At 41.1% G+C, this 57671-nt stretch carries 53 protein-coding genes, 1 pseudogene and 1 riboswitch (2 of these 55 cut by a window edge); of the genes and pseudogenes, 41 read left to right on the top strand and 13 right to left on the bottom strand.

Features of this window, described 5'->3' with window-relative positions; translation table 11 throughout:
* A protein-coding gene (locus tag BLP87_RS07820) for an EamA family transporter (RefSeq protein WP_074462196.1) crosses the window boundary here: on the bottom strand, nucleotides 1-839 show its 5' portion. The gene continues 40 nt to the left of window position 1, outside the view; 839 of the gene's 879 nt are visible here — the first part of the coding sequence; the start codon lies at nucleotides 837-839; the stop codon falls past the left edge of the window.
* Between the two features lie 138 nt (nucleotides 840-977).
* Here BLP87_RS07820 and BLP87_RS07815 point away from each other — a divergent pair, with 138 nt between their 5' ends.
* The 11 genes from BLP87_RS07815 (at nucleotide 978) to BLP87_RS16030 (ending at nucleotide 14196) form a co-directional block, all read left to right on the top strand.
* Nucleotides 978-2213, top strand: a complete 1236-nt coding sequence (locus BLP87_RS07815) for a right-handed parallel beta-helix repeat-containing protein (protein WP_242871828.1) — start codon at nucleotides 978-980, stop codon at nucleotides 2211-2213.
* Nucleotides 2214-2320: 107 nt separating this feature from the next.
* A riboswitch (cyclic di-GMP riboswitch) is annotated at nucleotides 2321-2394 on the top strand.
* Between the two features lie 58 nt (nucleotides 2395-2452).
* On the top strand, nucleotides 2453-3316 hold the full coding sequence (locus BLP87_RS07810) for a VanW family protein (RefSeq protein WP_074462195.1): 864 nt from the start codon (nucleotides 2453-2455) through the stop codon (nucleotides 3314-3316).
* A gap of 154 nt (nucleotides 3317-3470) precedes the next feature.
* Nucleotides 3471-5219: an ABC transporter ATP-binding protein gene (locus BLP87_RS07805; protein WP_074462194.1), complete on the top strand. Its 1749-nt coding sequence runs from the start codon at nucleotides 3471-3473 to the stop codon at nucleotides 5217-5219.
* 12 nt (nucleotides 5220-5231) lie between these two features.
* Nucleotides 5232-7172, top strand: coding sequence for an ABC transporter ATP-binding protein (locus BLP87_RS07800; RefSeq protein WP_083334531.1), 1941 nt, complete (start codon nucleotides 5232-5234; stop codon nucleotides 7170-7172).
* Nucleotides 7173-7294: 122 nt separating this feature from the next.
* Nucleotides 7295-7564, top strand: a complete 270-nt coding sequence (locus BLP87_RS07795) for a helix-turn-helix domain-containing protein (protein ID WP_074462193.1) — start codon at nucleotides 7295-7297, stop codon at nucleotides 7562-7564.
* Nucleotides 7565-7575: 11 nt separating this feature from the next.
* A complete protein-coding gene (locus tag BLP87_RS07790) occupies nucleotides 7576-8532 on the top strand; it encodes a hypothetical protein (RefSeq protein WP_074462192.1) in 957 nt (318 codons plus the stop codon).
* Nucleotides 8533-8613: 81 nt separating this feature from the next.
* Entirely contained in the window at nucleotides 8614-10497 is a 1884-nt protein-coding gene (gene recQ / locus BLP87_RS07785) for a DNA helicase RecQ (protein ID WP_074462191.1), read from the top strand.
* A 133-nt stretch (nucleotides 10498-10630) separates the two neighbouring features.
* The gene (locus BLP87_RS07780; RefSeq protein ID WP_074462190.1) at nucleotides 10631-12208 is read left to right on the top strand and encodes a M56 family metallopeptidase; all 1578 of its coding nucleotides are present in this window, start codon (nucleotides 10631-10633) and stop codon (nucleotides 12206-12208) included.
* Between the two features lie 149 nt (nucleotides 12209-12357).
* Complete coding sequence (locus BLP87_RS07775; RefSeq protein WP_026654150.1) at nucleotides 12358-12720, top strand: BlaI/MecI/CopY family transcriptional regulator; 363 nt, start codon at nucleotides 12358-12360, stop codon at nucleotides 12718-12720.
* A 3-nt stretch (nucleotides 12721-12723) separates the two neighbouring features.
* Entirely contained in the window at nucleotides 12724-13947 is a 1224-nt protein-coding gene (locus BLP87_RS07770) for a M56 family metallopeptidase (protein WP_074462189.1), read from the top strand.
* An 87-nt stretch (nucleotides 13948-14034) separates the two neighbouring features.
* Nucleotides 14035-14196, top strand: a complete 162-nt coding sequence (locus BLP87_RS16030) for a hypothetical protein (protein ID WP_176756619.1) — start codon at nucleotides 14035-14037, stop codon at nucleotides 14194-14196.
* Between the two features lie 181 nt (nucleotides 14197-14377).
* On the opposite strand, the gene BLP87_RS07765 is transcribed toward BLP87_RS16030, so the two are convergent.
* From BLP87_RS07765 to BLP87_RS07725, 9 genes are all read right to left on the bottom strand, one after another.
* On the bottom strand, nucleotides 14378-14740 hold the full coding sequence (locus BLP87_RS07765) for a response regulator (RefSeq protein WP_022764589.1): 363 nt from the start codon (nucleotides 14738-14740) through the stop codon (nucleotides 14378-14380).
* Between the two features lie 184 nt (nucleotides 14741-14924).
* On the bottom strand, nucleotides 14925-15329 hold the full coding sequence (locus tag BLP87_RS07760) for a hypothetical protein (protein WP_074462188.1): 405 nt from the start codon (nucleotides 15327-15329) through the stop codon (nucleotides 14925-14927).
* Complete coding sequence (locus BLP87_RS07755) at nucleotides 15326-15856, bottom strand: hypothetical protein (protein ID WP_074462187.1); 531 nt, start codon at nucleotides 15854-15856, stop codon at nucleotides 15326-15328. The genes BLP87_RS07760 and BLP87_RS07755 overlap by 4 nt, the downstream gene beginning before the upstream one ends.
* A 3-nt stretch (nucleotides 15857-15859) precedes the next feature.
* Entirely contained in the window at nucleotides 15860-16354 is a 495-nt protein-coding gene (locus BLP87_RS07750) for a DUF4860 domain-containing protein (protein WP_074462186.1), read from the bottom strand.
* 10 nt (nucleotides 16355-16364) lie between these two features.
* Nucleotides 16365-16706, bottom strand: a complete 342-nt coding sequence (locus tag BLP87_RS07745; RefSeq protein WP_074462185.1) for a hypothetical protein — start codon at nucleotides 16704-16706, stop codon at nucleotides 16365-16367.
* 7 nt (nucleotides 16707-16713) lie between these two features.
* Nucleotides 16714-17769: a type II secretion system F family protein gene (locus BLP87_RS07740; protein WP_074462184.1), complete on the bottom strand. Its 1056-nt coding sequence runs from the start codon at nucleotides 17767-17769 to the stop codon at nucleotides 16714-16716.
* Nucleotides 17770-17825: 56 nt separating this feature from the next.
* Nucleotides 17826-18818, bottom strand: a complete 993-nt coding sequence (locus BLP87_RS07735; protein ID WP_143002110.1) for a transglutaminase-like domain-containing protein — start codon at nucleotides 18816-18818, stop codon at nucleotides 17826-17828.
* A complete protein-coding gene (locus BLP87_RS07730; protein ID WP_074462183.1) occupies nucleotides 18815-19555 on the bottom strand; it encodes a GGDEF domain-containing protein in 741 nt (246 codons plus the stop codon). Before BLP87_RS07730 ends, BLP87_RS07735 begins: the two co-directional genes overlap by 4 nt.
* Before the next feature lie 210 nt (nucleotides 19556-19765).
* Nucleotides 19766-20584 carry a histidinol-phosphatase HisJ family protein gene (locus BLP87_RS07725; protein WP_074462182.1) on the bottom strand — a complete coding sequence of 273 codons (819 nt, stop codon included), beginning with the start codon at nucleotides 20582-20584 and terminating at the stop codon, nucleotides 19766-19768.
* Between the two features lie 377 nt (nucleotides 20585-20961).
* Between BLP87_RS07725 and gap the strand changes: the two genes are divergently transcribed.
* From gap to BLP87_RS07665, 13 genes are all read left to right on the top strand, one after another.
* Nucleotides 20962-21987, top strand: a complete 1026-nt coding sequence (gap, locus tag BLP87_RS07720) for a type I glyceraldehyde-3-phosphate dehydrogenase (protein ID WP_026514951.1) — start codon at nucleotides 20962-20964, stop codon at nucleotides 21985-21987.
* Between the two features lie 197 nt (nucleotides 21988-22184).
* The gene (locus tag BLP87_RS07715; RefSeq protein ID WP_074462181.1) at nucleotides 22185-23420 is read left to right on the top strand and encodes a phosphoglycerate kinase; all 1236 of its coding nucleotides are present in this window, start codon (nucleotides 22185-22187) and stop codon (nucleotides 23418-23420) included.
* 127 nt (nucleotides 23421-23547) lie between these two features.
* The gene (gene tpiA / locus BLP87_RS07710; protein WP_026514949.1) at nucleotides 23548-24294 is read left to right on the top strand and encodes a triose-phosphate isomerase; all 747 of its coding nucleotides are present in this window, start codon (nucleotides 23548-23550) and stop codon (nucleotides 24292-24294) included.
* Between the two features lie 701 nt (nucleotides 24295-24995).
* On the top strand, nucleotides 24996-26450 hold the full coding sequence (locus BLP87_RS07705; protein ID WP_074462212.1) for a nitrogenase component 1: 1455 nt from the start codon (nucleotides 24996-24998) through the stop codon (nucleotides 26448-26450).
* The gene (locus BLP87_RS07700; RefSeq protein WP_074462180.1) at nucleotides 26450-27739 is read left to right on the top strand and encodes a nitrogenase component 1; all 1290 of its coding nucleotides are present in this window, start codon (nucleotides 26450-26452) and stop codon (nucleotides 27737-27739) included. The genes BLP87_RS07705 and BLP87_RS07700 overlap by 1 nt, the downstream gene beginning before the upstream one ends.
* 114 nt (nucleotides 27740-27853) lie before the next feature.
* On the top strand, nucleotides 27854-28078 hold the full coding sequence (locus tag BLP87_RS07695; protein ID WP_143002109.1) for a hypothetical protein: 225 nt from the start codon (nucleotides 27854-27856) through the stop codon (nucleotides 28076-28078).
* Complete coding sequence (locus BLP87_RS16025; protein WP_176756618.1) at nucleotides 28075-28230, top strand: hypothetical protein; 156 nt, start codon at nucleotides 28075-28077, stop codon at nucleotides 28228-28230. The genes BLP87_RS07695 and BLP87_RS16025 overlap by 4 nt, the downstream gene beginning before the upstream one ends.
* Nucleotides 28231-28412: 182 nt before the next feature.
* Nucleotides 28413-29450, top strand: a complete 1038-nt coding sequence (locus BLP87_RS07690; protein WP_074462178.1) for an ATP-binding protein — start codon at nucleotides 28413-28415, stop codon at nucleotides 29448-29450.
* 217 nt (nucleotides 29451-29667) lie between these two features.
* A complete protein-coding gene (locus BLP87_RS07685) occupies nucleotides 29668-31437 on the top strand; it encodes a 1-deoxy-D-xylulose-5-phosphate synthase (protein WP_074462177.1) in 1770 nt (589 codons plus the stop codon).
* A gap of 116 nt (nucleotides 31438-31553) precedes the next feature.
* Nucleotides 31554-31991, top strand: coding sequence for a PH domain-containing protein (locus BLP87_RS07680; protein ID WP_074462176.1), 438 nt, complete (start codon nucleotides 31554-31556; stop codon nucleotides 31989-31991).
* A 95-nt stretch (nucleotides 31992-32086) separates the two neighbouring features.
* On the top strand, nucleotides 32087-33883 hold the full coding sequence (locus BLP87_RS07675) for an HD-GYP domain-containing protein (protein ID WP_074462175.1): 1797 nt from the start codon (nucleotides 32087-32089) through the stop codon (nucleotides 33881-33883).
* 10 nt (nucleotides 33884-33893) lie between these two features.
* On the top strand, nucleotides 33894-34397 hold the full coding sequence (locus BLP87_RS07670; RefSeq protein ID WP_074462174.1) for a shikimate kinase: 504 nt from the start codon (nucleotides 33894-33896) through the stop codon (nucleotides 34395-34397).
* 7 nt (nucleotides 34398-34404) lie between these two features.
* Entirely contained in the window at nucleotides 34405-37482 is a 3078-nt protein-coding gene (locus tag BLP87_RS07665; protein WP_074462173.1) for a DEAD/DEAH box helicase, read from the top strand.
* Between the two features lie 80 nt (nucleotides 37483-37562).
* Here BLP87_RS07665 and BLP87_RS07660 read toward each other — a convergent pair whose 3' ends face one another.
* Nucleotides 37563-39080, bottom strand: coding sequence for a DHH family phosphoesterase (locus tag BLP87_RS07660; RefSeq protein ID WP_074462172.1), 1518 nt, complete (start codon nucleotides 39078-39080; stop codon nucleotides 37563-37565).
* 355 nt (nucleotides 39081-39435) lie between these two features.
* Between BLP87_RS07660 and BLP87_RS07655 the strand changes: the two genes are divergently transcribed.
* The 15 genes and pseudogenes from BLP87_RS07655 to BLP87_RS07585 all read left to right on the top strand — a co-directional run bounded on the left by BLP87_RS07655 (nucleotide 39436) and on the right by BLP87_RS07585 (nucleotide 54681).
* Complete coding sequence (locus BLP87_RS07655) at nucleotides 39436-40074, top strand: endonuclease III domain-containing protein (RefSeq protein ID WP_074462171.1); 639 nt, start codon at nucleotides 39436-39438, stop codon at nucleotides 40072-40074.
* A 158-nt stretch (nucleotides 40075-40232) separates the two neighbouring features.
* Nucleotides 40233-42188: a fructose-1,6-bisphosphatase gene (locus tag BLP87_RS07650; protein ID WP_074462170.1), complete on the top strand. Its 1956-nt coding sequence runs from the start codon at nucleotides 40233-40235 to the stop codon at nucleotides 42186-42188.
* Between the two features lie 136 nt (nucleotides 42189-42324).
* Nucleotides 42325-42522: a hypothetical protein gene (locus BLP87_RS07645; protein ID WP_176756617.1), complete on the top strand. Its 198-nt coding sequence runs from the start codon at nucleotides 42325-42327 to the stop codon at nucleotides 42520-42522.
* 213 nt (nucleotides 42523-42735) lie between these two features.
* Nucleotides 42736-43035: a hypothetical protein gene (locus tag BLP87_RS07640; protein ID WP_074462168.1), complete on the top strand. Its 300-nt coding sequence runs from the start codon at nucleotides 42736-42738 to the stop codon at nucleotides 43033-43035.
* Between the two features lie 17 nt (nucleotides 43036-43052).
* Nucleotides 43053-43535, top strand: a complete 483-nt coding sequence (locus tag BLP87_RS07635) for a flavodoxin (protein ID WP_074462167.1) — start codon at nucleotides 43053-43055, stop codon at nucleotides 43533-43535.
* Between the two features lie 577 nt (nucleotides 43536-44112).
* Nucleotides 44113-44430 (top strand): hypothetical protein, encoded by a 318-nt coding sequence (locus BLP87_RS07630; protein WP_074462166.1) that lies wholly within the window; start codon nucleotides 44113-44115, stop codon nucleotides 44428-44430.
* On the top strand, nucleotides 44430-44804 hold the full coding sequence (locus tag BLP87_RS07625; RefSeq protein ID WP_074462165.1) for a hypothetical protein: 375 nt from the start codon (nucleotides 44430-44432) through the stop codon (nucleotides 44802-44804). Before BLP87_RS07630 ends, BLP87_RS07625 begins: the two co-directional genes overlap by 1 nt.
* Nucleotides 44805-44818: 14 nt before the next feature.
* Complete coding sequence (locus BLP87_RS07620) at nucleotides 44819-46390, top strand: hypothetical protein (protein ID WP_074462164.1); 1572 nt, start codon at nucleotides 44819-44821, stop codon at nucleotides 46388-46390.
* Between the two features lie 2 nt (nucleotides 46391-46392).
* Entirely contained in the window at nucleotides 46393-47010 is a 618-nt protein-coding gene (locus BLP87_RS07615; protein ID WP_074462163.1) for a hypothetical protein, read from the top strand.
* A 43-nt stretch (nucleotides 47011-47053) separates the two neighbouring features.
* The gene (locus BLP87_RS07610) at nucleotides 47054-47425 is read left to right on the top strand and encodes a hypothetical protein (RefSeq protein ID WP_074462162.1); all 372 of its coding nucleotides are present in this window, start codon (nucleotides 47054-47056) and stop codon (nucleotides 47423-47425) included.
* Between the two features lie 258 nt (nucleotides 47426-47683).
* Nucleotides 47684-50104, top strand: a complete 2421-nt coding sequence (gene leuS / locus BLP87_RS07605; protein ID WP_074462161.1) for a leucine--tRNA ligase — start codon at nucleotides 47684-47686, stop codon at nucleotides 50102-50104.
* A gap of 113 nt (nucleotides 50105-50217) precedes the next feature.
* Nucleotides 50218-50424, top strand: coding sequence for a 4-alpha-glucanotransferase (locus BLP87_RS07600; protein ID WP_083334529.1), 207 nt, complete (start codon nucleotides 50218-50220; stop codon nucleotides 50422-50424).
* An 18-nt stretch (nucleotides 50425-50442) separates the two neighbouring features.
* Nucleotides 50443-52063: pseudogene (glgP, locus tag BLP87_RS07595) on the top strand (glycogen/starch/alpha-glucan family phosphorylase).
* Between the two features lie 173 nt (nucleotides 52064-52236).
* Nucleotides 52237-53877: a sensor domain-containing phosphodiesterase gene (locus BLP87_RS07590; protein ID WP_074462160.1), complete on the top strand. Its 1641-nt coding sequence runs from the start codon at nucleotides 52237-52239 to the stop codon at nucleotides 53875-53877.
* A gap of 63 nt (nucleotides 53878-53940) precedes the next feature.
* Nucleotides 53941-54681: a hypothetical protein gene (locus BLP87_RS07585; protein WP_074462159.1), complete on the top strand. Its 741-nt coding sequence runs from the start codon at nucleotides 53941-53943 to the stop codon at nucleotides 54679-54681.
* Between the two features lie 63 nt (nucleotides 54682-54744).
* Here BLP87_RS07585 and BLP87_RS07580 read toward each other — a convergent pair whose 3' ends face one another.
* Nucleotides 54745-54990, bottom strand: coding sequence for a hypothetical protein (locus BLP87_RS07580; RefSeq protein WP_074462158.1), 246 nt, complete (start codon nucleotides 54988-54990; stop codon nucleotides 54745-54747).
* 298 nt (nucleotides 54991-55288) lie between these two features.
* Here BLP87_RS07580 and BLP87_RS07575 point away from each other — a divergent pair, with 298 nt between their 5' ends.
* Nucleotides 55289-56131 (top strand): DUF3737 family protein, encoded by an 843-nt coding sequence (locus tag BLP87_RS07575; protein ID WP_074462157.1) that lies wholly within the window; start codon nucleotides 55289-55291, stop codon nucleotides 56129-56131.
* Nucleotides 56128-56955 carry a patatin-like phospholipase family protein gene (locus BLP87_RS16425; protein WP_074462156.1) on the top strand — a complete coding sequence of 276 codons (828 nt, stop codon included), beginning with the start codon at nucleotides 56128-56130 and terminating at the stop codon, nucleotides 56953-56955. Before BLP87_RS07575 ends, BLP87_RS16425 begins: the two co-directional genes overlap by 4 nt.
* A 27-nt stretch (nucleotides 56956-56982) precedes the next feature.
* On the opposite strand, the gene BLP87_RS07565 is transcribed toward BLP87_RS16425, so the two are convergent.
* Nucleotides 56983-57671: the 3' portion of a substrate-binding domain-containing protein gene (locus tag BLP87_RS07565; RefSeq protein ID WP_074462155.1), read on the bottom strand. Its footprint extends 577 nt past the window's final position; 689 of the gene's 1266 nt are visible here — the last part of the coding sequence; its start codon lies off the right edge, out of view; the stop codon is at nucleotides 56983-56985.

The following is a 57671-nucleotide window of genomic DNA, read 5'->3' as shown; positions in this document are numbered from 1 at the left end:
ATACCTGCGCAAAAGATCTTGTAGCCGATATTCTTTTCCTTGAAGATGAACTTTCCGCATACAATGGAAATGATGCAGGCGGATTGTTTAAGTAAAGTCATTATTATGACCTTAGAGTCTGTGTAGGAATTGGCGATAAACAGAGCCTTGTCCGCGATAAAGAACAGGAAACTGAGAAGCCAGATCCAGCCGTTTTTCCAAACGGAAGAGCTTATCTTGATGCGTCTTACGATGAAATACAGACCGTAAAAGACAACAAGATAGAGCATGTACCAAAATTGAAGCTGAGAAGAATTGATATCTCTCATATATATTTTATCGAGGCATCCGGATATCGCATTGCAGATGCAGGAAGCAAGTACCATCCATACATATATGGGTGGTATTTTTTCTGCTTTGTATGTGCTGCGGGTGTCGGAACGTTTTTTCATCTCGGGATAGATCTTTAAGAACAAAAGCCCGAAGAGGATGAGCAGAAGGCCGACAGTTGAATATATTGAGCCTTTTTCTTTTAACACAAATATTCCGAACGCGGTTGAAAAGAGAATCCTTGAGAGGTCAAGAACTCCGTATAAGCTGATGGGGATATTGTCGAGTGCCTTAAACGAGCATATCCACGCTATGAATATTACAAAACTCTTTATCGCGATCAGGAAAAAAAATTTCGGAGGAAATCCTTTAAATGCCGCGGGCGCCTCCGGTATGCAGAATAAAAATGTAAGGAAGGTATATACAAAAAGCACTTCCATTACTGTATTTTTAGTCAGCGCTTTCTTTTTTACAACATCACGAAATCCCTTCACGATCCCGTAGAACAAAACAAGTCCGGCCCAAAGCATTTCTAAGATATCTCCTTTATAAATAAGTAAATCCGAAACATTATATCATTTTTGCCACTTTATGTATGTAATTTATGATTGAAAATTGCCTGCTTGATTATTACAATATTATTAACAATATATTAAGGAGAATTTTGTATGAGAAAAGTTTTTGATGCGCTAAAATACGCTGTGATCATGGCGTTTTGTATTTTTTTATTTGTTAAAACAGACTGTAAGGCTTATGCTGCTGACTGGTATATTTCACCGTCAGGTAACGATTCGAATGCAGGCACGTCTACGTCTGCTCCGTTTAAGAGCCTTATGAGAGCTCAGGAAGCGGCTTCTTCCGGTGATACCGTCTATATTATGGGCAGTACTTACAATGACTTCGGCATTGCGGCTAAGGATAATAATTACAATTATGTAAATGAGTTTACAAAGAGCAATATTACTTACAGAGCATATACTTCCAAGGATGTACCTGTTTTCGACTTTTCAAGAGTGCCCACGGATAAGAGAGTAGCGGCATTTCATATCAAGAGCGGAGTTAAGGGAGTGTATTTTCTTTGCTTTAAAGTTACCGGAGTTCCTATAGGAAATCAGAAGCAGTCCGAGTGCTTCAGGGTAGAAGGAAATGCGACATTCAATCAGATAACATGCTTCGATGCACAGGCAAACGGTTTCTATTTCTGCAATAACGGAAGTGGAGAGTGCATAAAGTGTGATGCCTATAATCTCAATACACCAAATCGTACATCCAATTCAAATACCGATGGATTCGGAGCGCATGGACAGAGTGTTGCTTTCAGGCAGTGCAGGGCATGGGCTTGCGGCGATGATGGATTTGACTGTATTACATCAAAAGGAGCCAATACATTTGAATATTGCTGGGCTTTTGATATGAGAAAAGGCGGAGATTCCAATGGATTTAAGATTGGCGGCTACGGAACGGGAAAAGTCCCGAATACAGTTCCTGTACATACAGTAACTCACTGCATCGCAGTAAATAATGCTTCCAACGGATTCTATGCAAATCATCAGCCCGGACAGTCGGCAAACTGGACCAATAATGTTGCATACGGCAATTCCGGAAGCAATTACAATATGCTTGAGAGAGTAAGCCCGAGCGATTCGAAAGATATCCCCGGAACAAGAGAGTTCCTCAGATGCAATATTTCTTTAAACGGTAAAGTTTCCAATGTCGGAAAGGGAACAAAGGTTGGAAGCTGTTCATGGAACAGCTCATACAACTGTGCCAATGATGATTTTGAAAGCCTTGATGCTTCTCAGCTTTCTGCACCCAGAGGCGCAAACGGAGTGCTTCCAAATATCAACTTCATGAAGCCTGTCAGCGGAAGTGATCTTAAGGATATCGGATATTATGTGAATTGATATGGTAAGCTGCAATAATAATTGTGGATTTATAAAATTCAGTATGGACTTTAAATAGACCATACGATATAATAACTCTGCTTTCATAAAAAAAGAAACTATATAAAGATAATTTTTGGCAAAATTAGAGAAATCTAATGACGCAAAGCTATAGGGTCCGAAAGGACAGCCAGTTGCAGTTTATAGCGATGCGTAAGCATCGCTTTTTACATTAATAGGAAAAAGGAATTTTTGTAAAAATGAAAATGAAGACAATTATTACGGCAATCGCATTGCCGATGCTTTATGTTGCAATTACCGGATATGGTAATGCGGGATCATCAACAGAGGAAGTTTTTGTACATATGGAAGAAACTTTTACTCCATGTGAGCAGGAAGGGATTGCCGCTACGGCTGAGGTTAGCGGAGAACAGGTGAATCCCGGTGAGAATAATGTGGTTGTTGAGGCTGCAGTAAGTGAAGCTTCTGCGCCTGCAGCGGCACCTGAAACGACACCTGTTCCGGCTCCTGCACCTGAAAATATTGCGTGGGCAAGCATTGGACATGAAGACATCATGCTGTATCCCGCAAATGAGGATGCCAATAACGTAAATGCCCGAGTTGCATGCGGCTATATAAACGGATATATAGTTAAGCCCGGAGAGACATTTTCTTATGCAAATACTGTAGGAAGGGGAACACCTCCTGAAAGAGGATATGTTATAGCGCATGTAGTCGGAGGATATGACTACGGCGGAGGTGTATGCAAGATAAGCAGTGCTCTTTACCATGCGGCAATGAACGCAGGGTGCAGGATTGTTGAAAGACACAATCATTCAAAGCCTGTAGACTACTATGCGCAGGGAGATGATGCAGCTATCGCTTTCAGATCGAGAAAAGACTTTAGATTCAGAAATGAATTTGCATACGATGTTATGATACAGGCATCTTACGATGAGACAGGATATCATCTTGATATTCTTGCTCCTCAGGCTAACATTCCGGTGCCTCAGCCTGAAGTTTTAGCACCACAGCCTGAAGTTCCGGCACCTCAACCGGAAGCTCCGATAGCACAGACCGAAGCTCCTGTTCCACAGCCGGAAAATCCAACACCTCAAGTTTGAGATATATAAGGACGGATCAAATGATCCGTTCTTTTTTTGAGGAATTGAATAAAGAGCTTACGGTTTGTTAATCTTAAATAACTATAAAATCAATTGAATACAATTTATTTTGGTTATATAATACTTCATTGGAGATTATTACAGGAGAAAGCATATGATAAAGACATTAGGTAAAGAACTAAAAGAATACAAACTTGTATCCGTATTGACGCCGCTGTGCATGATCGGCGAGGTTGCGGCGGAGATGATCATTCCGAAACTCATGGGAAAGATCGTCGATAACGGAATTTACGCAGAGAATATGGCGTACATTTTCAGAGTCGGATTTTTAATGATCGTTATCGCTCTGTTTGGACTTGCTGCGGGAATCGGAGGAGCGTACTACGGATCGAAGGCTTCCACGGGACTTGCCAAGAACTTGAGAAAAGCCATGTTTGATAACATTCAGACTTTTTCTTTTTCCAATATAGACAAGTTTTCTACATCAGGACTTGTGACAAGACTCACGACCGATGTCACAAATATTCAGAACGCATATATGATGCTTCTTAGAATGGCAATGAGAGCGCCTGCGACCGTAATAGGTGCAATGATCATGTCGTTTATGATAAATCCCAGGATCGCGACAATCTATCTTGCGGCTGTAGTTGTTCTTGCAATTTTCATGGTTCTAATCATGAGCAAAGCAACTGTTTATTTCAAGGAAGTTTTTGAAAAGTATGATGAGCTTAACGAGAGCGTACAGGAGAACGTGTCTGCTATACGTGTTGTTAAGGCATATGTACGTGAAGACTATGAGAATGATAAGTTCAAAAAAGCTGCGGGCAACATTTACAACATGTTTGTGCGGGCAGAGATGAATGTAATTAAGATGGGACCTATGATGACGGCCACGGTTTATGTATGTATCCTTCTTATAAGCTGGGTAGGTGCGCATATGATCGTTGCGGGAAGCCTTACGACAGGCGAACTGATGGGACTTCTTTCTTATTGTATGAATATTCTTATGAGCATGATGTTTCTTGCTATTATTTTTGTAATGCTCACAATGGCTCAGGCAAGCGGAAAGCGTATAGCAGAAGTTCTCGAAGAGACTCCCGACATTACAAATAAGGCTGATGCGATCATGGCTGTGCCTGATGGAAGTATCAGATTTGAACATGTAAATTTTGCTTATAATGAAACTTCGGAAGAGCCTGTTTTAAAAGATATAAATATTGATATCAAGTCCGGAGAAACGATCGGAATAATCGGAGGTACAGGTTCTGCCAAGTCGTCTTTGGTAAATCTTATAAGTAGACTCTATGATGTCACGGATGGCGTTGTTAAAGTAGGCGGAATCGATGTAAGAGACTACGATATGGAGACATTGAGGGATCAGGTTTCTGTTGTGCTTCAAAAGAATGTTCTTTTTTCCGGAACTATTCTTGATAACCTCAGATGGGGTGATAAGGATGCGACAAAAGAGGACTGCATAAGAGCCTGCAAGATGGCTTGTGCCGACGAATTTATAGAAAGAATGCCGGATGGATATGAAACATTCATAGAGCAGGGCGGAGCAAATGTATCGGGCGGACAAAGGCAGAGACTTTGTATTGCAAGAGCACTTCTCAAAAAGCCCAAGATACTTATACTTGATGATTCGACAAGTGCCGTTGATACGGCAACGGATGCCAAGATCAGAAAGGCATTTGCGGAAGAAATACCCGGAACGACCAAACTTATCATTGCACAGAGAATTGCGTCAGTCCAGGAGTGCGACAGAATAATAGTTATGGACGACGGCCAGGTTAGCGGATTTGGAACACACAGTGAGCTTCTTGAGAGCAACACCATCTACAGAGAAGTATACGAGTCGCAGACAGGCGCCGGAGCGGACGCAGACTTTGATAAGCAGGCTTAAGGAGGAATAATTATGGCAGAAGAAGCAAAAGAAATAAAAGTTGGACCGGGCGGCGGAAACAGGCGCGGAATGCCGAGGCCAAAGCTTGAGAATCCCGGAGCTCTTTTGAAGAGATTAATGGGATATGTGTTTAAGTATTATCCTGCTCATATGGTTGCTGTCGTGGTATGTATACTTGTGACGGTTGCCTCTAATATACAGGGAACTCTTTTTACCAAAGTTCTTATTGATTCGTATATTCAGCCGATGCTTGACAGCGGAGACGGGAATTTTGGCCCGCTTCTCGGTGCGATATTAAGAGTTGCGATTTTTTACGGACTTGGAGTTCTTGCGGCATATATTCAGTCAAGAGTTATGGTATACATTAACCAGGGAACGCTCAGAAGGCTTCGTGAAGAGCTTTTTACACATATGGAGAGTCTTCCCATCAAATATTTTGATACAAATGCACACGGCGATATCATGTCGATCTATACAAATGATATTGATACGCTGAGACAGATGATAAGCCAGAGTATTCCACAGCTTTTAAGCAGTGCTATCACGATTGTCAGTGTTTTGGTATCGATGTTTATCTTAAGTGTGCCGCTTACTGTTGTTACCATCGTAATGGTCGGTGTTATGCTGTTCTGTTCGGGAGCGGCAACTAAGGCTTCGGGAAAAAACTTTGTGGAGCAGCAAAAGAACCTTGGCGCGCTTAACGGATACATCGAAGAGATGATGACAGGTCAGAAGGTTGTAAAAGTATTTAATCACGAGGCGGAGAGCATTGCAAAGTTTAACGAACTCAATGAAGCTCTTTGTAACAGCGCATTTAAGGCAAATACATTTTCGGGATCGCTCGGACCTATCAACGCTCAGCTTGGAAATACAAGCTATGTTATTTGTGCGATGATCGGTGGAGCAATAGCTCTTTCTGACAATATTGCCGTAGGCTTTACGGTGGGTGCACTTGCTTCGTTCCTTACATTTAACAGGAATTTCAGCATGCCTATAAATCAGGTTAGTATGCAGCTTAACTCGATTGTTATGGCGCTTGCGGGAGCGAATCGTATCTTTAAGCTTCTCGATGAGAAGCCTGAGACGGATGAAGGCTACGTAATGCTTGTCGATGCTGTGGAAGAAAACGGAGAGATAAAAGAAGCAGATCATCATACGGGCCGCTGGGCATGGAAACATTATCACAAAGCTACGGATACAACGACCTACCAGCCTATGGAGGGAGATGTTACATTTAACGGCGTGGACTTTGGATATACGGATGAAAAGATGGTTCTTCACGATATCGTTCTTCATGCCACTCCCGGACAGAAGATTGCTTTCGTAGGTTCTACGGGAGCGGGCAAGACAACAATTACAAATCTGATCAATAGATTTTATGATATTCAGGACGGAAAGATCAGATATGACAACATAAATATCAATAAGATAAAAAAAGCGGATCTTCGCCGCTCACTCGGAATAGTGCTTCAGGATACACATTTATTCACAGGTACCGTAAAGGACAATATCAGATACGGAAAGCTTGATGCCACTGACGAGGAAGTAATTGCAGCAGCAAAGCTTGCAAACGCACACAGCTTTATAAAGAGACTTCCCGAAGGTTATGACACAATGCTTACGGGTGACGGAGCGAACCTTTCGCAGGGACAGCGCCAGCTCCTTGCAATTGCGAGAGCTGCGATTGCAGATCCTCCGGTACTTATCCTTGATGAAGCAACTTCATCAATCGATACCAGAACGGAGAAGATTGTTCAGGATGGTATGGACAGGCTTATGAAGGGCAGAACGACCTTTGTAATTGCACACAGACTTTCAACCGTCAAGAACAGTGATTGCATAATTGTCCTTGAGCAGGGACGCATCGTAGAGCAGGGTACGCACGACGAACTCATCGCCAAAAAGCAACGTTACTACCAGCTCTACACCGGCATGAAATCCGAGACAGCGTAAAGTATAGTTAGGCCGAGAGTTTGTATATTAGTATAAAAATATTTTCTTGACATGTAGTCATTGCGTATATTACAATTTGTTTGTGATGCACGCAGTGACTACATATTTTTTTGTGAGGATTTATGAGAACTGAGAAATATAACATAGAGGGTATTGAAGTCGAAATTGAGATAGCAGGCAGAAGCGATGAGGGCATAGAGCGTACCAGGACTGCGTATGCTTTTAAGGCAATCAGAGAATTCTCGGGAATGAACAGAAAGCAATTTTCGGAGTGGCTTGAAATTCCGTACAGGACGATGCAGGAGTGGGAACTTGGACGTCGTGTTATGCCGGAATATGTTCTTAAGCTGATTGCATATAAGGTTGCAAATGAGAAGAGGAGACAGTGTTGAAGTTTTAAATTATGGGGAAGAAAGATATATTGACTAAACAATATCTTGCACAGGATGATGTTTTTGCCGATGCATTTAATTACTATTTTTTTGACGGGGAAGAGGTAATTAAGCCTGGAGAGCTAAAAGAGCAGGATGCTGCGGAATTAGCGGTAATTGATAAGATGAATAAAGTGTTTACCAGCCAGAAGATGCGTGATGTTTTAAAAATATGCAATATCAAGCGCAGTAAATATGCAACGATGGTTCTTTTGGGAATAGAAGGGCAGACCAATATTCATTATGCTATGCCGGTAAGGGATTATTTATATGATGCACTTAATTATGCTTCTCAGGTTGAGAACATTAGAAAGCAGCATGAAGATAATAAGGATTTATCAGGAGATGAAAGGATATCCGGTTTTTCCAGAGATGATCATATCCTTCCGGTTATAACACTTTGTATTTGTTTTGATAAGAAAAAATGGGATGCTCCCAGGTCGCTTTTCGATATGTTTGGGGATATGGATCCGAGAATTGCCAAATATGTTGATGATTACAGGCTTAATTTAATAACGCCTGATGAGATAGAGGATTTTAAGAAGTTTTCATCAGAACTTGGCAAGGTTATGGAAATAATACATATTTCAGATGACAGTGAGAAACTGCATGATATAATAATGTCAGGAAGCGATGAATTAAAGGTAAAGACCGTCGAGATGATAAATATGTTTGCCGGTACCAGAATTTCTACAGATAATGCGAAAGGAGGGCAAGTCATGGTTAGTAAGGCGTGGAAGGAATTGGTTGATGCAGAAAGAGAGATAGGCCGCGAGGAAGGCTGGGAAGAAGGAATTTCGGAAGGCGGCGATATGCTTGCAAAACTCCTTAAGATTTTAGTGCCAGGTAGTATAGAGTTTGACAAAGCGTTAAATGCTACAGGTAAAGAGAGGATGAAGCTTTATAAAAAGTATGGCATCTTAGATTAGCTTAATTAGTATGTTATGTGGCCGGATAGACAAGCGCTGTCCGGCTTTTTCTATGATAATAAAAAATAACATGGTGAAGGTATGAGTGACAATTTGAATATAAATAAAAAATATAAAACCCCTGAAGAGGTACTGAAAGTCCTGTTTGGATACGACACTTTCAGACCGGGGCAGAAAGATATAGTTGATGCAATCTTAGATGGAAGAGATGTTTTTGCCGTTATGCCTACGGGGGCGGGAAAATCTTTATGTTATCAGATACCTGCAATGATGTTGGATGGCATAACGTTAGTGGTTTCTCCACTTATCTCTTTGATGCAGGATCAGGTTAATTCTTTGAATGAAGCGGGAGTTTCGGCTGCATATATTAATAGCTCTCTTTCTGACAGAGATTTATTTGAAACGGTAAAAAAGACCGGAAATGGTGAATTTAAAATCTTATATGTTGCGCCTGAACGACTTATGACGGAAGGGTTTATAGAACTTGCAAAGTCTGTAAATATTTCAATGATCACGGTTGATGAAGCACATTGTATATCGCAATGGGGGCAGGATTTTAGACCAAGCTACATGAAAATTGTTGAGTTTGTGAAAATTTTGGGCAAGAGGCCTGTTATTAGTGCGTTTACTGCTACAGCGACTGAGACTGTCAGAGAAGATATTGTGTGTACACTTGGACTAGGTAATCCGTATGTTCTGATTGGTGGATTTGACAGGGAGAATCTTTATTTTCAAGTTGACAAACCGAAGAATAAGGAACAGTACATTTTGGATTATATCGCTAATCATCCGAATGAAAGTGGAATAATTTATTGTGCCACAAGAAAGAATGTAGACAGCTTATATGAGATATTGGCAGATAAAGGAATCGCGGCAGCAAAATACCACGCAGGGATGAACGCTTCTGAAAGAAAGCAGATGCAGGATGATTTTGTTTTTGATTACAAAAGTATTGTTGTATCTACCAACGCATTTGGTATGGGGATTGATAAGTCGAATGTCAGATTTGTCATTCACTATAATATGCCTCAGAGCATGGAAAATTACTATCAAGAGGCGGGGCGTGCAGGAAGAGATGGGCTTGATTCAAAGTGTATTCTTTTGTTTTCACCGCAAGATATTGTTATAAACAGATTTCTGTTAGAGCACAAAGAAGTGGCAGATATTGATCCGGCAGATCTTGAAACGATCAAGGAACGGGATAATCAAAGATTGCAGGTTATGGAAAGATATTGCTATACAACAGGGTGTCTTCGTAATTATATTTTGAAATATTTTGGAGAGAACCACGAAAATCCTTGCGAAGATTGCGGCAACTGCAATCGTGAGTTTGAAACACTTGATATGACTGATGCAGCAAAAAAGATAATAAATTGCGTTTATGAAGCAAAAGGAAGATATGGCAGAGGAATTATCATAGATACTGTCCTTGGAGCAAAAACGGCAAGGTTGAAAGAAGTGGGGGCTACGAACTATAAATCGTACGGAGTGCTTAATTCGATAAAAAGAAGTATGTTAATGAGAGTCATCGATCAGCTTGTTTATGAAAAATACCTTGTTGTAGGAGATTATCAGGTTTTGAAAATGGGAGATATCAGGAGGCTGAAAGATTCAGCTACCTCAGTTATGGTTAAGATAACAGATGAGGACAAGCGTCCTGAAAAAGCGCGCAAAGTAAACAAAAAAGTAGCCGAAAAGAGCTCGCTTACATCCTCAGGATATAAATTGTTTGAAAGACTCAGGGAGCTAAGGCTTGAAATCGCTCGCGAGGAAAATATGCCTCCGTATATTGTCTTTAATGATAAAACATTAATAGACATGTCAGCCAAGGTTCCGACAACAAAGGAAGAAATGCTGGAAGTTTCCGGTGTCGGAGAGAATAAATTTAAGAAGTACGGTGATAGATTTTTGAAAGCGATTTCTGAGTGCTGTAAAGAGCTTCCGGAGCTTATCACGAAAAAATAAATTATTGGGATATGAAAGGCTTGAGCTTTTCATATCCTTTTTTGTATCAGAAGTATATTGACAATATGGTCTAATAATAGTAGACTACATTTATAAGGTTTATAATCAGTAGACCAAGAAGAGGAGGGAATGGATGGAGCAATTATTCATAGGCGTTTTAAACAATGCTATTACGGTAAGTGCGCTTATCATTGCGATCATCGTAGTCAGAGCTTTTGGGAAAAAGATGCCTAAATGGATTGCATGCATGCTATGGATGACTGTCGCGATAAAATTGGTTGTTCCCATACAGTTTGAAAGTGTACTTAGTTTGATACCTTCAGGAAAACCGATTCCGACAAACATTTCTATGGAAACAAAACCGCAGATAAGCTCAGGAATAAGCAGTGTTGACGAGATTGTGAATCCTGTTATCAGTCAGAGCTTTACACCGGAAAAGGCAGTAAGTATCAATCCGATGCAGATTTTTTTCCATACAGGTGCACTTGCGTGGCTTGTGGGCATGGCAGTAATGCTGATCTATGCTGCGACAACATATATGCTGATAAGGAAAAAAGTCAGCGCATCGGTGAAGATTGATTCAAGGGTTTATGAGTGTGATGATATTTCAGATTCATTTATTCTTGGGACAATATCTCCGAAAGTTTATATACCTTCATCGCTGTCTGATGAAGCAAGAGTGTATATATTAAAGCATGAATTTGCTCATTTAAGCAGGTACGATCACCTATGGAAACCGCTTGGCTTCTTAATCCTATCGGTATATTGGTTTAACCCGCTATGCTGGATAGCTTATATTCTTCTTTGCAAGGATATAGAGTATGCATGCGATGAAAAAGTAACTAAAAACATTGAGAAGGGAGAGAAAGCTGAATATTGCAGAATACTACTTGAAAACAGTATGCCAAGAAATATGATATCGGCTTGCCCGGTGGCATTTGGAGGAACAGACGTGAAAGACAGAATAAAGAATATTGTAAATTATAAGAAACCGGCTTTTTGGATTACATTGGCTTCTATCATGGTGTGCGCTGTGGTGGGTGTGTGTTTTGCAACAAGCAGGAACACAAATACTACAAGTGAGCAGCAAACAGTAAAACTTGCGCAGGCGCAAGCAGAAAATCAGGAACAGACGCCTAAGAGTGAAAAAAGTGTCTGGACTAGGCTTTATGAAGGGGACGAGACAGCAGCCGATCCGAAACTGGAACTGAAAGAAACCACAGATCCTAAAATCATCGACTTTATCAATAAGTTCTATGAAGCCCAAGCAAGCGGTGATATAGAAACACTTAAAGGCATGCACAAAGATTTAAGTGAATATAGTGAGCTTAGGACAAAAGCAATGGCAGATCATATCGAAAAATATGATTCGTTTAATATATATAACCAGCCCGGACCTCATGAAGGAACAAATATTGTTTATGTGTTTAATACTGTTAAGTATAAAGAGTATGATAAGCCTATTCCGGAATGTAGTTGGTTCTATATATATACAGATGAAAATGGTGAATTGCATGTAAACGATAATATAGCTGATGAGGCTACAAAAGAGGAGTGGAAGCATATTGACTTGGCATCACTCCAGCCTAGTGTGCACAAAGTATATAAAAAGTATCCTCAGGTTGATAATGATACTTATGAAAAAGTCATTATAAAATTAAATAATGAAGTTGCTGAACAGATTAAAGCAGAAGTAAATAAAAATAACTAAAACATTATGAAGGGCAAGAAAGCTGTATATTGTAGCTTGTCCGGTGACATTAGGAGTAATAGACATGAAGAAAAGAATTAATAATGTTGTAAATTATAAATTACAAAAATTCGAGTGGTCATAAATTTAGATAAGTTACGGAGGTAATGATGGAAGAACTGAGGTTAGGTGCTGTAGAAAGACAGTTTGCAGATATTATATGGCAAAATGAGCCTATCCCTTCAGGTGAGCTTGTAAAGCTGTGTGAGCAAAAACTGGAGTGGAAAAAGTCTACCACTTACACAATGTTGAAGCGCTTGTGTGAGCGTGGCATATTCAAAAATGAAAACGGTGTTGTATCATCTGTTCTCACCAAAGAGGAATTTGGCGCGGCACAAAGCGAAAAGATAATTGAGGATACGTTTGAGGGTTCACTTCCTGCATTCATTGCTGCATTTACTTCACGTAAAAAGCTTTCGGCCGATGATGTTGAAGAGATACAGAAGATGATCGACGAGATAAAAGGGGAATAGCTTATGGAACAGGTATTTTTGTTCGTATTAAATAATGCAATCACTGTAAGCGCTCTTATTATTGCAATCATTATGGTAAGGGCACTTGGAAAAAAGATGCCTAAATGGATCACGTGCATGTTATGGATAATTGTGGCATTCAGGCTGATCGTGCCGATACAGATTGAAAGCGCATTAAGCCTTATTCCTACAAGAGAGCCGATTCCTGCAAATATTGCAATGGAAAATAATCCGCAGATAAGCTCAGGGATAAGTAGCAGTGTAAATTCGTTGCAGATTTTTTTCCGGATAGGTGCGCTTGTGTGGCTTACAGGTGTGATACTAATGCTGACTTATGCTGTTGCAACATATGTGCTTATAAGGAAAAGAGTCAGCGTTTCGGTAAAGATAGATTCAAAGGTTTATGAGTGTGATGACATTTCGGATTCATTTATTCTTGGAACAATATCTCCGAAGGTTTATATACCGTCATCGCTGCCTGAGGGAGCAAGAGAATATATATTGAAACATGAATTTGCTCATCTAAGTAGGTACGATCACCTATGGAAACCGCTTGGTTTCTTGATATTGTCGGTATATTGGTTTAATCCGCTGTGCTGGATCGCATATATTCTTCTTTGTAAGGATATAGAGTATGCCTGCGATGAAAAAGTAACTAAAAACATTGAAAAGGACGAAAAGGCTGAATACTGCAAAATACTGCTTGAAAACAGTATGCCAAGAAAGATGATAGCCGCTTGTCCCGTAGCATTTGGAGAAACAGACGTGAAGAATAGAATAAAGAATGTTGTGAATTATAAGAGACCCGCTTTTTGGATCACTATAGCATCTATTATGGTGTGTGCAGGTGTAGGAGTGTGTTTCGCTACAAATAAGAGTTTGAAACCGGTAAACGAGCAGCAGGTGGCAGAAACTGAGCAGGTACAGGCAGAGCAACCGGTACAGAAAAACGAGCAAGACGATAAGTTTATTGCTGTTGCGGATGTTGCAGATGAAGCTGCTTCCAATGTTTCAGCTCCTGAAGAATCTGGATGGATTGGCATAGTTAAAACACCTGATGGTGTGCTGAAGGTTCGCAGTGCTCCCAATGCAGACAGCGAGAACATAGGTTATGTTGCATCTGACGAAGAAGTTCAGATTATTGAAGAAGTTGACGGCTGGTATAAGATTATAACTTCTGATGGCGAAGGTTACGTAGATGGAGAATATGTGGATTCTAATAAGTAATCTCAGGGAAAGATTATTCATAAGCGTTTTAAATAATGCAATTACCGTGAGTGCGCTTATCATCGGATAATTGGGAGGAGCGTCAGTATGTCTGCATTATTTTCGATTATGATGTTTTGGGAAAGCATAGGCATACATAATATGTTGTTTTTTATAGCGATTTTAATGATCTGGCTGTTTGTATTTTTTATTACAGGTGACAGCTATGATATGAAAGATGATATTCTTGCAAGTATGGAAAGCAAATAACTGTACTATATAAAGGGAATAAAGAACAAGGGATATGACCTTAGATGCAGAAAATGTCTTCTAAGGTCATATTTTTGTTTTATAGGAAACCCGGAGGAATTTTCTATAAAATAAGAAAAGGCTGTCGCACTAAAAAGTGTGACAGCCTTAATTTTTCGCTTTAACATTACATGAATGAATATCAACCGATAGCTTTCTTAACGGCTTCAAGAACACGGTCGGCCTGGAAAGGCTTAACAATGAAGTCTTTTGCACCCGCCTGAATTGATTCGATAACCATCGCCTGCTGACCCATTGCGGAACACATGATACATACAGCGTTAGGATCTGCAGCCTTAATTCCCTTAAGTGCGCCAATTCCATCAAGCTCAGGCATTGTGATATCCAGAGTAACAAGGTCGGGTTTCAACTCATTATATTTCTCGATTGCGACTTTACCGTTCTCAGCTTCACCCGCAATTTCGTATCCATTCTTAGAAAGGATATCCTTAAGCATCATACGCATGAAAGCGGCGTCATCAGTAATGAGTATTCTTTTTCCCATATTGAACCTCCAAAAAGTATTTTTAGTTGCTAAAAAAATTTAAGCAATTTTTTTCAAAATTAAGTAATTCGGTACATAATATATTGTAACACATGATTATGATAAAGCGAGTTAAAACGTTATTTAAAAAATAAAAATTTGATAAAATTTCGTTTTTGTTGAAAGCTAAAGTTATCTGTTACCATTATTTCATTACCGGCAGAGAGTAGTCATACTCTGTATCGTCGTGATTAACGACCTGCCACTGAATTATACTACAAGTATTGTCTGAATTGAAGGATTTTTTTGAACTATTAACGATTATCGCAATATCAAGTGATTGCTTATCGGTTAATGGTATGCTTTCCTTCATTATAGCACCTGAAATTCCTTTGCGATAGCCCGAATTTACAGCAGTTGCAAATGCGTTTCCTTTGTGGCATGCATCGTAGTATGCAAGCTGTCTGTCGGAAAGATTTTTGCTTAAATTGTAATCTGCTTTGGCATTTACGAGCGTAAGCGTTGCAAATGATATAAGGCACAAAACGGAAAAGATAAGAAGAATAGAGGCTGTTCCGATATTTATGCCGTGTTTTCCTTTCTTTTTCACTTGGACTCCTTTTGGCTGAGCGGCGTGTCAACCGTATAACTGATTATTACTATATTCTGATCTTTCGGAATCGAAGAAATTACTTCATCGGTATCCTTAATATTAAGTACAGCCACATTACCTTTAGCTGCTTTTCCCGAATACGAAGAACCGTAATCCTTGATGTCTGAGTAGACGGAAGATGCATCGGCCTTTTCTGTGACCAAAATAGCTTCATATGAGGCGTCTGAGTGAGCTTCCTCAAGTACATTCCATTCTTTGTCAAAAAAGAGGATTATGGCGTTCTCAGTGATGTATGCGGATGGGAACAGCTCGGCTATCTTATTTACATCGCCGTTACATTCATAAAAAGCTTCGGAAAGGCTTTGTGACCAGATCGTGGCGTTGCTGAGTGCGGTGGACTTTTCTGTGAGTTTGTGCGCACCGACGAACAGTCTTATTGAAACCGCCGCGGCGAGGGAAAAGAAAAATACCGCTATTATAAGTTCCATCAGGAACAGGCTTGTTCTCGAATTATTTTCTGGCATCGTTTATTCCTCACTGACACTTTTTGTTTTGACATAAAATGATTCTTCCGTTCCGTCTTTCAGGACAACGTAAACGGAGAGAGTATCAGTTCCGACACATTTGATATCAAAGCGGCTTATCTCCAATATCTTTTGACCTGTCTGAGGATAGAGGTCTTTGAGCTTGTCCATCGCAAAGAGCTCCATGAGATTTCCGTCATAATCATATATGTAGGTGTTGTAAAGAATCCCGTTTTCTTCGCTTTGAAGAACCAGAGCATCCTGATCGAATATCTTTTTGACGGATATTCCGCCTTTTGCATCGGATTGTCTGACTTTTTCCGTTATATATGCACATGCTGTGCGCTTGTGATAATTATCATCAACAGCCGTGACATTTTTTTGATATATTTCCGCGCCTATCGTAATTACGCTGAGTGCGGAAAAGATAAAAAGAAACATCAGACAGATAACAAAGACCATGTCTACGATGTGACTTCTTGTTCCTTCAAGATCCATAATAGTTCCTCTATCGTACTTTGATAACCGTTACATCGGGGTAAATGTTGGACGCGATGGGCTGATAGTCGACAAAAAATGTTGACGCATCGTACACAAGCCCGTAGTGTTCTTCGATGTATGTAAGGCTTGGCGGGTACCTGCCTTCAATCGAATAGCACTGCACGATATCCCTGTTGATGGCATTTTCAAGCGAAGTCTGTTGCTTTTCAATCGTACTTCTTCCCGATGCATCGATCGCAATATAAAAAAGTATGCATATTGCGATGAGTATCACGATTGAAGACCATCTGTAAACCGTATCTGTAATATGTGAAAATATACCGTTTTTTGCTTCAAATCTGTTCGTCATATCTTTTTCATCCGATATTTGTCATAATTCCCATAAGAGGAAGAATTACGGACATTAGAATCATTCCTACTATAACTGAAAGGATAATTACGAGGGTGGGTTCCAAAACGGAGATGAGAGTGTAGATCCTTCTTCCCGTGTCTCTTTCATATCTTTCCGCGACCTGCTTCATTGCTTTGTCCATAGAACCTGATTTAAAGCCTACAGATATCATCTGTGCATAAAATGACGAAAAGATAGAGGATTTTTCAAGTGCTTCGGGGAAGCTGTCTCCGTCAATGAGGAAATTTCTGCATTCCTCAATTTTGTCTTTCATTTCTTTGCTTTCGACAAGTTTTTTTACCAGTAAAAGACCTTCAAAAGTATCGATACCGCTTGAAAGAGTCAGTACCATACCGCTTGCGAAGCGCTCGCTCTCAAGTTCTTGCATGAGCCTTCTTGTGGGAGCGAATTTGATCATGAACTTCTTAAAGTTCTTTTTTCCGCTTGAAGTAAGAGAGAAGTAGAGGAACAGTATTGCCATGATCACAAGTAAAATGACAAGGACAAGAGAGTACTTGTTCAAAAGATTTCCCAGATTCAGGAGTGACTGCGAGAAACCGCTCATTCCGGTTCCGAGCTGCGCAAATACCTGTTCAAAAATGGGAAGAACTTTGGCGACGAGCACTGTTACGATAACCATCATCATGAAGATCATTATCAAAGGATAGCTGATCGCATTTTTAACGCTTTCCTGAATGGCGTCTTCTCTTTCGTAGTAGTCGGCAAGTGAGTCCATTACGACATCCATATTTCCGGAAGTTTCGCCGATCGTCACCATGTGTACCACATAATCGGGGAAAACGTTGCTCATTGCAAGAGCGATGTGGAATTTTTCACCGCTTCGCAGAGTCTGGCTTATGCTTCCCAGTATTTTTTTTGCAGAGCCGTCTTTGGAATCCTCGTTCAGAATGTCAATTCCGTCAGCGGGAGCGATGCCTGCTTTCATAAGAAGAGCCATCTGCCTGCAAAAACTTGAAATCTCATAGCTGCTGAGACCTTTTTGTTTGTCTGATTTTTTCATGGTGCCTCCGAAGATAAATAATATGGTGTGGGTGTCAAAAAAATTTTTCACCTATATCAATAAACGTATTTGGTAGAGTAGTTTGAACCGTCTCCGATAAAGTTTTCGAGCTTTCTTTCTTCTGTATTTGATGCAAAAGTGGGATCTAAAAGTGACCAGTCTTTTCCGTCAAACTCGATCATTCCGTTTACCCAGCCTACATCTTTTATATAAGTGCTGAGCCATGCGTGATAAGCGGTTCCTGCGTAGCCGACCTCCATCTTGGTGGGGATGTTCTGGCTTCGCAGCATTGCCGCCATAAGTGAAGCGTAGTCGAGGCAGATACCTTTCTGTGTGATGAGAATCTCGTCAAGATCGGGAAGATAGCCGCTCTGCACAGTTTCAGCTTCTTCATAGTCGTAAGTTATGTTCTGTATCATGAAATTGTATACTTCCGCAACAACTTCGATGTCGGAATCGCACGGATAGGCTAGTGCCGCACCTTTTCTGACAGCGAGAGAGTCGGGAGCGAAGTTTATGAACTGATTCGGGTACAAAAACGGCTTGTATCCGTTGGAAAGAGTGACATCGAGCGGGAACGTAAATACCATCGAATACTTGGTTTCCGAGATGTTCTCATATACGTTGATCATGTATTCTCCGTTTCCTGCCTGGAGAGGGAAAACTTCGCCGGTTTTTGTATTGTTCGTAATGTCGTAAGTGTAGGTGACGCTGTCGGGACCTGTTATCTGAAGTTTGACTTTCGGTGAGCTTCCTTTATAAGTCACGAAAATATAGCCCTCCGACTTATTTGAAAAGTCAATATGGGCATACTCGTTTTCATATGTGTCAACTCCGGGAGCTGTGGGAACGAGGCAAAGAGGTGTGTTGTCACGACTTCCCTTTACAGTCTCATCAATCTGCGCATCTTTTTTGTGGCCGGCTCTGTCAAGGAGCGTTACACCTTGTCTTGAGCCGCAGGATGTGAGAAATAAAACTGAGCAGGTTAAAAGACAGATTGAAAAAAATATACGATTTTTAATAAAACATTTTCCGATCATAATTTTCATGAGAGTATCTGTGGTGCATCCTTAAGTTTCTTATAGGCAAAAGATATGAGTTCGGACATTACGGATTTCTTTTCACAGGAGTTAAGTACACAGGCGTAAGCAATCTCAAGTGCGGTTCCGACGGCCATTTCGTTGTAGCCGCGGATTCTTTTTGTGAGATCCGAAAGGAACATATCGCAATCGGTGTCCGAACAATTTTCGATAAGGATAATAAATTCGTTTCCGCCGTTTCTTCCTATATATCCGTACTTTTCGCCAACATCTTCAAGGATAAAGCAAAATTCGGTAATAAGATTATTTCCGTTGTCATGGCTCGTTGTCTTGTTTACGGAAGGAAGGTTGTTTATCTTCATAACGATAAAACCTACACCCGGTAACCTTTCCGGATCGTTAAACGTTTCAAACAGAAGATCGCAGCTGTATCTGTTTGGGAGCCCCGTGAGCCTGTCGAGATAGGCGAGTCTGTTTAATCTGTAACCTATATTTGTAGATTTTTTTAATATATAAAAATCTGTAATAACGGAAATAAATACCATTAAAACAAAGATTAAGACAGATAGCAAGAGCCTTTGCGAAGTTTTGTTCTCGGAGAAAGTAAGTTTTAAGAGGTCTGTCCTACTATAAAAGGCCAGAAGTGCAGTAGCAATGCATAGTAAGCAAAGAGAAACAGCCTTGTATATGAATATAAAATTATATACGTTGGTTTGTTTGCCTCTGGTATAGAATTCGTCCTTCATATCGCCTCCGATGCTTCGCAAAAAGTGTGCAGTACCTGCCATAAATACGGGGATTTACGCATTTTTTGTAAAATACGGAAGTTTACGTATCTTTGACATAGTCATAAAGATATTTTACTATATTTCGTTCATCTTATAAAGGTATGATTTTGAACAGATAATCAAAAATCCGCACTTTATGCGGATTTCGTGAGGATATGATTCAAGATGTCATAGCTTGTGGAATATCGGTTCGCGGTTTTCGAAAGTGCAGTATTCGTCAAAGCCGCATTTTTTAGCGATTATGCTTGCTTTCTCAAAGGCGCCCGCAATACCTTCGGGGCTGTGTGCATCCGAGCCGAAGGTGATTATCCTGCCGCCGAGCTCTTTATATCTCTTAAGAACATCGGGACTTGGATTTGTGGGATCGCCGCTCCTAAAGAGACGACTGGTGTTGAAATCAAGTCCTTTATCGTTATTTATAAGGTGAATCAAAATGGCATCGATGATGTCGGAGTAAGCGCTGTACGAATAGGGATTGTTGCCTTTCGGAGCATAGCGGGCAAGATAGTCAAGGTGTCCCAGAACGCAGTAGTTGTCAAAAAGTCTGAGATTTTCAAGGGTGAGTTCAAAGTAGTGTCTGAAAACTTCTTTTACATCGCGGCCCTCCCAAAATTCAGGATAGTAGGGGTCCTGTCCGTCAACAAGGTGCATTGAGGCAATTACAAAGTCAAAAGATTCCGAGTGGGCGTAGCCGGTGTTTTGCGAGGCTATATGTTCCTGCATGCCAATCTCAACGCCGAATTTAATCGTGATCTTATCCTTGTAGATTTCCTTAAATTTGTACAGTTCTTTTTTGTAAGACGGGGTGTCCAGTAAAAAATAATCTTTTGGAATATCTTCCGTTATCGGGTAGTCCATGTCCATGTGATCGGTAAAGCAGATTTCGCTGAGCCCTCTGTTTATGGCGCTTTCTATCATGGCCTCCATGGGGGCGTCGCTGTCACCTGAATTGTGGGTGTGTAAATGATAATCTGAAGGTAAGGTCATGGGCTGTTCTCCTTGTTCCCGTGAGTGTGTACGTATTTTTGACTTTCGGCATCGGTAAAATAATAAGCAAATAAACGAATATTATGATATACGAATTGCTCCGTGACAAAAGTCACTCACGCAATTCTACAAACATGCGGAAACCGCGGATTTGCTGTGTAAATCGCTAATTCCTTATGTTTGTTAGAGTCAAAAGGTCAAAAAGCTTAACATGCAAGCATGTACGCATTTTTGACTTTTTGACATCTATATCATAATATTCTTACTTGATTTATGCTACATTTTTTATTAGAATTAGAGTTGCTGATAAAAAATTATCAATTAGTGTGATATTAAGCAGCAATTAAATATTATATTCATTTTAGGAGGAACTTAAAATGGCAGTTAAAGTAGCAATCAATGGTTTTGGTCGTATCGGACGTCTTGCTTTCAGACAGATGTTTGAGCATGAGGGAACAGAGATCGTAGCAATCAACGATCTTACAGATCCTAAGATGCTTGCTCATCTTCTTAAGTATGATTCATCACAGGGCAAGTACAAGTACGCTGATAAGGTTTCTTACAGCGAGAATTCAATCACAGTTAATGGCAAGGAGATCACAATCTACAAAGAGGCAGATGCTAAGAACCTTCCTTGGGGCAAGATTGGTGTAGACGTTGTTCTTGAGTGTACAGGTTTCTACACATCTAAGGCTAAGGCACAGGCTCATATCGATGCCGGTGCTAAGAAGGTTGTTATTTCTGCTCCTGCAGGAAATGATCTTCCTACTATCGTATACAATGTTAACCACGAGACACTTACAGCAGAGGATAACATCATCTCAGCTGCATCATGTACAACAAACTGCCTTGCACCTATGGCTAAGGCTCTTAACGATTTCGCACCTATCCAGTCTGGTATCATGGCAACAATCCATGCTTACACAGGTGATCAGATGATCCTTGACGGACCTCAGAGAAAGGGTGACCTTAGAAGAGCACGTGCAGGCGCTGTTAACATCGTTCCTAACTCAACAGGTGCTGCTAAGGCTATCGGCCTTGTTATCCCTGAACTTAACGGAAAGCTCATCGGAGCTGCTCAGAGAGTTCCTGTTCCTACAGGTTCAACAACTCTTCTTTTCGCAGTTGTTAAGTCAAGCACAGAGGTAACTAAGGAAGCTATCAACGAGGCTATGAAGAAGGCTTCTGATCCTGAGACATTCGGATACAACGAGGATGAGATCGTATCATCAGATATCGTTGGAATGACATATGGTTCACTCTTCGATGCAACACAGACAATGGTTAACAAGATCGGTGATGATCTCTATGAAGTTCAGGTTGTTTCATGGTATGACAACGAGAACTCATACACATCACAGATGGTTCGTACAATCAAATATTTTGAAAAGTTTGTTAAGTAATTTGGATTAACTAAAAGGGTCCGGTCCGTTTGGACCAGGCCCTTTATTTTTAAATATGCTTGCATATTTAAAAATAAAGGGTATGTTATGGATGCGCAACTCGCGGAAATGAAATTATTGCTTACGCAATCCGCTCGTGCGCGAAAGAGTCACAAGTGACTCTTTATCATAATTTTTCATTACAAAGGAGAATAATAATGAGTCTTAATAAGAAATCAGTAGACGATATCAACGTAAAGGGAAGACGCGTACTCGTTCGTTGCGACTTCAACGTTCCTCTTAAGAATGGTGAGATCACAGACGAGACAAGAGTAGTAGCTGCTCTTCCTACAATCAACAAGCTTATTAAGGATGGCGGCAAGGTTATTCTTTGCTCACATCTTGGTAAAGTAAAGAACGGCCCTAACGAGGGTGAGTCACTTGCACCTGTTGCAAAGAGACTTTCTGAGAAGCTCGGCAAAGAGGTTAAGTTCATTTCTGATTACAACGTAACAGGCGCTGATGCAACAGCAGCAGTAGCAGCTATGAATGAGGGAGATGTTGTTCTTCTTCAGAATACTCGTTTCAGAGGCAAGGAAGAGACAAAGCCCGAAGAGGCAGGCGATGCTTTTGCAAAAGAGCTCGCAGAGCTTGCTGATGACTATGTATGCGATGCTTTCGGATCAGCTCACAGAGCACACGCTTCTGTAGCAGGTGTTACAAAGTTCATCACAGAGAAGGGCGGAAACAACGCAGTTGGATACCTCATGCAGAAGGAAATCGATTTCCTCGGAAATGCAGTTGAGAATCCTGTAAGACCTTTTGTAGCTATCCTTGGTGGCGCTAAGGTTGCTGATAAGCTCAACGTTATCAATAACCTCATCGAGAAGTGCGATACACTTATCATCGGTGGTGGTATGGCATTCACATTCCTCAAGGCTCAGGGCTATGAGGTTGGTAAGTCTCTTGTAGACGATACAAAGCTTGATTACTGTAAGGAAATGCTTGAGAAGGCTAAGGCTAACGGCAAGCAGCTTCTTCTTCCCATCGATACTGTAGTATCAGCAGGATTCCCTGATCCTATCGATAACCCCAGCATCGAGACAGAGATCGTTCCTTCAAATCAGATTCCTGCAGACAAGGAAGGTCTTGATATCGGTCTTAAGACACGTGACCTCTTTGCAGATGCTGTTAAGTCAGCTAAGACAGTTGTTTGGAACGGACCTATGGGTGTATTCGAGAACCCTGTTCTTGCAGAGGGAACAAAGGCAGTAGCTAAGGCTCTTGCAGAGACAACAGCTACAACAATCATCGGTGGTGGTGACAGTGCAGCAGCTGTTAACCAGCTTGGATTTGCTGACAAGATGAGCCACATCTCAACAGGTGGCGGTGCATCACTTGAGTTCCTCGAGGGTAAAGCACTTCCCGGAGTTGTAGCAGCTGATGATAAGTGAGACTCCGACGAGGTTTTTTCGAGTCGGTAGTTCGAACTTAGTTCTGGCGAGCACCGATAGGTGCGAGAGCAGAACTTCCTTGTGAAAATCAAGAAGTAAATATTACAAAAAAATAGAGGTGGAAAACATGGCACGTAGAAGAATAATCGCCGGAAACTGGAAGATGAACAAGACTCCCAGTGAGGCAGTAGCTCTTTGTGAAGAGCTCAAGGATCTTGTAAAGAATGATGATGTAGACGTAGTTTACTGCGTACCTGCAATCGATATTGTACCCGTAGTTAACGCTGTTAAGGGCACAAACGTACACGTAGGTGCAGAGAACTTCTACATTGTAGACAGCGGAGCATTCACAGGAGAGATTTCAGCTCCTATGCTCAAGGATGCCGGTGTAGAGTACATCATCATCGGACATTCAGAGAGAAGAGATATCTTCGGAGAGAACGATATCCTTATCAACCAGAAAGTAAAGAAAGCATTTGCTTCAGGTCTTACACCTATCCTTTGCTGCGGTGAGTCTCTTGCACTTCGTAAGGCTGATACTTACAAAGAGTGGATCGAGAGACAGATCACATGGGATCTTGACGGCGTAACAGCTGATCAGGTTAAGAAGCTTGTTATCGCTTACGAGCCTATCTGGGCAATCGGAACAGGCGAGACAGCTACAGCAGATCAGGCTGAGGAAGTATGTAAGCTTATCCGTGAGCTTATCGCTAAGCTTTACGATCAGGCAACAGCTGATGAGGTTCGCATCCAGTACGGCGGATCTATGAATGCAGGAAATGCTGCAGAGCTTCTTTCAAAGCCCAACATTGACGGCGGACTTATCGGCGGAGCAAGCCTTAAGGCTGACTTCGGAAAGATTGTTAATGCATAATGTACTACTTTGTTCCGGCGAGCACCTTTGGTGCGAGAGCAGAACATCCAATTTTACGGAATAAACTGCCATTATTGTAAAATTTATAGGCGACGCAAAAGATGATTTCATCTTTTGCGTCGCTTTTTACTTTAAAGAAATTTCTTCAAATTTCAGGAAAATTGACTAAGAGATAGGGAAAGCAATGCTTTAGTCAACGCGTCAAGAAAAATTGCCTTGGATTGAGCAGAAGATTACAGGGAAAAGTGACTAAGGGAGAAGAAACATAATAATTTAGTCAACGCGTCAAGAAAAATTGCCTTAGATTCAGCGGAAGATTACAGGGAAAAGTGCCTAAGAGAGGGTAAAAGCAAAGATTTAGTCAACGTAGCAAGAAAACCCGCCTTGGATTAAACGTAAGATTACAGGAAAAAGTGCCTAAGAGAGGGTAAAATTAAAGATTTAGTCAATGTAGCAAGAAAATCCATCTTAGATTGAGCAGAAGATTACAGCGAATATTGATCAAAAGTCGGCGAGACATCACACTAAGCGATAACCTCAGCTGATTGGCACTGATAAGTTTTCTCAAATTCTCACGAAAGACATACTATGATAAGATTTGAGCATCACAGAAATGCGATGCTGACCGGAAAGCCGGAGGTGTTATGATATACCTCCGGTTTTTCTATAAAATGTCGGCATCTTTCGGGAGAGGTGAAGAAATGCCAAACATACAGTATTCGGGAGTCAGGGAGAGCATCCCGGGAAGAATAAACGATCTTGGTACAACCGGAAAAGAAGTTGCGGAAAACTACAAAAAGGGATGTCTTAAAAGGGCAGACAGGAGCTTTGCACAGGGACTGCAGTGTCAGCAGATAAACAGTATGGCGGCGCTTATGTCTTTGGAGGATTCTGTCTTTATCTCACATTCTCCGCAGGGGTGTGTCGGATGTGCGATCATGGCGGTAGATATGTACCGTGTCGGACAGATTCACAGAGGAATCAAGGTTGTCAAAAATCCCAGACTTATTGTTACAAATATAGATCAGAAGAGTGTAGTATTTGGCGGTGAGCAGAAGCTTAGAGAGGCTGTTCAGAAAGCAGTCGAGAGATACAATCCGAAGCTTGCGTTTATATATGCTTCCTGCGCATCAGGTATCATTGGAGACGATATTGACGCGATAGCACAGGATCTTCAGACTGATTATCCTGACACTATAATGGTTCCGATACACTGCGAAGGCTTCAAATCTAAAGTTTGTGCGTCCGGGTTTGATGCGGCATTTATTTCGATCAATAAATATATTTTGAAAAAAGAGAAAGTTGAAAAAGAAAAAGGACTCATAAATCTTTTTGCTCCTACGACAGTCAGTTTCGCCGATCAGAAAGAAATGGAGCGAATGATAAATCTTTTGGGTGCAAAGGTCAACTATATTCCTTTTTACAGCTCTCTTGAAAAGATAAAAAGAATCCCTGCAGCGGAGGCTTCGACATCTATCTGTAAAGTATTTGCGGATGAGTTTATGAAGACTCTCTGGGAAGACTACGAGATACCTTATTCACACACCGTAATGCCTATCGGAATAAGAAATACCGATAAGTGGTACAGAGGCATCGCTAAGGTTATCGGCAAGGAAGAGGAAGTTGAGCGGATCATCGCTTCCGAACATAAGAGAATTGAACCGCTTGTGGCGGAACTTAGGGAAAGACTTAAGGGAAAAAGAGTATTCATATGCGGAGGAACAGGAAGGTCTTTTGCGGCAGCAGCTCTTATAGATGATTTTGGCATGGAACTTGTTGGACTTGAAACACCGACCTATGACGCCGATGCGCAGGTTGACATAGAGTACCTTAACGATATTCACAAGAATTTTGTGGTTGATATTGCCAACATGCAGCCGTTTGAGCAGGTTAATCTTTTGAACAAACTTAAACCCGATGCATTTATAGGAGTTCCCGAATGGGCGGCCAAGCTTGGAATTCCGACAACACACGTTCTTGACGGAAAAAGACCTACGATGGGATATGACGGACTTTTTTTTCTTGGAAACAAGATTGCGGATCAGCTTGAAAATCCGGGATTTAACAGGAAACTTGCAAAGCATGTAAAACTCCCTTACAAGGATTCATGGTACAAAGAAAATGCGTTCAAATATATTTTAGGGGGAGAAGATTAATGTCACATATTATGGAAAATCCTAAGGGCGGATGCGTTCTTGCGGGAATCAACGCCGTTCTTGGTGCGATAAACAGAGTCTGCCCGATATTACATTCAGGTCCCGGATGCTGTATGCAGACAACGGCAGCAGATCAGGGACAGTCGGGACATAAACATTCATGCTTTGTGAGCGGAGTGTCGATCCCGTCAAGTAACATGCTTGAAAAAGAAGTTGTATTCGGCGGAGTTAATAAATTAAGAACAACAATACAGGGCTCGATTGACATAATGGATGCCGACGCTTTTTTTGTTCTGACGGGATGTACCGCAGGTATTATCGGAGATGATATCGAGAGCGTCACAAGTAAATTCAGGGAAGAAGGGCATGAAGTCTATGCGATTGATACGCCCGGATTTGCAGGCGACAGTAACCTCGGGTATGAGGTGATCTGGAATACGTTTATAGACAAGGTTATTGAAAAAGATGTTCCAAAGGACGATAAGCTTGTGAATATCTTTGGAATTGTGCCTTACCACGATCCGTTCTGGAGCGGCACGCTTGAAGAGATCGATAGGATTCTTTCGAAGCTCGGACTTAAGGTCAATACCTTTTTTACCAAACATCAGGGAATTGAAGATATTAAAAAGAGCTCCGGTGCGGCGCTCAATATCATTGTAAATCCGTGGCTCTTCAACGGGCCTGCCAAGAAGTATGAGGAGAAATTCGGCGTTCCAAGTATCAGGATTCCGGGACTCTTTGTCGGCGCGACAGATACCACTAATTTTATCAGAGCAGTGCAGAAAGCACTTAATCTTGATGAAAAACTTGTAGAGGATGTGATCGAGGCGGAAGAGGACTACGTCTACAGCTATCTGGGACAGTCAATCGGTGTTGTGAGCTGGAAAAGATTTGCTGTTGTTGCAGATGCAAACAGTGCTGTCGGATACACAAGATATCTTGCGAATGATTATAGCTTCACACCTGTTCTGGTGATAGTATCCGAGCCAATCTTCAGACAGGAGGACAAGGACAGGATAGAAAAAGAAATTCGGGACCTTGAATATGCAAAGCCTCCGAAAGTTCTTTTCCTGACGGATCAGTACGAGATCAACAAGGCAATCCGTGAGGAGGAAAAAGAGATAACGCTTCTTGTAGGAAGCAGCAACGAGAGAGAAATTGCGCTTGAAAAAGAGATTCAGTTCATCCTCGGTGCATTCCCCATAAATGAAAGGCTCATTTTTAACAGAACCTATGCGGGTTACAGAGGAAGCCTTACATTTACGGAAGATATTTATGACAACAACTAATCAAAAAACCGTTCTGTTACCGTGGTGTCGGTAGCGGAGCGGTTTTTGCTTTGGGGTTCGGATTATGTGATAATGTAACCGGAGCATATGATGAAATAAGGAGGAAGCGTCGTGGTGAAAATAAGGATGATTATTGTTGGTGTTTGCTCATTGATAGTGTGTTTGAGTATTTTGTTTGTTTTTTATATCTTTGGAATTATGGATTCACCAATTAAAGTATTTGAGGGAGTATTATTTAGCTTGTTATTTCCGGGTGTAATAATTCTAATTTCAAGTTTTGTAAGAATATGTCAAGGCAGAAACATTGAAGATATGAAAGAGTGGAGGGAGAGAAAATGAAATCAATATACGTGTCTGTTGTACTTTTACTTTCTGTAGTAATCATTATCTCAAATCATATGGATAACAAAATCGTAGGAAATATAGGAGCGATAGGAATAATTGTAGCTTCATTATTATATGAACTATGGAAAAACAAGGAAAAAAGATAAAGCATAAGCATATGTAAAAACAAGACGCTTGATTGACATATTTCGGATGGTAAAAGAAGAGAAGGTATAGTGGCTTAGGACGTAATTATCTCGAGCTGTACCGGAATTGACTAAAGATATAAAAAGATATAAATTATAAGCATAGATATAAAAGACATCATCATATATAAAGAGGTATAAAAATGGGGAATCCTTTCACATTATCTTTTGGGAAAAAACCATCTGAATTTATTTCAAGAATTACTCAGACAAATCAGATCTTAGACGATTTTAAGGGTGAAAATCCTTCAAGCCAGGTCTATATGATAACAGGAGTAAGAGGTGCAGGGAAGACTGTTATGATGACAACCATAGCCTCTATGCTCACGCAGGACAAACAATGGATATCTGTGGAACTGAATCCGGAAAGGGATATGCTTGATAAGCTTGCAGCTTCGTTATATTCAATACCTGATCTGCATGCCTTGTTTTTGAAGGCGAAGTTGGACTTTTCTGCATTGGGGCTAGGTGTTACTTTGGAAAATTCCGCTCCGGTTAATGATATTGAAATAGCTATTGACAAGATGCTGGAGCATGTTAAGAAATCCGGGAAAAAAATCCTTATAACCATAGATGAAGTGACAAAAAACGATAATATCAGAGTATTCTCAGCAGCATTCCAGATCCTGCTGAGAAAGGAATATCCGGTATACTTGCTTATGACAGGGCTTTACGAGAATATCTATAATTTGCAAAACGAAAAGTCTCTGACTTTTTTGTACAGAGCGCCAAAGGTTGTTTTGGAACCTTTGAATTATACAGCAATGATAGCTAAGTACAAGCAGGTCTTTTCCTGTGAACAAGAGAAAGCAGAAGAAATGGCCAAGTTGACCAAAGGATATTCTTATGCATTTCAGCTTTTAGGATATCTCATGTGGAATAATAAAGATAAAAGTCTGGAGGACATTCTTCCTGAATATGACCAATATCTTGATGAATATGTGTACAACAAGATTTGGAGCGAGTTATCAGAAACAGATAAATTAGTATTGGGAGAAATGGCTACGTCGCATAAAACAGATGTTACTTTGATAAGAGAAGCATTGGGAATGTCTACTTCAAAGTTTTCTGTATACCGGGATAGACTAAAACGTAAAGGAATAGTCAATGCAAGCCAATATGGATCATTGTTTTTGATTCTTCCAAGATTTGAGGATTTTATAAAACTTCACTTGGAATAGATGGGACAAAATTTGATAGCATAAAAGACAAAAAATAGTTAGAAAGTATTTGGATCAGGTCTTATAATATTGCAGAATTGCGCTGAACACTATGAATATATGGCGCTTTGTGCAATATAATTCGGTATAACGTTTCGTGATATCAGTACAGGTTTATCATGAACAAAGTGTCAAAGCACGAGATTGTTGTTAAATAAGCAATCGGAAAGGATACATTATGGATTATAAGTTACTTAGCAATATAAGAGGACCTGAGGATGTAAAAAAGCTTTCGCAGGATGAACTTAAAGAGCTTGCAGCCGAGGTAAGAGAAGCTCTTTTTAACAGAACAACCAAGATCGGAGGGCATTTCGGACCGAACTTCGGAGCGGTGGAACTTACTATCGCGCTTCACTATGTCTTTGATTCGCCTAAGGATCAGTTTGTTTTTGACGTTGCACACCAGACCTATACGCACAAGATGTTGACCGGAAGATCTATCGCATATACAGATGATGCGCATTTTGGAGATGTGTGCGGATTTACCAATCCCAGAGAGTCAGAGCATGATATGTTCTATATCGGTCATACATCTACTTCAGTGAGCCTTGCGACAGGCCTTGCCAAGGGAAGAGATATTTCGGGTAAAAAAGGAAATGTCGTTGCGATAATCGGTGACGGCTCACTTAGCGGTGGCGAAGCACTTGAAGGTATCGACTTTGCAGGTGAGATGGACACTAACCTTATCATCGTTGTAAATGACAATGAACAGTCTATCGCCGAGAATCACGGCGGACTTTACAAGAATCTTGAACAGCTTCGAAAGAGCGGCGGAACATGTGAAGTAAATCTCTTCAAGGCAATGGGGCTTGATTACAAATATGTTGAAGAGGGCAATGACATCGAGACGCTCATCAAGGCATTAAACGAAGTTAAAGATATCGATCATCCTATTGTCCTTCATGTTCATACGCAGAAGGGAAAGGGATATGCTCTTGCCGAGAAGAACAAGGAAGAGTGGCATTATTCCATGCCTTTTAACAGAGAGACGGGAGAACGCGTAAGTTTCGGAAACGGTGAATCATATCAGGATATATTCGGAAAATATATGCTTGATAAGATTGAGAAGGATAAAAGCGTTGTCTGCATGACTGCGGCTGTTCCGGGTGCTGTCGGACTCGAGCAGGATGTGAGAAACAAGATGGGTAAAAACTACGTCGATGTAGGAATTGCCGAAGAGCAGGCAGTTGCTATGTGTTCAGGTATTGCAAAGAATGGCGGAAAACCTGTATTTGTGACCAACGCTACATTTGCACAGAGAGTCTACGATCAGATGACTCAGGATGTCAGCCTTAACGGAAACGCCGTTACAACAGTTCTTTTCTCGACATCCATTTATGGAATGGGCGATGCAACACATATCGGAATTTCAGCGATGGGCATGTTCACTAACATTCCCGGCGTTACGTATCTTTCACCCACAAGCAAAGAGGAGTTCCTTGCAATGCTTGAGTACAGCATTGAGCAAAGCGACCATCCGACTATAATCGCTGTTCCCTGCGACGGAGTTAACAGCATGATCTATCCTGTGGACAGTAATTATGATAAGACAGACAAGTACCAGGTTTGCGAAGAAGGTGAGAAAACAGCAATCCTTGCTCTTGGTGATTTCTTCAATATAGGTGTTCAGACAGCTAAGCTTATAGAGGAAAAGACAGGTAAAAAAGCTACACTCATCAATCCGAGATTTGCATCAGGCATCGACAGAGAACTGTTAGATAAACTCTGTGCAGATCATGATGTGATCGTTACGCTTGAGGACGGTATTCTTGAAGGTGGTTTCGGTCAGAAGATTGCGTCATATCTTGGCGGTAAAGATGTAAAAGTTCTTAACTACGGCTTTATCAAGAAGTTCTATGACGGAATGAGCGCCAAAGATGCGCTTTTGGAGAGCAGAATTACTCCCGAGTGCATACTTGAGGATGTTACAAGTATCATGAAAATCTGAGGCAGGTGTGCAAAGAGTTGCAAAGCAACTCTTTGTTCGGAGGAGTCTATTTGACCTCCAATGAAAAAAAGCGTAAATTGAAATGGTAACATTTCATTTATTCAAGGAGAGAGAATATGGCAAAAATCTTAAATCCGGAACAGTATAAAGAGTCTATGAGCACCAAAGGAGAAATTCGTTACAAAGAGACGCAAAGACTTTTGCTCTTTGGGCTTCCGTGGACTTTTACAAAATATGAACTCAGAGACAATGACCTTACGATCATCAAAGGTTTTTTGACAGTGCGCGAAAACGACTGTTATATGTACAAAGTATCTGATGTTGAGATAACAAGAACGCTCATGCAGAGATTATTTGGGCTGTCAACGATCACATGCTTTACTTCCGATGTTACGGATAAGACAATTGTTATGAAGAATATCAAGCACGGCCGCGAGATTAAGGATTTCCTTCTTCACGCTTCCGAGGCCGCAAGGATCCGTCGCAAGACCGTAAGCATGCAGAATATAGGTTTTGATTCCGATGACATGGATGATTTGGAGGATAATCAATAAGTAATATAAGGATCAAACTATCACGTTTAAAAAATATGTGCTAAATTATAAATAGAAACGTTTTTTAGTTAATAATATACCTATACGAGGATGATATGGTAAACATAGTTGATGATCGAAAAGATAATTCCGGAACAAGAGGAGTTTATCTTGCATTAATGGTATTTGGCGGAATAATGATGAACATTTGTGGAAGTAAGTTTGTCGGTCACTTCGAAATTCCGCTGTATCTGGATTCTGTAGGTACAATGACCGTATCTATGCTGGGAGGATTTCTTCCCGGCATATTTGTCGGTTTCTTCAGTTCATTCTTAAACAGTATTTTTACCGATTCCGTAGCGATTTCCTACAGCATGATAAATGTTCTTATCGCTATACTTACCACTGTCTTTTATGAAAAAAAGTGGTTCAAAGATTTCTATAAGATTATTCTGGCAGTACTTATATATGGCTTTGTCGGAGGTGTGCTCGGTGCGATCCTCACAGGTATAATCTACGGCTTTGGCTCTGAGACTGCGTCCTTAAATTTTTTGAAGATAATTTATGAATCAGGTAAGATGTCAGCATTTCAGGCTGCGCTTATCGCCGACTATATAGTTGATGTTGCGGATAAGATGATAAGCGTGCTCATAGCTCTTTTGATCACATTTATAATTCCTGCCCGTGTTCGCGACAGATTAAATGTGAAATATTGGCATCAGGCGCCACTTACGCGTGAAACCGTACAGACTATGAGAAATGCAAAGAGCCGCCGAATATCGCTTAGACTTAAGGTTGTTATCCTTCTTACTCTTGCAACGGGGCTTGTCGCATTTTGCGCTATCTTTATCAGTACCTTGCTGTTTAGGGATGCAATCATTCAGACGGGAAAAAATACTGTCCATATTGCGCAGGAAATAGGCAGTTATTCGGGCGTTGACCTTTCCGGAATATCACCGTACTCGGAAGAAGAGACGGGAAGAGAGGTTTTTAAATTTGCTACAAGGCAGATTTCTCTTTTCATCGGATTATATATATTCATTCTCGGTGTAGGTATCTATATGGCGGAGTACCATCTGATACTTCCGATAAATACGATGGCACTCACCTCGTCGCGGTTTTCCGACGGCGATGAGGAGAAACTTGAAAAGTCTGCCAAGATGTTTGATGAGATCAAGATCAGGACAGGCGATGAGATTGAGAACATGTACGGTGCGTTTCTTAAGATGATAGAGGCGCATGTTGCTTCTGTTCAGGCGCTAAAGAGCAGAAACGAGACAATTACGGCACTTCAGAACTCGATCATCTATGCTCTTGCCGATCTCGTTGAGAGTAGGGATCAGAGCACGGGTGAGCATGTTAAGAATACGGCGGAATATACCAAGATCATCATGAATGAGATGATAAAAGAGGGCATTTATACAGATCTTTTGACACCGCAGTTTGTTTCGGACGTTTATCATTCGGCTCCGCTTCACGATGTCGGCAAGATCAGTATTTCTGATAATTTCCTCAACAAGCCGGGCAAACTTACACCCGAAGAGTTTACGGTTATGAAGACACATTCCAAGGAAGGTGCTATGATCATTGATAAAGTCATGAGCAATCTTCCCGAGCAGGACGCAGGATATCTGAAAGAAGCCAAGAATCTTGCGATGTACCATCATGAGAGATGGGACGGTACGGGATATCCCATGGGACTTAAGGGAGAAGAGATTCCTCTTTCAGCAAGGATCATGGCGGTAGCCGATGTGTTTGATGCGCTTATCTCGGAGAGAAGCTACAAGAAAGCTTTCCCGTTTGATGAAGCAATTAAGATAATTAAAGAAAGTTCCGGCACTCATTTCGATCCCAAAGTTGCACAGGCTTTTTTGAATGCGCTTGAGGAAGTGAAAAAGATAGCGGACGTGTGAAAGGATTTTTATGAAAAAAGACAATATTATTTTGGTCGGGATGCCTACATCCGGAAAGAGCACAGTAGGCGTAATACTCGCCAAAATATTGGGATATAATTTTGTCGACGCAGATATTGTTATCCAGAAAAAAGATGGAAGACGACTTTCTGAGATAATTGAGCAGGAAGGCGTTGACGGATTTATTGACATTGAGAACAGGATTAATTCAGGTATCGAGACGGAAAGAACTGTCATAGCAACCGGCGGAAGCGTTGTTTACGGCACGGAAGCTATGCAGCATTATAAAAATATCGGCAGGATAGTATATCTCAAAGTCGGAATGGACGTTCTTACAAAGCGCTTAAAAGATGTAAAACAGCGCGGAGTTGTGATGAGACCCGGACAATCACTGGTTGCACTTTACAATGAGCGTAGCGTCTTGTACGAGAAATATGCCGATATCACGATTGATGAAAAAAATAACACAATGGAAGAAGTCGTTACAGACTTGGTCGCAGCACTCAAAGAATAAGGCATGAATGAATAATGGAGCGAATGAAACTAAAAAAGGTGAGTACATAACCGGCTCGGGAAGGCGGTTTGTTTCTGACGCGCCAAAAGAGTTTCATTATACGTCATTTGAGACAAAGAGGCTCCTTAGAGAGTATGCCCCCGTCAGTGAGGCACCTCTTTTATACAAAGACACTTCACTTGCGGTTTTGGAGCCGCATGCCGTATTAAACAGAGAAAAGCTTGTGGTATCTTTTGGTATAAAGTCAGAAAACGGAGGCCACAGCTACGTTATCAAAGATATATCTGAATTTCTCGATGCGATAGAAAAGCGGAGCTTTTTAAGCTATGGAAAGCATCTTGAATTCACGCATGATATGTCCGCATTTTCTGCGGATTCACAGAAGATCATAAATTTCTTATTCGACTATTTCAGAGGAAGAAGGGCGGGAGACCCTTATCAGGTCTATTCTCGTTCAAAGAGTCGCAGCAAAAACATCGAGCTTTGCGGAAATGAAATCGATGAGTTCTTTAAATCGGTAAAGGAGACTTTTTTTGTCAATTCCGATTTTAGGGCAATGTACAGCGACGAGCGCCTTCTTGAGATAGTTCCCGTTTTCCCCGACATTGACCTTCATATTGAGAAAAAGAATTTCGGAGTCGTTTTTGAATCCGGCTCTTTTACCATGTTCGAAGGATATTCAAATATTTATTTCGAGAGAAAGAGAAAGCTTCACATGATTCCCCGAAGCGACTGCTCGGAGATTATTCCGGTTCTTAAGTTCCTTGCGGCGAGAAGGACGGAGAATGAGCTGTTTATAGCGGAGAAAGATCTGCCTCTTTTTTCGGAAGGTCTTTTCCCTGTGATAAATGAGTTCTTCAATGTGAGTTCGGATGGCTTCGAGCCTTCGAGGTACGCGCCCGACATACCTAAGTTTGAGATATACATCGATATGCCTGATGAAAATAGCATAACCTGTAATGTAAAAGCGGCTTATGATGCGGGAAACGGAATGAAAGAGAGCTTCGATATCTTTGAATCTCCGGACAATGACAAGTTTGCGGATGAGACTGTGACGGATGTGAAAAGAAACAGTTATCTGGAGAACAGGACCGCGAAGCTTATCAGTCCATATTTTGACAAGCTTGATTCCGACAGGAAGGCGCTGGTACTTACGACGGATTCATACACAGACGATAAGCTTTATGTTTTCCTTGCGGAGAAGATGGGATATCTTTCAACCATAGGCGATGTGTTCGTAACGGATGCGATCAAGGCGGTAAGGATTGAAAAGAGACTGAAGGTGAATCTTGGCGTTTCGGTTGTTTCAGACCTTCTGGAGCTTTCGATGGTGCCGGAGACTCTTACGACGGACGAACTTAGTGAGATACTGAGCCAATATGATAAAAAGAAAAAGTATTATAGATTAAAGAGCGGCGAAGTGGTGAGCGTTGAAAGCGAAGATGCGAAGATGCTGTTTGCGCTAAAGGACGGACTTGGGATAACGACGAAGCAGATTGTCGAAGGCCATGCGTCAGTGCAAAGATACAGAGCTCTTTTTATAAATGACCTTGCGGAAAAAAATAGTGAAGAGGGCGGTTCTTCTATCGGAAGAAGCAAGGGCTTCAAAGATTTTGTGTCGGGATTTGCATCGACTACGGATAAGCGTTTCGTAATCCCCGACAGTCTTACGGATGTTCTGAGGGACTATCAGAAGACAGGATATTTCTGGCTCAGAGCGCTTTCACATAATGGATTTGGCGGTATTCTAGCGGATGATATGGGACTTGGAAAGACAATTCAGGTTTTGGCATATCTTTTGAGCGTAAAAGAGTGCGCAGTAAAAGAGGGCAGAAAGAACAGGTGCAGTATTATCGTGTGTCCCGCGTCGCTTGTCTACAACTGGCAGCATGAGATAAGGAAGTTCACGCCGGCTCTTAACTGCGAGATAGCTGTCGGAATAAAGCCTGACAGAGTGAGGGTTACGTCGGAAATCGACAGCGAAGAGACGGATGTTATCATTACTTCTTACGATCTTTTGAGAAGAGATATCGAGTTATATAAGTATCTTAACTTTGAGTGCTGCGTTATTGATGAAGCACAGTTTATAAAGAACCCCGGAACATTGATAGCAAAGGCTGTAAAGAGCATAAATGCTGCATTTAAAGTGGCTCTTACGGGAACACCCATTGAGAACAGGCTTAGCGAACTCTGGAGCATATTTGATTTCTGCATGCCGGGATATCTTTTTGGATATAAGCAGTTCCATGACAATATCGAGGTTCCCGTCGTTTCGGACGGAGATGAGACTTCGACGAATATGCTGAGGAAGATGATAGCGCCTTTTGTGATCAGAAGGCTCAAGAGTGATGTCTTAAAGGATCTACCCGATAAGCTTGAAGAGAATATCTTTGCACCAATGAACAGTTCTCAGAGAGAGCTTTATGATGCGCATCTTCAGCGGGTTAAGCTCATGGTTGAGGGAACGGATGAAGAGTCTTACGGAAAAGACAGGATAGTAATTCTTTCGGAGCTTACAAGGCTTCGTCAGCTTTGCTGCGATCCGGGACTTGTTTATGAAAACTACACGGGCGGAAGTGCCAAGACGGATCTTCTTATCGAGATGATAAAGAGTGCGTCTGAGAGCGGACACAAGATTCTTTTGTTCTCGCAGTTTACGTCAATGCTGGACAGGATAACAAAAGAGCTTGAAAATGCGGGAATATCACACTATCTTTTTACAGGTTCGACCAAAAAAGAGGACAGGATCAAGCTCGTCGATGCATTCCAGGAAGATGACACCTCTGTATTTTGTATTTCGCTTAAAGCCGGCGGGACGGGACTTAATCTTACGAGCGCCGATATTGTCATTCATTTTGACCACTGGTGGAATATTGCGGTTGAAAATCAGGCGACCGACAGAGCTCACAGGATCGGTCAGAAGAACGTCGTTACTGTATACCGCCTTATCATGGAGAATACTATCGAAGAGCGTATAATCAACTTACAGAATCGTAAAAAAGAGCTTGCAGATAAGCTTCTTGACACCGGAACAATGAGTAATCCGACGCTCACGAGAGAGGAACTTCTTGAACTTTTGGGATAAATAATTTCGCGAACAATGTATCGGAATAAAAGGAGCAGATGAAAACTCTTTTTGTAAAAAGGGTATTCATCTGCTCTTTATCAGTCTATTTCGTGGTAGAAAACCGGGAAATTATCGGCTCTTATTATAAAGATATCGTGCGGATTGTCTTCTCTGAAAGCAATGTAGTCGTCAATCTCGCCTGAATAGTAGCGTTCTTCATTATATGTTGTGAACAGCTTTACTTTTTTGGTAAGAGGTTTTGCGTATATATTTACTTCATCTACGCTGACCGCTGTTTTGGCAAAAGACATCACGGTTTTCTTTTTACCTGTCGCTGTATTTCTGATGCTTGGCGCGTATTCAAAGGTCTTTTTGAACGGCTTGTCCAAAGTTTTATAGGAACTTCTTAGTTTCTCTTCCGATATGGGATAAACTTCGCCGAAAAGACCTATCATCAGGTATGTTGTGGTATCTATGAGAACATCCATATCGCCTTTGAGCGTTCTGACAGTTATCTCCGTGTTGTCGGGGAATATGTCGTCAAGCTTTACATAGCCAAGTTCCTGAGTCGTCTTGGCATATTTTTTCATCGCTGATGTATCAAGCGTCATTTCCTTGGCATATATTATCTCGTAGGAATCAAAGTATTGTTCCATGCGCTCATGAAGAATCTTTGCAGAAAATGCGGCATATTGTTCATCTGTCTGCATCGCGAAAAGATGCATAAGTTTCTCGGGACGGAGCTTTCCGCCGGCCTTGTACATATGTCCGCCGCCTCCTCCGAGACCTTTTGCAAGAAATGCGGCAAGCTCATCGGCATGAACTTCTTTTATGCAGCTTCTTACAGAGAATTTTACTTCGCTTTGCCCGATGTAGTAGCTGAGACATACGTTTACGCCTGCGGTTTCAAGCGCAAAATCACTCATGACTCCGAGAATGTTCGGATCGCACGGCTCAGACTTTATTATCATATATTTATTCTTTTCAAAATACTCATAGTTAATTATTGCATTTCCGGTCACCTTGAGCTCATCAAGGGAAATGTTCGAGTTGCTCATTTCCACAATTATGCTTCTGTTAATAACAAGCTCGTCTTGCATATCCTTATCAAGAGGGTGGGAGATTTCGGAGAGTTTGTTTGTATCGGTGTACAGACCGTAGTAAAGAGCTGTTGCAAGGAGGGGCTCATCGTTTACGTCTACGCCTTCCTTTTTGAGTAAATCCCATACAACCGTGGAAGCACTTCCGATAGCGTTCTTTATTTCCGAATATTCGGGAAGTTCATCGATTGCCTGATGATGATCTATTATCGCAATGTGCTTTGCGGGTGTTTTGGTAATATTTCTTTGTCCGTATTGGCAGTCAACAGTTATCAAAAGCTCCGGAGTATCGGGAAAATCAGGCTCATAGCTTACCGGTATCTTGAGTTTGTCGAGCATAATGGTAATATTGCTCTTCGTGATCACATTTTTACCGCGGTAGATGAGTCGTGCATTTTTCCCGTTGTTTTTAAAATACCACCATAAAGCGTACCCCGATGCCAGTGCATCAGCATCCGGATTATCGTGACACTGTATGACAATATCATTGTATTTCAGTAATTCGTTCAATCTCATAACTAAATAAATCCAAGCGTGTTCGCATCCTCCAAGCAGTACCGGAGCGAACAGAAAAACATTTAAGCGGACTGTTCGTATAAAAAGCCCACTATCTCTATGATAATCAATTTTTGTATTATGTAAAGGTCAGTGTGTTCATAATTAACCAAATTGTTTGTATATGGTTTTAATATAAAATCATCGTAAATACGATAGCGTTGTAAGTCTATGACTAATTTTAATGTATAATATTAATTGTTAAAAAATAAAATTATTCTTACATGTTAATATATAATATACAATATATCGATGTCAAAAGTCAAAAAGAGAAATCCTGTATCATATTCAAGAAAAGAATGATAATATGTAGACTATGACAAAGAAAAAACTGGCTCTCGAGGTGATCTCGAGGTTAAAAAAAGAATATCCGGAGGCAAAATGTACTCTTGCTTATGACAAAGCATGGCAACTGCTTGTCAGCGTGCGACTTGCGGCGCAGTGTACGGATGCGAGAGTGGACATGATCACGCCCATTTTATATGAAAAATATCCGTCGGTGAAAGCGCTTGCGGAGGCGCCCGTAGAAGAGATTGAAAAGATAGTGCGTCCGTGCGGGCTTGGAAATTCCAAAGCAAGAGATATCTCTGCATGTATGAAAGTCATAAACGAGAAGTACGGCGGAAATGTTCCCAATAATATGAAGGAACTGCTTGCGCTTCCCGGAGTTGGCAGAAAGAGCGCAAATCTTATAATGGGTGATGTTTTTGGTGAGCCTGCGATCGTTACGGATACGCATTGCATCAGGCTTTCCAATCTTATCGGCCTTGTTGATGACATCAAGGAACCCGGCAAAGTGGAAAAAGAACTTTGGAAGATCATACCGCCCGAAGAGGGGAACGATCTTTGCCACCGCTTTGTTTTACACGGCAGGGCTGTCTGCATCGCCCGAAGACCTGAATGTGACAGATGTTGCCTGAAAGATATATGCAAAACGGGAAAAAAGGCAATCTGATAAATAAGAGTATTCTAAGAAATAAGAGTACGCTAATTAAAGAAGCGCACTTACGTGACAGAAATATAAACTTGATTCTACTCAAGTTCTCTTTTTATACAATATGATAAATTATTGGTGGATTGGAACGCTATACACATGAATCCAAAGGAGAGAGAATGAGAGATATAGAATATCTAAGACTTCTCGGCAAAGAGTTTCCCACATCGAGGAAAGCCGGCGCCGAGATTATTAATTTGCGGGCAATCTGCGCGCTCCCAAAGGGGACGGAATATTTCTTTTCGGATATTCACGGGGAGTACGAGAGTTTTTCGCATCTGCTTCGCAGTTCATCAGGTATCATAAGAGCCAAGATTGAAGAGACTTTCGGAAATATGATGTCCGAAGAGGATCAGCTTGAGCTTGCGAATCTAATTTATTATCCGTCTGAAACAATTGAAAAAAAGAGACATGATGAGAACATAACGACCAAGCAGCTTCACGATGAGCAGAAGATCACGATTAATAGGCTTATTGCGATATGCAAGGTTGTAAGTTCCAAGTATACAAGATCCAAAGTAAGGAAAAAGATGCCGGCTGACTACGCATACGCAATCGATGAGCTTATGCATCTTGATATGAACGATTTTAATAAAAAAGCCTACTACAACGAGATTATCAACGGGATTATCGAGATTGAATCGGCTGACGAGTTTGTTATCGCGCTCTGCGAGCTTATACAGAATCTTACGATCGATTCTCTTCATATAATAGGAGACATTTTTGACCGAGGCCCAAGGCCCGATCTTGTAATGGAAGAAATCATGAATTTCCACGATGTCGACATACAGTGGGGAAATCATGATATTGACTGGATGGGCGCCGCATGCGGAAATACGGCGTGTATAGCTAATGTCCTCCGAATAGGAACAAGCTATAATTCTTTTGATGCGCTCGAAGACGGCTACGGGATAAATCTAAGACCGCTTTCAATGTTTGCAGCCGAAGTTTACGGAGACGACCCGTGTGAGAATTTCCAGCCGCATCTTCTTGACAAGACTGAGTATGATTCTGTAAATCCGGAGCTTGCGGCGAAGATGTGCAAAGCGATAAGCATCATCCAGTTAAAGCTTGAAGGCAGTCTTATAAAGCGTCATCCTGAATATGGCCTTGAAGACCGGCTTCTTCTTGAAAGGATTGATTTTGAAAACGGAGAAGTGGATATTCGGGGAAAAAAATATAAATTGAGCGATACGAATTTTCCCACGGTCGACACAAAGGCACCTTACAAGCTTTCGCCCGAAGAAGAGGAGCTGATGCATACATTGAAACTTAGTTTTATGCACTCGAAGCTTCTTAGGAAACATGTGCAGTTTCTTTATTCTCACGGCGCGATGTACAGGTCGATAAACAATAACCTTCTCTATCACGGTTGTATTCCGATGGACGAAGAGGGGAACTTTACCTGCATGACGACATCCGACGGAAGCTTTTGCGGCAAGGAGCTTATGGACTACCTTAATACCAAGATCCATGACGCTTTTTTTCTTGATATAAGAGATGACAGGGAGAAAAAACAGGATGCGGTCGATCTGATGTGGTATCTGTGGTGCGGGCCGAACTCGCCTCTTTTTGGAAAAGACAAGATAACTACGTTTGAACATCTTTTCCTCAAAGATAACAAGGAACTGTGCGTTGAGAAATATAATCCGTATTACAAATTCTCAGCGGAGGAGCTCTACGCGGACAAAATCCTTAAGGAATTCGGGTTAAATCCCGAGGGGGCGCACATAATAAATGGTCATGTTCCCGTTAAGACCATGAAGGGAGAGAGTCCCGTCAAAGCGAACGGAAAGCTCTATATTATTGACGGAGGTCTTTCCAAAGCATATCACGAACAGACGGGGATAGCCGGATATACGCTTATATACAACTCCAATCATCTTGCACTTGCGGCGCATAAGCCTTTTGTAAGAGGGCAGGAGAATACACCTTCAATTCAGATAACGGAAACAACCAAAAAGCGCATTCTTGTAAAAGATACGGATATCGGGAAAACTTTGATAAGACAGATAGAGGACCTTAAAGATCTGCTTGCGGCATATGAAAGCGGACTGATAAGGGAAAACAGATAAGTAAGACAGTACATTATGTAGTTTATAAAAAAGTTATTTGACGTTTTTTGTCACTTTGATTAAAATAACTATAACCTAGGAAGTATGTGCAAATTTAATGTGGGATTACAGAATACGAAGGGAAAAGGGTCTGGATATGGATACAAGCGGACTTAGTGCTGAACAGCAGGCTTTATTGGCCAGTATAATGGGTAAATCCTCACAGGCAGGAGGAGGCGGATTCAATCCTTCGACGCCGGTATCGGCGGGAGGAGCGGCACCGTTACCTGCGGATAATGGCAAGATGCTGAGTCAGGCAGAGATAGATGCTCTGATCGCATCAATGGGCAAATGAGGATAATGGATCAATTAGGTTTATAGGGCTTTTTTGATTTTTTTGCGTCGGCATTACATGTCGGCGCTTTTTTATGTTTAATGGGTTTAAGAATTGCAGAAAATATATTATCATAATATTGTGAATAATTAATTGTTTATATGCGAATTGATATTCGTGTGACAGAGTAAGCAGCGCCTTATCGAACGGTTGAAATGTTTGGAGGGAGAAAACATGTATATTGCGATGCAGTGCAGTGACAGCAACGGAACACTGAATACGGAAGTTTGCACCTTTTGTGGAATAAGATATGACACAAGGTACAAATCAGCAGTTATTTCCACGGAACATCTCAACCATGACTATGTTATCCCTATGGAAGCAAGAGATTATGAGAATGCGGTGAGACAGATAATGGACGCGCTTAAGAATCATGCGGATATTATAAGAATTGAAGAGGGAATAGTATGCCGCGGAAGAAAAGGGGAATCCAGGCATGTTGAACCGCAGAAGCTGGTTATTGCACAGATATGACAACAAGGAGGAAGACAATGGGTAAAAAAGTATTGGTGGCTTATTTTTCTGCCGGAGGAGTAACCGCAAAAGTGGCAAAAGAGCTTGCTGCAGTTACAGACGCTGATATTTATGAGATTGTTCCGAAGGAAAAATACACGGCGGAAGATCTTAACTGGCAGGATGAAAAATCGCGAAGCAGCATTGAGATGAAGGACGTTGCTTCACGACCTGAAATAGCAGACAACTCTGCAAACGTAGATACGGCAGATGTTATTTTTATTGGCTTTCCCATCTGGTGGTATACGGCGCCGCACATCATAAACAGTTTCCTTGAATCCTATGATTTTGCGGGTAAGCATGTAGTTCTTTTTGCAACATCGGGCGGAACCGATATTGAGAAGAGTGTAAAAGACCTTCAGAACACCTACACTCGCATCCGTTTTGACGGAGGAAAAAAGATAAACATAGGAACTTCCACGGACGAGCTTAAAGCCTGGGCCGGGAAATACATTTCTTGAAATGATGAAGGATATAGCCGAATTGATGGCTATATCCTTTTTGGGTTAATGATTTTTGGTCAATTTCCAAATTAAATGCAACACATAGCGAATGATGATAACGGAGCGTATTTTTGCATGGTTTTGTGCTTAAATATGCTCCGATTTTATATGCAAAATTATAGATTTTGAGGGTGTTTTGCGCTGTTTTGCACATACTTAACAGGTCCATTTCTGGACCTGTCAGAGTAAATCGTACATATTTTAGTGTTGCATTTAGTCTGAAGAATCAGACTTTTACAAGAGCTTCCCTGTACTCACGCTGTGCTTTTGAAGCTTTGTAGAAGCGCTTGCTAGAGTGGCAATTGTAAGGTCTGCTGCAACCATAGAGACTCTGGATGCGGATAGAGCTGAGCAAACTAAGCGGTTGTACCTATATTTTACAAAATTAAGCAGATTAATAGAAAAACAGGCTGTTAAGAATATCTGATATTTCGGGCTTATTATGTTCTGAGCATTGATAAAGTTTATGTTACATGATAAGATGTTAATGCTTTGTTAAATAGTGTTTCAAAAATAGAAACAAGAGAGGCATGTAATGACAGAAAATAAGGTTTTTATAGATACTGGAGTATTTACAGGTATTGTTGAAGATATAAGAGGTGCCGCTTCTGAATGTGTATTTCCTAACAGCGCATTAAAACAGGCAGATCGCTTAGACACTTTTAATGCAGGAAGGAAGATGCATCAATTACTACAATTGATACATGAAACAGATGAACTATACAGACAGGAATCATCGGAGTCACTTCCACATGGCTTTCTTACAATGCGCGACAGTATGATCGCGATTGATAAGGCTTCCGCTGAAAGCCTTACAGTGGAAAAAATAAATGTTGGAGGCATGAAGAGATAATGGGCAGACATTCTGAGATACATGAGCTGGAGCGTGAAATTGCAAGATGTGAAGAAGAACTTCGCGTACTTGATAGCAAAGAGCGTATCATAAGAAGGTTACAGGCTGAGATTGCAGATGAAGTTGAAACTCCTGTTAAAAGCTATGATATGACCTTAGCTGATGGATTTAGAGGAACTCTTGAATCTAATGCTGAAGATATGAAAAGTCAGATTTATAGCGAAACGCGTCGTGCACAGGACCATACATCAGAGTTTTTATCTGATATGGCAAGAGCCAGAGAACGAATCCGTGAACATATAGAAAAATGTCAAAGAAGGATAGATCATCTTTGGGCTGAGATTGAGGCAGAATCGCGAAATAATGCTATGTAAATGGAAAAAATTATATGTTATGGTATTACGGAGATGAAGGGATAATCGGGAGTGATTCCGATATAAAATATGACGCTGAAGTTATGGATAGTTTTACAGATGCACTCTGTAGAGATATTGACAGCTACAGGGAACGCGCAAGAGATCTTGAAAGAGGATATGTAAAATATCATAACAATGAGACTTTTATTGGAGAGATGGCTGACAGGTCAAAGGAATTTACATATGATGTGCAGGGTGATATACATGAAAAGAACCTTGAGCTAAAAAAAGAGTTCCTGAATATGTGTCTTAGCATAGAAAACAAGTTTAAAGAAGAAGTTGATCCCTCCCCTAAAGCAAGGGTAAGCGTGGAAGGTCTGACAAAGATAAAGAAAGATTTTAATGTATACCTTGACGCTCTTGATACTAAGGGGTATGAGCTTGAATGTCATGCAAAAGAAACCGCCGATATATTGGGACGATGGGGAGTATCCTCAGTGCCTACTTATCGTAGAGCAATGGAGGTGTGCGATGAATTTTGCGGACAAGGGAAATCTTTGGATAAGGACATAAAAAAGCTTGAAGACTTCGATCGTGAAGCATCTGCTCTCATAGATCGAATAGATCTTGAAGGCTATGCAGATAACCTTCAGAGAAAAATAAAGCATACAGCCGGTGTTCTTGACAGCATGACTGTTTATCAGCCGGATGTTGCTAAGAACTCAATCGGGCTTGTTGCGTTTGGCACTGCTGGAGCAGCAATGAATAGTCCTTTGGATGTATTTAAAAAGTTATTGGCTGCGCAAAAGAAATCGGATCCGGTAGTTATCACAGATCCCAAATATCTTGAAACAATGAAGAAGGAGTTCGGATTTACAGAAGAACAGGCCACTTTGCTTTATGAAGCATATGTAAAATTCGAAAAGAAGTACCCAATTAAAGCAAGTAAAGAGTGGAATGATAAGAAAATCAAGTATTTCTATTCAAATCTTGCGGCATTGAATCCGGGATATTCTTCAGAAGATAAGCTGTTTAAATTGATGGCTGTGACACCTTCGACTCGCCAGGCGGTTGCATTTTTTAATTCTTTGGGTGTTGATGGTGCAACACTTAAAGAAGCTGTTAATGATCAACATTCAACATGTGAAAAAAATCAGAAGAGAGATTTTGTGCATGAGTGTGCTATATTTGCGATAATGTCAGAGAAGCACGGAACAAAGGAAGTAGCTGGATTTGTTGATGATGTAGACGCTCTTATAGGTTACAAAGGTGATGTCTATTCAGGAAAAATGGGTATAGATGACAAAAAATCAGATGTACAGGCATATAACATTTACTATCGAATGAGGGAAAGCAAGGATGGTGATATATGGGCGGCAATGTCAGAGTATAATGAGGGTGTTTGTGAAGGAAAGATAAATGGTTCTCGCGAGTTTTTGGCACACTTTGGTAATGGTGATCCACAAAAAGGCATGGTCGAGTTAAAAAAGGAACTTGATAGAGAAACTACCGGAACTAAGATGCTTAAAGGTGATCCGGATGATGTTCAGAGAACTAAAAAGGAATTTCTTGATTATATATCTAAAGAAAGTGGTATTAAGTAGAAATGAATAACAAATTAAAAAAAAATATGTTAGTTTCACTCAGCGCACTGTTAGTTATATTTATCACTTTAGCATTTTGTTATGGGCACTATTCAAGAGCAAAGAAAGAACAGGCTATAGCGGAACAAAAAGTTATAGAGGCTCAAGTAAAAGAGAAGGCAATCAATAATGCAAAAGCATGTGGCTATTCTATTGAATTTACGGAAGATGAGACTTTTTGCATGGAAAAGGATGATGTAAAATACTCCTTCTGTATAAGTGCTTCGGGAGTGTGTTTTGATTATTGTGAATTTATCAAAATTGAGAAGGATATAAATGTTAAAGAAGGCGAGGTTATGCTTAAAATCAAAAATCTGGAAGATGGAAAAATTAAGGTTCGATATGATGATACAAGAGTGATCATAGCAGATGACGGGACAGAAGAGCCAATGTTTTCAGGCTCATATTTTATAAGCAATACAGATTTTGACAAAGAATCATTGGTAATACAACCGCAGATAATAGATGATAAACAGAAATCAATTGATGCATATGACAAAATAATGAGATTTATTACTGTAGAAGAACTTAAAGAGCAATATAATAAAGCTCTTGCCATTTGTAAGCAGCTAAACGAGTGATTGCTGTGATGCAGTTAAATAATCCAATTACAGGAGTGCAAGAATGACACGAAACGAAAAACGATCAGAAATAAAAAAGTTAGATGAGCAAATAAAAGAATATGAAGGGAAAATCTTCGAGCTAGAAGAAGCATACAAAGAAACAAAGATACACTACGAAGCTATTGTGAGAGACGTTTATGAGCCGCAGAAGGCTTATGACATGGCTCCTCTTAAGATATATGGGAATAATATGTATAAAGAGGCAGACGAATATCGTAAAAAGATGGTTTTAGAGCTGAAAAAAAGTCTTCGTGACACAGAAACTTTTATGTCTCAAATTCTGTCAATTATGGAAAAAATACAAAAAGAAAAGCAGAAATGTGAAAATAAGAAAAAGGCTTTTGAAGCAGAACTTGATATTTCAGTATCGTAATATTAATGGTTCAGTCAGATTAAGAGATTTTGGCTGAACCTTTTTTGTGCCCACATTCTCCAAACTAAATGCAACACATCACCCCTTTTAGAGTAAATACAATCAAAATTGCATTTACATTGAAAAATAACCCTACATGATTTTTTGCCCCGTTTATTTGACATCCGTTTTGCTTGTGGTAAAATTTTGTAGATAGTCTATGCTTTTATTCATTAGCTGAGCATAGTTTGAATAGTTATATTGGAGGAGTAATATCTCATGTCAGAAGTATACAATCATCATGTAGTTGAAAAGAAGTGGCAGCAGGTCTGGGACGACGAGAAGGCTTTCGCTGCAACAAATGACTTCACAAAGCCTAAGTACTATGCGCTTGTAGAATTTCCTTATCCTTCGGGACAGGGACTTCATGTAGGACATCCGCGTCCTTATACAGCGCTTGATATTGTAGCAAGAAAGCGCAGAATGCAGGGATATAACGTACTATATCCTATGGGCTGGGATGCGTTCGGACTTCCTACAGAGAATTATGCCATTAAGAATCATATTCATCCCAAGATCGTTACAGAGAATAACGTAAAGAGATTCAAAGAGCAGCTTCATTCACTCGGATACTCTTTTGATTGGGACAGAGAGATAAATACAACAGATCCTAAGTACTATCACTGGACACAGTGGATCTTCAGAAAGCTCTTCGAAGAAGGACTTGCTTACAAGAAGGAGATGCCTATCAACTGGTGTACTTCATGTAAGGTTGGTCTTGCAAACGAAGAGGTTGTTAACGGTGTTTGCGAGCGTTGCGGATCACCCGTTGTTCGTAAGGTAAAGAGCGAGTGGATGCTCAAGATCACTGAGTATGCAGATAAGCTTATCGATGGACTTGATACTGTTGATTATATCGAGAGAGTTAAGGTTTCACAGAAGAACTGGATCGGACGTTCAACAGGTGCCGAGGTTGATTTTGCGATAAAAGATACCGAGGACAAGCTTACAGTATATACAACAAGATGCGATACACTCTTTGGAGCTACTTATATGGTAGTTTCACCCGAGCATCCTTATCTTGATAAATATAAGGACAAGATCAGTAACTTCGACGCTATCCTTGCTTACCGTGAGGAAGCTGCAAAGAAGTCTGACTTCGAGCGTTCTGAGCTTGCCAAGGATAAGACAGGTGTGCAGGTTGACGGTATCGTTGCCATTAATCCTGTTAATGGAAAAGAGATTCCTATCTGGGTTTCAGATTACGTACTCATGAGCTACGGAACAGGTGCTATCATGGCGGTTCCTGCACATGATGACAGAGACTGGGAATTTGCAAAGAAATTTAATCTTCCTATCATCCAGGTTGTTGCAAAGGATGGCGAGGAAGTTGACGTTAACGCTGCTGCATTTACAGACGTTGCAACAGGAGTACTTGTTAATTCAGGTTTCCTCAACGGCCTTTCTGTAGCAGATGCCAAGGCTAAGATGATAGAGTTCCTTGAGGAAAAGAAGATCGGTCATGCCAAGGTTAATTATAAGCTTCGTGACTGGGTATTTTCACGTCAGAGATATTGGGGTGAGCCTATCCCCGTAGTTCATTGTGAGAAGTGCGGATATGTATCTATCCCTGAATCTGAACTTCCTCTTCTTCTTCCCGAAGTAGAGAGCTATGAGCCTACAGATAACGGTGAGTCACCTCTTGCAGCTATGACAGACTGGGTAAATACGACATGTCCTTGCTGCGGCGGACCGGCTAAGAGAGAGACAGATACAATGCCTCAGTGGGCAGGATCTTCATGGTACTTCTTAAGATACTGCGATCCTACAAACGATAATGAGCTTGCTAGCAAAGAAGCACTTAAATACTGGATGCCTGTAGACTGGTATAACGGAGGAATGGAGCATACAACACTTCACCTTCTTTATTCAAGATTCTGGCACAAATTCCTCTACGATCAGGGCGTTGTTAACACTCCCGAGCCTTATCAGAAGAGAACTTCTCACGGAATGATCCTTGGTGAGAACGGCGAGAAGATGAGTAAGTCAAGAGGAAACGTTGTTAACCCTGACGATATCGTAAGAGATTACGGTGCAGATACACTTCGTACATATGAGATGTTCATCGGAGCATTCGACCTTGCAGCAAGTTGGTCAGAGGACGGAGTTAAGGGATGCCGCAGATTCCTTGACAGAGTATGGAAGCTTCAGGATATCATGACTGAGGAAGAGGGTTATTCAAAAGATCTTGAGACCAAGATGCACCAGACAATCCAGAAGGTTTCATTCGACTTTGAGAACCTTAAGTACAATACAGCTATCGCAGCAATGATGGCACTTATAAATGACTTCTATAAGAAGAATGCCGTTACAAAGGGCGAGTACAAGACACTTATCACACTTCTTAACCCTGTTGCTCCTCATATCACAGAGGAAATCTGGCAGGCAATCGGAGGTGAGGGTCGTTTGTATCAGCAGAGCTGGCCTGAATTTGATGAAGCTAAGACAGTTACAAATACTGTTGAGATCGCAGTTCAGATCAACGGTAAAGTAAAGGCAACTCTCAATATCAGCAAAGATGACCCTAAGGACGAAGTTATCGCAAAGGGTAAAGAGCTCATTGCCGATAAGCTTGAGGGCAAGACAATAGTAAAAGAAATTTATGTTCCGGGAAGAATTGTAAATATCGTTGCGAAGTAACTTCCGTAACTGAATAATTAAGAATAAAGAAGAAGCAGTAATCGTGATCGGTTATTGCTTCTTTTTTAGTGCATTACAAAACTTCCCCCACCCGGGAGGGATATAACTGGGGCATGATGCGTGCTATCTGGGAAAGCAGAGCAGATACCGCTATCGTAACTTCGCAGGACCTTTTGGGACTTGGAAGTGAAGCCAGAATGAATATACCTTCAACACTTGGAAATAACTGGGTGTGGCGAGCTATGCCCGGTGTGTTTGATAAGCAGCTTGCAAAAAAAATCAGAGGTAAGATGGAAATTTATGCGAGACTGCCACAATAAGAAAAGGAGAATGGATCTTTGAATACTAAAAAACTGACAGATTATACCGGAAAGGCTCTTTGTGAATGCTCTGTATCTGAGCTTTATAACGCACTTCTTTTGATGACACAGGAAGCCGCAGAGAATAAAGGGTATCATAGCGGAAAAAAGAAACTTTACTATATTTCTGCCGAGTTTTTGATCGGCAAGCTTTTGTCCAACAACCTGATCAATCTTGGACTTTATGATGAGGTAAAAAAGGAACTTGCCGAGGCGGGAAGAGATATTGCGGAGCTTGAAGAATGTGAGTATGAGCCGTCTCTCGGAAACGGAGGACTCGGAAGACTTGCAGAGGCGCTTGAAACATGGCCACGCGAATTCCTTGCAGGCTGTACCCTTCCTTCTGCCGATAATCGACAGCCTTGATAAGCGCATAAAAAAGGCTTATAAAGATCCTACTGTCTGGATAAGCGACAAAGACGGAAATGTTCATATGGCACATATGGATATCCACTTCTCACATTCTACGAATGGCGTGGCTGCGCTTCATACAGAGATTTTGAAAAACAGTGAGCTTAAGGCTTTCTATGATATATATCCGGAGAAGTTCAACAATAAGACTAACGGAATTACTTTCAGACGTTGGCTTTTGTCCTGCAATCCGGGGCTTGCCGGGCTTATCAATGAGAAGATCGGTAAAGAGTGGGTAAAGGATGCTGAGAAGCTTAAAGCACTTGAGGGATTCTCGGGTGATGAAGCTTTCCTTGCTTCTCTTGCACAGATCAAGAAAGATAACAAAGTTCGCTTTGCAAACTGGCTTGAGGATCATCAGGGAACTAAGATCGATCCCGATTCGATATTTGATGTGCAGTCCAAGAGACTTCATGAGTATAAGAGGCAGCAGCTTAATCTTTTGTGGATCATCCATACTTTGCAGGAGATCAGAAAAGGAAAAGTTCCCGCGCACAAGATAACATGTATCTTCGGAGCAAAGGCCGCACCTGCTTATACCATAGCAAAGGACATTATCCATGCTATTCTTTGCCTGTCCAAGATTGTGGAAAATGATGCAAAGGCAAGCAAATATCTTCAGGTTGTAATGATCGAGAATTATAATGTTACCGCTGCGGAAAAGCTCATTCCAGCATGTGATATCTCAGAGCAGATCTCGCTTGCATCAAAGGAAGCTTCCGGAACAGGTAATATGAAGTTTATGTTAAACGGTGCCGTAACTCTCGGAACTATGGACGGTGCTAACGTAGAGATCGCAGATCTTGTCGGAAAAGACAACATTTTCACTTTCGGTCTTTCTTCTGACGAAGTTATAAAGCATTATGCGAAGGCTGATTATGTTGCCAAGAAGTATTATGAAAAAGATCCTGCGCTGAAAGAAGCAGTGGATTTCCTGATTGGAAAAGAGATGCTTGCTGTCGGCGATAAGGTCAATCTGAACAGATTGTACAAAGAGCTGGTTGGCAAAGACTGGTTCATGACCTTCCCTGATTTCAAGGATTATTGCAAAGTAAAGGGTGAGGCACTTAAAGCATATGAGGATGAAAAGAGCTGGCGTAAGATGACACTTGTCAACATCGCCAATGCGGGATTCTTCTCATCAGACAGAACCATCAAGCAGTATAATGACGATATCTGGCATCTGTAACCTAATAAACAGATTTATTAAAAAAGAAGCGATAGTCTTAGCGGGCTATTGCTTCTCTTTTTGCATATATAAATGTTATAATGTTAATAGATGTGCCATATATCATTATAACGAGGTTCCGACTTGAGGGGCACCATCACATACAAGATTTTTGGAAAGAGGGCAGAAACGTTATGTCAGGAGGAGTTTACGATACAATAAACAGGATTTTCGATACTTTTGCGGTTACATCGAGAAGCCGGTATGTATATGTCTATGATATGGCGAAAAATATCTCAAGATGGTCACTGAATGCGGTTGACTATTTTGGGCTTACGAGTGAATACATTTATAATGCTTCGGCAGTGTGGGAGAGCAAGATCCATCCGGATGACAGGGAGAAGTACAACGAGTATCTCAAGCAGGTTTTCGTCGGTGTTAAGCTTGATCCGAATTTTGAATACAGAGCAAGAAACAAAAACGGGGAGTATGTGGCTTGTTCATGCAGAGGCGTGGTTATTAAAGATTACGTCGGAAAACCTTCTTTTTACGCATGTTCAATAACCAACAAAGGAATAATAAACAATAACGATCCGATAACTCTTTTGCCCAACCAGTATGAAATGCTGAACGACATGAGAAGTCTTAAGAATAATAAAAAGACATATGCCGTTCTTATGATCAATTTCATAGACTTCGGTGATGTCAACAGGCGTTACGGCTATATGACGGGTAACAGCGTACTGAGGGCGCTTGCGACAAAGCTTGCGACGGACGGAGCGCCGATCGGAAAGGCATACAGAGGCGAGGGAACGATCCTTGCACTTATAAGTGAGAACATAGATTTTGAGCCGCTGAAAAGACTTTTTATCAGGCTTAAGACATTTTCGAGAGAAGGCATAACGGTCGAAGGAAAGCGCGTTGTCAATGAACTTGGAGGCGGCATAATAATCGCGACCGATTTTAATATAGACGAGCATTCGATATATACGAGTGCGAAGTATGCGCTTAATTATTCAAAGACGCAGAAACACGGAAATCTAATGGTTTTCCAGAACGATACGGCGGAAAACAAGAGCAACATGTCTCTTGTAAATGAAGTAAGAAACAGCGTTATAAACGGATATGACGGATTCTATCTTGAGTATCAGCCAATCTTTTCGGTGACGGACAGCCAGCTTGTCGGAATGGAAGTGTTTGTAAGATGGGAGAAAGAACCTTACGGCTCGGTTTCTCCGTCGGAGTTCATACCGTGGCTTGAACAGGACCCTGTTTTCTATGCACTTGGAAACTGGATCCTTGAGACGGCGCTCGGAGAGGCGATTGAAATAAAAAGAAGCCGGAAAGATTTTTACCTCAGCGTAAACCTTGCATTTATGCAGCTTGAAAGATCTGAGTTCAGAACGGTTCTTTTGGAAATCTTAAGAAGAACGGGATATCCTGCAACGGGACTGTGTCTTGAACTTACAAAGAGCAGCAGACAGCTTGGAATGGAGCATTTAAAGAGCCAGATAGAATTCCTTAAGTCATGTGGTCTTAAGATAGGACTTGATGCATCTGACTTTGCGGATATGGATCTTGTAAGGCATCTTCCGATAGACCTTATCAATCTCGTTCCTTCAATGACTGGAGGAATGGAGAATAACATTACTACCAAGTACATGGTGGAAGCCGTTACTTCTTTTGCCCACAGACTTAATATAAAAACCTGTTTCACAGGCATAGAGGATGAGGAGACGGCGAAGATCGCCAAGCAATATCCGATCTCTGATATGATGGGATATTATTTCGGACATCCGTGCAGGATAGAGGAGTTTAAGAGAGAGTACCTTTGAAATATTTATAGATATAGAACTGACACGATGACAATCAGATGACACACGAATTGAGAAAGGATTATGATGAGCAGAACCTTTCGTTACATTCAAAATGATGATGTTCTTAAGTCTTTCATAAAGTTTAGGGATACCATACTTATTGAGAGGCCGGTGGTTATTGCGCGTCACGGAGATTACAGCCTTACCATGACCAGAGTCTCCGATAATTCATTAAAGCTCACGATCATGAATACTGAGAAGAAACAGAAAATTTTCAGTAGGACTTACGATGTTGATAAGACTACAGATGCGCTTGTTTCAAGGGGCACACGTCATGCGTGCCAGAAAATGGCTGAGCTTAACGATGAAGAAGTGGACAGAAAGCGGCTTCAGATCTGGAAGTGGTATGTTCTTGACTGGCAGGAGGAAAATATTGATAAAGACGGTGAGATCCTGAGAGCGGAGATCACATGGGAGGATTATGTCGATAGGACAAAGAACGATGTGCTTGATATTGAGGCATTTCTTCATGGTGATTATCTGAACCTTGGGAATACGCTGATGCTCATAGAAAAGTATATGAAAGACAGCGGTCATCGGGATATGTTCAGGAAATTTGCCATAGAAGATATCATGGAGATGACGAGCGAAGATACGAAGGATAAGTCAATCTCGGAGGCTGAGAACAGAGTGCAGGCGGAAGAAGTCAAAAAGCACACCTATCAGTTTACGGTGAGTGTGGAAGCTACGGATAAAGAGCACGCAAGGCAGGCACTTCTTTTTTATCTTGCGGGAGACGAGAGGATAAAAGTGCAAAAATAAAGCACCAATCTTTATAAGATCGATGCTTTTTGGAAGGTGTTGATATCGTTTAAATAGAACTAATCACCTGATTTTAACGAACGCTAATGCTTTTTTCTCAGTGTTGTTCTCTTTCCTGTGGATAAGCTCCGTTGTGTGCACGGTGTATTCCGAAGTATACTCGTCGTCCGATGCATTTTCGCCACCCATCATATCAAGTGCCTTGAATTTACCGTAGGAAAGATTTTGTTCTTTTGCCTTGATCGCATCTGCCATGATATCGATGCAACTTTGGCTGATGTTACTTTTTGCCTTAGCTGAACGTCTCATTTTTTTCCCTCCTCATCTCATAAGAAATAAAATTACCGAATGATTTGCCTGTAAATTAATAGGCCCCTCAACCTATTGTGGTCTTATTACAAGATTTCATCCAATGAATACATTATATACTATTTAACGTTGAAATAATAGTGATAATTTGCCACTTTAGCCTGTCAAATTATTAAAATTTTATGAAATTATCTTTCTTTTTTACACATCAAATATGACGTTCACAAAAAAATAGTGATTGCATTTAGTTTTACATTGTTTACAATATAATATGAAGTAATTCAAGTTTGAGGTAGATATGAGAAATATAGTAGAGAATAAACAATTTGACGAAGAGAGAGCTCTTTATAACCTTACGGATGCAGAGGTTATAAATTGCAGGTTTGAAGGGCCTGCAGACGGTGAGTCTGCACTTAAAGAGGCGAGAGATATAAAGGTGGAAGAGTGCGATTTTTCCCTGAGATATCCGCTTTGGCATGTGACGAACTTTGAGATTGACAAGTCTTCAATGAATGAGACCACAAGAGCTGCTCTTTGGTATGACAAAAACGGCAGGATAACGGGCTCTAAGCTCGGTGGTATCAAGGCACTTAGAGAGTGTGAGGATATTGTTGTTGAGAACAGCGAGATCGTATCCGAAGAGTTTGGATGGAAGTGCAACAATATTACACTTAAAGATACAAAAGTTGAGTCTATGTATCTGTTTCTTGACAGTAAAAATCTAAGGCTTGAGAATGTTGAAATGAAGGGCAAGTATTCATTTCAATATGTTGAAAATATGGAAATATCAAATTGTAACTTTGATACCAAAGACGCTTTCTGGCACACGAAGAATGTGACAGTCAGGGACAGCGTTGTAAAAGGAGAGTATCTTGCGTGGTATTCGGAAGGGCTGACACTTATAAATTGTAAGATAATCGGAACGCAGCCGCTTTGCTATTGCAAAAATCTTAAGCTTATCGATTGTACGATGGAAGGCTGCGATCTTTCTTTTGAATATTCGGATGTAGAAGCAACCATAATAGGAAGTATTGATTCGGTCAAGAACCCGAGGTCGGGTAAAATAACAGCAGATGCCGTCGGCGAGATCATAACTGAGGCACCTGTGGTAGAATGCAGCGGAGAGGTTATCATAAGATGAAAAAAGGGCTTGTTTTGGAAGGCGGAGCAATGAGAGGCATGTTCACATGTGGCGTGCTTGATGTTTTTATGGAAAACGGGATTGAGTTTGACGGCGCTGTGGGAGTTTCCGCAGGTGCCACATTCGGCTGTAATATCAAATCAAAGCAGCACGGAAGAGCGCTTAGATACAACAAGAAGTATTGTGCTGACAAAAGATATCACAGCTTCAGATCTCTTTTGATATCAGGTGACATCTACAATGTGAAGTTTTGCTATGATGAGCTTCCGTACAAGCTTGATAAATGGGATATAGAGACGTTTTCAAATTCTCCGATGGAGTTTTACTGCGTTGTTACAGACATAATGACCGGGAAACCGGCATATCATAAGTGCCTTACAGGGGGAAAAGAGGATATAGTCTGGATTCAGGCGTCTGCATCAATGCCGCTTGTATCAAGGCCTGTCGAGATAGATGGCGGCAAGTACCTTGACGGTGGAATATCAGATTCCATCCCGCTTAAATTCATGGAAGAAAAGGGCTACGATGATAATCTTGTCATAGAAACCCAGCCCGTTGACTATATAAAGAAGCCGCAGTCCTACATGCAGGCTGTACGCTTTATGCTTCGCAAATATCCGAACATGATAAAAGCAATGGAAGAGCGCTACATCATGTACAATGAGGAAAAACGCTACATAAGAGAAAAGGAGCTGGCCGGAGAAGTCAAGGTGATTCGTCCGGATGCTCCCTTAAATATAAGTCCTGTGGAAAAAGACCCTGCACAGCTTCAGCGTGTTTACGACCACGGAAGAGAAAAGGCATTGGAGTTTTTATCAAAATAAGCGGAAATTTAATTAAAGCTCTTTTGTTTACTTGGACAGCAGATCCATGTAAATCTTTGCATGATCGGTCTTTATCATATTGATCGCATATGCATCATACTCGGACGGATTGGGCAGCTGCGAAGTGATGCTTGATTCGTCATATCCGTTTCCGATAACGATGGTAACATCAAGATTGAGCGTGTAGGCATACTGCTGCAGAAGCGGCTGGTATGTCTGGCTGAGAAAATCGTCTTTGTCGCTGTAGATGTTGATCCACACCTTTTTCCTTGGATGCGTTTTGGCATCGAGCTGATGAGATACCATATCGTAAGTGGCACGTGGATCAAGATGAGACTGATAGTTGTCTTCTGTTACGGCAAGATTTAGTGCTTTAAAGGCGCGTTCCCTGTCGGCATAGTAAAAGTCAGCTTCATTAAGCACGTTGCCTGCCTCATCTATTGTAGCGATTCCGGTATTTGCATCTACTCCGTCAAGGCAGTTTCTTATAATGCGAAGTGTCATATATGCCTGAACTTCGGCTCGTTGGCTGATGCTTCCGCAAAAGCCGTCCTTAATTGCAGCTACGCAATCACCGTTTGCATCATATCCAAATACGGGAACACCGTTGCTGTGTGCCCAGTTATCAAACATTTTAAGTCCCATTCCGTCGTTGCTGGAAATAATAACATCTATATCATCACCAAACTGTTTTACCCATTCATCGAGCGCAACAG

The sequence above is a fragment of the Butyrivibrio hungatei genome (genome assembly GCF_900101605.1).
Classification (GTDB): Bacteria; Bacillota; Clostridia; order Lachnospirales; family Lachnospiraceae; genus Butyrivibrio; species Butyrivibrio hungatei_B.
This window is presented reverse-complemented; position numbering and strand designations above follow the sequence as displayed.

Excerpts from the sequence above, each read along its gene's own strand:
- BLP87_RS07790 (WP_074462192.1), top strand. The coding sequence starts at position 7,576 with ATGGGGAAGAAAGATATATTGACTAAACAATATCTTGCACAGGATGAT.
- BLP87_RS16025 (WP_176756618.1), top strand. The coding sequence starts at position 28,075 with ATGAAATCAATATACGTGTCTGTTGTACTTTTACTTTCTGTAGTAATC.
- BLP87_RS07685 (WP_074462177.1), top strand. The coding sequence starts at position 29,668 with ATGGATTATAAGTTACTTAGCAATATAAGAGGACCTGAGGATGTAAAA.
- BLP87_RS07810 (WP_074462195.1), top strand. The coding sequence starts at position 2,453 with ATGAAAATGAAGACAATTATTACGGCAATCGCATTGCCGATGCTTTAT.
- BLP87_RS07755 (WP_074462187.1), bottom strand. The coding sequence starts at position 15,856 with ATGCCAGAAAATAATTCGAGAACAAGCCTGTTCCTGATGGAACTTATA.
- BLP87_RS07795 (WP_074462193.1), top strand. The coding sequence starts at position 7,295 with ATGAGAACTGAGAAATATAACATAGAGGGTATTGAAGTCGAAATTGAG.
- BLP87_RS07655 (WP_074462171.1), top strand. The coding sequence starts at position 39,436 with ATGACAAAGAAAAAACTGGCTCTCGAGGTGATCTCGAGGTTAAAAAAA.
- BLP87_RS07700 (WP_074462180.1), top strand. The coding sequence starts at position 26,450 with ATGTCACATATTATGGAAAATCCTAAGGGCGGATGCGTTCTTGCGGGA.
- BLP87_RS07725 (WP_074462182.1), bottom strand. The coding sequence starts at position 20,584 with ATGACCTTACCTTCAGATTATCATTTACACACCCACAATTCAGGTGAC.
- tpiA (WP_026514949.1), top strand. The coding sequence starts at position 23,548 with ATGGCACGTAGAAGAATAATCGCCGGAAACTGGAAGATGAACAAGACT.
- BLP87_RS07780 (WP_074462190.1), top strand. The coding sequence starts at position 10,631 with ATGGAGCAATTATTCATAGGCGTTTTAAACAATGCTATTACGGTAAGT.
- BLP87_RS07690 (WP_074462178.1), top strand. The coding sequence starts at position 28,413 with ATGGGGAATCCTTTCACATTATCTTTTGGGAAAAAACCATCTGAATTT.
- BLP87_RS07615 (WP_074462163.1), top strand. The coding sequence starts at position 46,393 with ATGAATAACAAATTAAAAAAAAATATGTTAGTTTCACTCAGCGCACTG.
- BLP87_RS07610 (WP_074462162.1), top strand. The coding sequence starts at position 47,054 with ATGACACGAAACGAAAAACGATCAGAAATAAAAAAGTTAGATGAGCAA.
- BLP87_RS07730 (WP_074462183.1), bottom strand. The coding sequence starts at position 19,555 with ATGAAGGACGAATTCTATACCAGAGGCAAACAAACCAACGTATATAAT.
- BLP87_RS07630 (WP_074462166.1), top strand. The coding sequence starts at position 44,113 with ATGACAGAAAATAAGGTTTTTATAGATACTGGAGTATTTACAGGTATT.
- BLP87_RS07740 (WP_074462184.1), bottom strand. The coding sequence starts at position 17,769 with ATGAAAAAATCAGACAAACAAAAAGGTCTCAGCAGCTATGAGATTTCA.
- BLP87_RS07580 (WP_074462158.1), bottom strand. The coding sequence starts at position 54,990 with ATGAGACGTTCAGCTAAGGCAAAAAGTAACATCAGCCAAAGTTGCATC.
- BLP87_RS07800 (WP_083334531.1), top strand. The coding sequence starts at position 5,232 with ATGGCAGAAGAAGCAAAAGAAATAAAAGTTGGACCGGGCGGCGGAAAC.
- BLP87_RS07735 (WP_143002110.1), bottom strand. The coding sequence starts at position 18,818 with ATGAAAATTATGATCGGAAAATGTTTTATTAAAAATCGTATATTTTTT.
- BLP87_RS07770 (WP_074462189.1), top strand. The coding sequence starts at position 12,724 with ATGGAACAGGTATTTTTGTTCGTATTAAATAATGCAATCACTGTAAGC.
- BLP87_RS07705 (WP_074462212.1), top strand. The coding sequence starts at position 24,996 with ATGCCAAACATACAGTATTCGGGAGTCAGGGAGAGCATCCCGGGAAGA.
- BLP87_RS07715 (WP_074462181.1), top strand. The coding sequence starts at position 22,185 with ATGAGTCTTAATAAGAAATCAGTAGACGATATCAACGTAAAGGGAAGA.
- BLP87_RS07575 (WP_074462157.1), top strand. The coding sequence starts at position 55,289 with ATGAGAAATATAGTAGAGAATAAACAATTTGACGAAGAGAGAGCTCTT.
- BLP87_RS07750 (WP_074462186.1), bottom strand. The coding sequence starts at position 16,354 with ATGGATCTTGAAGGAACAAGAAGTCACATCGTAGACATGGTCTTTGTT.
- BLP87_RS07680 (WP_074462176.1), top strand. The coding sequence starts at position 31,554 with ATGGCAAAAATCTTAAATCCGGAACAGTATAAAGAGTCTATGAGCACC.
- BLP87_RS07625 (WP_074462165.1), top strand. The coding sequence starts at position 44,430 with ATGGGCAGACATTCTGAGATACATGAGCTGGAGCGTGAAATTGCAAGA.
- recQ (WP_074462191.1), top strand. The coding sequence starts at position 8,614 with ATGAGTGACAATTTGAATATAAATAAAAAATATAAAACCCCTGAAGAG.
- BLP87_RS07745 (WP_074462185.1), bottom strand. The coding sequence starts at position 16,706 with ATGACGAACAGATTTGAAGCAAAAAACGGTATATTTTCACATATTACA.
- BLP87_RS07775 (WP_026654150.1), top strand. The coding sequence starts at position 12,358 with ATGGAAGAACTGAGGTTAGGTGCTGTAGAAAGACAGTTTGCAGATATT.
- BLP87_RS16030 (WP_176756619.1), top strand. The coding sequence starts at position 14,035 with ATGTCTGCATTATTTTCGATTATGATGTTTTGGGAAAGCATAGGCATA.
- BLP87_RS07640 (WP_074462168.1), top strand. The coding sequence starts at position 42,736 with ATGTATATTGCGATGCAGTGCAGTGACAGCAACGGAACACTGAATACG.
- BLP87_RS07590 (WP_074462160.1), top strand. The coding sequence starts at position 52,237 with ATGTCAGGAGGAGTTTACGATACAATAAACAGGATTTTCGATACTTTT.
- leuS (WP_074462161.1), top strand. The coding sequence starts at position 47,684 with ATGTCAGAAGTATACAATCATCATGTAGTTGAAAAGAAGTGGCAGCAG.
- BLP87_RS07660 (WP_074462172.1), bottom strand. The coding sequence starts at position 39,080 with ATGAGATTGAACGAATTACTGAAATACAATGATATTGTCATACAGTGT.
- BLP87_RS07675 (WP_074462175.1), top strand. The coding sequence starts at position 32,087 with ATGGTAAACATAGTTGATGATCGAAAAGATAATTCCGGAACAAGAGGA.
- BLP87_RS07665 (WP_074462173.1), top strand. The coding sequence starts at position 34,405 with ATGAATAATGGAGCGAATGAAACTAAAAAAGGTGAGTACATAACCGGC.
- BLP87_RS07650 (WP_074462170.1), top strand. The coding sequence starts at position 40,233 with ATGAGAGATATAGAATATCTAAGACTTCTCGGCAAAGAGTTTCCCACA.
- BLP87_RS07585 (WP_074462159.1), top strand. The coding sequence starts at position 53,941 with ATGATGAGCAGAACCTTTCGTTACATTCAAAATGATGATGTTCTTAAG.
- BLP87_RS07635 (WP_074462167.1), top strand. The coding sequence starts at position 43,053 with ATGGGTAAAAAAGTATTGGTGGCTTATTTTTCTGCCGGAGGAGTAACC.
- BLP87_RS07815 (WP_242871828.1), top strand. The coding sequence starts at position 978 with ATGAGAAAAGTTTTTGATGCGCTAAAATACGCTGTGATCATGGCGTTT.
- BLP87_RS07805 (WP_074462194.1), top strand. The coding sequence starts at position 3,471 with ATGATAAAGACATTAGGTAAAGAACTAAAAGAATACAAACTTGTATCC.
- BLP87_RS07645 (WP_176756617.1), top strand. The coding sequence starts at position 42,325 with ATGGATACAAGCGGACTTAGTGCTGAACAGCAGGCTTTATTGGCCAGT.
- BLP87_RS07765 (WP_022764589.1), bottom strand. The coding sequence starts at position 14,740 with ATGGGAAAAAGAATACTCATTACTGATGACGCCGCTTTCATGCGTATG.
- BLP87_RS07620 (WP_074462164.1), top strand. The coding sequence starts at position 44,819 with ATGTTATGGTATTACGGAGATGAAGGGATAATCGGGAGTGATTCCGAT.
- BLP87_RS07600 (WP_083334529.1), top strand. The coding sequence starts at position 50,218 with ATGATGCGTGCTATCTGGGAAAGCAGAGCAGATACCGCTATCGTAACT.
- BLP87_RS16425 (WP_074462156.1), top strand. The coding sequence starts at position 56,128 with ATGAAAAAAGGGCTTGTTTTGGAAGGCGGAGCAATGAGAGGCATGTTC.
- gap (WP_026514951.1), top strand. The coding sequence starts at position 20,962 with ATGGCAGTTAAAGTAGCAATCAATGGTTTTGGTCGTATCGGACGTCTT.
- BLP87_RS07670 (WP_074462174.1), top strand. The coding sequence starts at position 33,894 with ATGAAAAAAGACAATATTATTTTGGTCGGGATGCCTACATCCGGAAAG.